At 66.3% G+C, this 41015-nt stretch carries 48 protein-coding genes and 2 other RNA genes; 22 read left to right on the top strand and 28 right to left on the bottom strand.

Annotated features, from left to right (window positions below):
• Window positions 1-134: 134 nt before the first annotated feature.
• Window positions 135-677 (top strand): pseudouridine synthase, encoded by a 543-nt coding sequence (locus ASE89_RS18230; RefSeq protein ID WP_056680475.1) that lies wholly within the window; start codon window positions 135-137, stop codon window positions 675-677.
• Window positions 678-1214: 537 nt separating this feature from the next.
• On the opposite strand, the gene rplS is transcribed toward ASE89_RS18230, so the two are convergent.
• Together rplS and trmD are read right to left on the bottom strand one after the other, a co-directional pair.
• Window positions 1215-1607, bottom strand: a complete 393-nt coding sequence (gene rplS / locus ASE89_RS18225; protein WP_031395442.1) for a 50S ribosomal protein L19 — start codon at window positions 1605-1607, stop codon at window positions 1215-1217.
• A gap of 2 nt (window positions 1608-1609) precedes the next feature.
• A complete protein-coding gene (gene trmD / locus ASE89_RS18220; protein WP_056680935.1) occupies window positions 1610-2335 on the bottom strand; it encodes a tRNA (guanosine(37)-N1)-methyltransferase TrmD in 726 nt (241 codons plus the stop codon).
• A 363-nt stretch (window positions 2336-2698) separates the two neighbouring features.
• Here trmD and ASE89_RS18215 point away from each other — a divergent pair, with 363 nt between their 5' ends.
• Window positions 2699-3604, top strand: a complete 906-nt coding sequence (locus tag ASE89_RS18215; RefSeq protein WP_056680470.1) for an NAD(P)/FAD-dependent oxidoreductase — start codon at window positions 2699-2701, stop codon at window positions 3602-3604.
• 63 nt (window positions 3605-3667) lie between these two features.
• Here the strand turns inward: ASE89_RS18215 and rimM are convergent, their stop codons facing one another.
• From rimM to ffh, 3 genes are all read right to left on the bottom strand, one after another.
• Window positions 3668-4210, bottom strand: a complete 543-nt coding sequence (gene rimM, locus ASE89_RS18210; protein WP_082451683.1) for a ribosome maturation factor RimM — start codon at window positions 4208-4210, stop codon at window positions 3668-3670.
• A 234-nt stretch (window positions 4211-4444) separates the two neighbouring features.
• Window positions 4445-4870 carry a 30S ribosomal protein S16 gene (gene rpsP, locus ASE89_RS18205; protein ID WP_056680468.1) on the bottom strand — a complete coding sequence of 142 codons (426 nt, stop codon included), beginning with the start codon at window positions 4868-4870 and terminating at the stop codon, window positions 4445-4447.
• A 66-nt stretch (window positions 4871-4936) separates the two neighbouring features.
• On the bottom strand, window positions 4937-6466 hold the full coding sequence (gene ffh / locus ASE89_RS18200) for a signal recognition particle protein (RefSeq protein ID WP_056680466.1): 1530 nt from the start codon (window positions 6464-6466) through the stop codon (window positions 4937-4939).
• Window positions 6467-6772: 306 nt separating this feature from the next.
• On the opposite strand from ffh, the gene ASE89_RS18195 reads away from it, so the two are divergent.
• The 4 genes from ASE89_RS18195 (at window position 6773) to ASE89_RS18180 (ending at window position 11352) form a co-directional block, all read left to right on the top strand.
• Window positions 6773-8398: a putative bifunctional diguanylate cyclase/phosphodiesterase gene (locus tag ASE89_RS18195; protein ID WP_056680458.1), complete on the top strand. Its 1626-nt coding sequence runs from the start codon at window positions 6773-6775 to the stop codon at window positions 8396-8398.
• 116 nt (window positions 8399-8514) lie between these two features.
• On the top strand, window positions 8515-9762 hold the full coding sequence (gene mtaB / locus ASE89_RS18190; RefSeq protein WP_056680456.1) for a tRNA (N(6)-L-threonylcarbamoyladenosine(37)-C(2))-methylthiotransferase MtaB: 1248 nt from the start codon (window positions 8515-8517) through the stop codon (window positions 9760-9762).
• The gene (gene ftsY / locus ASE89_RS18185) at window positions 9759-10694 is read left to right on the top strand and encodes a signal recognition particle-docking protein FtsY (RefSeq protein ID WP_031396330.1); all 936 of its coding nucleotides are present in this window, start codon (window positions 9759-9761) and stop codon (window positions 10692-10694) included. Before mtaB ends, ftsY begins: the two co-directional genes overlap by 4 nt.
• A gap of 46 nt (window positions 10695-10740) precedes the next feature.
• Window positions 10741-11352: a septation protein A gene (locus ASE89_RS18180; RefSeq protein WP_269082969.1), complete on the top strand. Its 612-nt coding sequence runs from the start codon at window positions 10741-10743 to the stop codon at window positions 11350-11352.
• A 49-nt stretch (window positions 11353-11401) separates the two neighbouring features.
• On the opposite strand, the gene ASE89_RS18175 is transcribed toward ASE89_RS18180, so the two are convergent.
• Window positions 11402-12016, bottom strand: a complete 615-nt coding sequence (locus tag ASE89_RS18175) for a superoxide dismutase (RefSeq protein ID WP_031396332.1) — start codon at window positions 12014-12016, stop codon at window positions 11402-11404.
• A 104-nt stretch (window positions 12017-12120) separates the two neighbouring features.
• Window positions 12121-13182: a phage shock protein operon transcriptional activator gene (pspF, locus tag ASE89_RS18170; protein WP_056680451.1), complete on the bottom strand. Its 1062-nt coding sequence runs from the start codon at window positions 13180-13182 to the stop codon at window positions 12121-12123.
• 174 nt (window positions 13183-13356) lie between these two features.
• Here pspF and ASE89_RS21480 point away from each other — a divergent pair, with 174 nt between their 5' ends.
• The 9 genes from ASE89_RS21480 (at window position 13357) to ASE89_RS18130 (ending at window position 16492) form a co-directional block, all read left to right on the top strand.
• Complete coding sequence (locus tag ASE89_RS21480; RefSeq protein WP_260171278.1) at window positions 13357-13491, top strand: hypothetical protein; 135 nt, start codon at window positions 13357-13359, stop codon at window positions 13489-13491.
• Window positions 13492-13531: 40 nt separating this feature from the next.
• Entirely contained in the window at window positions 13532-14197 is a 666-nt protein-coding gene (gene pspA, locus ASE89_RS18165; protein WP_031396334.1) for a phage shock protein PspA, read from the top strand.
• A 1-nt stretch (window position 14198) separates the two neighbouring features.
• Window positions 14199-14507, top strand: coding sequence for an envelope stress response membrane protein PspB (gene pspB / locus ASE89_RS18160; protein ID WP_037528521.1), 309 nt, complete (start codon window positions 14199-14201; stop codon window positions 14505-14507).
• Between the two features lies 1 nt (window position 14508).
• Window positions 14509-14892 (top strand): envelope stress response membrane protein PspC, encoded by a 384-nt coding sequence (pspC, locus tag ASE89_RS18155; protein WP_031396336.1) that lies wholly within the window; start codon window positions 14509-14511, stop codon window positions 14890-14892.
• Between the two features lie 27 nt (window positions 14893-14919).
• A complete protein-coding gene (locus ASE89_RS18150) occupies window positions 14920-15222 on the top strand; it encodes a hypothetical protein (RefSeq protein ID WP_056680443.1) in 303 nt (100 codons plus the stop codon).
• 11 nt (window positions 15223-15233) lie between these two features.
• On the top strand, window positions 15234-15503 hold the full coding sequence (locus ASE89_RS18145; protein ID WP_031396338.1) for a hypothetical protein: 270 nt from the start codon (window positions 15234-15236) through the stop codon (window positions 15501-15503).
• A gap of 21 nt (window positions 15504-15524) precedes the next feature.
• On the top strand, window positions 15525-15764 hold the full coding sequence (locus ASE89_RS18140) for a hypothetical protein (RefSeq protein WP_031439668.1): 240 nt from the start codon (window positions 15525-15527) through the stop codon (window positions 15762-15764).
• A gap of 12 nt (window positions 15765-15776) precedes the next feature.
• Window positions 15777-16016 carry a hypothetical protein gene (locus ASE89_RS18135; RefSeq protein ID WP_056680440.1) on the top strand — a complete coding sequence of 80 codons (240 nt, stop codon included), beginning with the start codon at window positions 15777-15779 and terminating at the stop codon, window positions 16014-16016.
• A 68-nt stretch (window positions 16017-16084) separates the two neighbouring features.
• Complete coding sequence (locus ASE89_RS18130) at window positions 16085-16492, top strand: SufE family protein (protein WP_082451735.1); 408 nt, start codon at window positions 16085-16087, stop codon at window positions 16490-16492.
• Here ASE89_RS18130 and ASE89_RS18125 read toward each other — a convergent pair.
• A complete protein-coding gene (locus ASE89_RS18125; RefSeq protein WP_330219068.1) occupies window positions 16489-16851 on the bottom strand; it encodes a (2Fe-2S) ferredoxin domain-containing protein in 363 nt (120 codons plus the stop codon). The two genes, ASE89_RS18130 and ASE89_RS18125, sit on opposite strands and share 4 nt — an antisense overlap.
• Entirely contained in the window at window positions 16836-17375 is a 540-nt protein-coding gene (locus tag ASE89_RS18120) for a J domain-containing protein (protein WP_031439670.1), read from the bottom strand. The genes ASE89_RS18125 and ASE89_RS18120 overlap by 16 nt, the downstream gene beginning before the upstream one ends.
• A gap of 214 nt (window positions 17376-17589) precedes the next feature.
• Here ASE89_RS18120 and ASE89_RS18115 point away from each other — a divergent pair, with 214 nt between their 5' ends.
• Both ASE89_RS18115 and ASE89_RS18110 read left to right on the top strand, forming a co-directional pair.
• Complete coding sequence (locus ASE89_RS18115; RefSeq protein ID WP_051916675.1) at window positions 17590-19170, top strand: SulP family inorganic anion transporter; 1581 nt, start codon at window positions 17590-17592, stop codon at window positions 19168-19170.
• Entirely contained in the window at window positions 19167-19805 is a 639-nt protein-coding gene (locus ASE89_RS18110) for a carbonic anhydrase (RefSeq protein ID WP_056680436.1), read from the top strand. The genes ASE89_RS18115 and ASE89_RS18110 overlap by 4 nt, the downstream gene beginning before the upstream one ends.
• Before the next feature lie 32 nt (window positions 19806-19837).
• Here ASE89_RS18110 and ASE89_RS18105 read toward each other — a convergent pair whose 3' ends face one another.
• The 11 genes from ASE89_RS18105 to ASE89_RS18060 all read right to left on the bottom strand — a co-directional run bounded on the left by ASE89_RS18105 (window position 19838) and on the right by ASE89_RS18060 (window position 30455).
• The gene (locus ASE89_RS18105) at window positions 19838-21805 is read right to left on the bottom strand and encodes a hypothetical protein (RefSeq protein WP_156363537.1); all 1968 of its coding nucleotides are present in this window, start codon (window positions 21803-21805) and stop codon (window positions 19838-19840) included.
• Window positions 21806-21850: 45 nt separating this feature from the next.
• Window positions 21851-22239: RNase P RNA component class A (gene rnpB, locus ASE89_RS18615), an RNA gene on the bottom strand.
• A gap of 11 nt (window positions 22240-22250) precedes the next feature.
• Window positions 22251-22883 (bottom strand): N-acetylmuramoyl-L-alanine amidase, encoded by a 633-nt coding sequence (locus ASE89_RS18100; protein ID WP_081874152.1) that lies wholly within the window; start codon window positions 22881-22883, stop codon window positions 22251-22253.
• Window positions 22884-22936: 53 nt separating this feature from the next.
• Window positions 22937-23851 (bottom strand): DMT family transporter, encoded by a 915-nt coding sequence (locus ASE89_RS18095; RefSeq protein WP_056680428.1) that lies wholly within the window; start codon window positions 23849-23851, stop codon window positions 22937-22939.
• Between the two features lie 60 nt (window positions 23852-23911).
• On the bottom strand, window positions 23912-24790 hold the full coding sequence (locus ASE89_RS18090) for a CheR family methyltransferase (RefSeq protein ID WP_236701857.1): 879 nt from the start codon (window positions 24788-24790) through the stop codon (window positions 23912-23914).
• 29 nt (window positions 24791-24819) lie between these two features.
• Window positions 24820-25917, bottom strand: a complete 1098-nt coding sequence (cheB, locus tag ASE89_RS18085) for a chemotaxis-specific protein-glutamate methyltransferase CheB (RefSeq protein WP_056680923.1) — start codon at window positions 25915-25917, stop codon at window positions 24820-24822.
• A 59-nt stretch (window positions 25918-25976) separates the two neighbouring features.
• Window positions 25977-26342, bottom strand: coding sequence for a response regulator (locus ASE89_RS18080; RefSeq protein WP_031396352.1), 366 nt, complete (start codon window positions 26340-26342; stop codon window positions 25977-25979).
• A gap of 85 nt (window positions 26343-26427) precedes the next feature.
• Window positions 26428-26859 (bottom strand): chemotaxis protein CheW, encoded by a 432-nt coding sequence (locus ASE89_RS18075; protein WP_056680424.1) that lies wholly within the window; start codon window positions 26857-26859, stop codon window positions 26428-26430.
• Window positions 26859-29213, bottom strand: a complete 2355-nt coding sequence (locus ASE89_RS18070) for a chemotaxis protein CheA (RefSeq protein ID WP_056680420.1) — start codon at window positions 29211-29213, stop codon at window positions 26859-26861. Before ASE89_RS18070 ends, ASE89_RS18075 begins: the two co-directional genes overlap by 1 nt.
• A 100-nt stretch (window positions 29214-29313) precedes the next feature.
• Window positions 29314-29958, bottom strand: a complete 645-nt coding sequence (locus ASE89_RS18065) for a histidine phosphotransferase family protein (protein WP_037528527.1) — start codon at window positions 29956-29958, stop codon at window positions 29314-29316.
• A gap of 104 nt (window positions 29959-30062) precedes the next feature.
• Entirely contained in the window at window positions 30063-30455 is a 393-nt protein-coding gene (locus tag ASE89_RS18060) for a Mov34/MPN/PAD-1 family protein (RefSeq protein WP_056680414.1), read from the bottom strand.
• A 17-nt stretch (window positions 30456-30472) separates the two neighbouring features.
• Here ASE89_RS18060 and ASE89_RS18055 point away from each other — a divergent pair, with 17 nt between their 5' ends.
• From ASE89_RS18055 to mtgA, 4 genes are read left to right on the top strand one after another with little or no spacing between them, the layout of a single operon-like run.
• Window positions 30473-31420, top strand: coding sequence for an RluA family pseudouridine synthase (locus ASE89_RS18055; protein ID WP_056680411.1), 948 nt, complete (start codon window positions 30473-30475; stop codon window positions 31418-31420).
• 52 nt (window positions 31421-31472) lie between these two features.
• Window positions 31473-32375 carry an RNA polymerase sigma factor RpoH gene (gene rpoH / locus ASE89_RS18050; RefSeq protein WP_031396358.1) on the top strand — a complete coding sequence of 301 codons (903 nt, stop codon included), beginning with the start codon at window positions 31473-31475 and terminating at the stop codon, window positions 32373-32375.
• Window positions 32376-32379: 4 nt separating this feature from the next.
• Window positions 32380-33648: a flavin monoamine oxidase family protein gene (locus tag ASE89_RS18045; RefSeq protein ID WP_056680407.1), complete on the top strand. Its 1269-nt coding sequence runs from the start codon at window positions 32380-32382 to the stop codon at window positions 33646-33648.
• A 9-nt stretch (window positions 33649-33657) separates the two neighbouring features.
• Complete coding sequence (gene mtgA, locus ASE89_RS18040; protein WP_056680404.1) at window positions 33658-34329, top strand: monofunctional biosynthetic peptidoglycan transglycosylase; 672 nt, start codon at window positions 33658-33660, stop codon at window positions 34327-34329.
• 27 nt (window positions 34330-34356) lie between these two features.
• On the opposite strand, the gene ASE89_RS18035 is transcribed toward mtgA, so the two are convergent.
• The 8 genes from ASE89_RS18035 to ASE89_RS18005 all read right to left on the bottom strand — a co-directional run bounded on the left by ASE89_RS18035 (window position 34357) and on the right by ASE89_RS18005 (window position 40272).
• A complete protein-coding gene (locus ASE89_RS18035) occupies window positions 34357-34680 on the bottom strand; it encodes a YbaB/EbfC family nucleoid-associated protein (protein WP_031395321.1) in 324 nt (107 codons plus the stop codon).
• Entirely contained in the window at window positions 34677-36380 is a 1704-nt protein-coding gene (locus ASE89_RS18030; RefSeq protein WP_056680920.1) for a DNA polymerase III subunit gamma/tau, read from the bottom strand. The genes ASE89_RS18035 and ASE89_RS18030 overlap by 4 nt, the downstream gene beginning before the upstream one ends.
• 380 nt (window positions 36381-36760) lie before the next feature.
• Window positions 36761-36854, bottom strand: an RNA gene (ffs, locus tag ASE89_RS20050) — signal recognition particle sRNA small type.
• Window positions 36855-36924: 70 nt separating this feature from the next.
• On the bottom strand, window positions 36925-37161 hold the full coding sequence (locus ASE89_RS18025; RefSeq protein ID WP_031441523.1) for a hypothetical protein: 237 nt from the start codon (window positions 37159-37161) through the stop codon (window positions 36925-36927).
• 83 nt (window positions 37162-37244) lie between these two features.
• Window positions 37245-37595, bottom strand: coding sequence for a hypothetical protein (locus tag ASE89_RS21005; protein ID WP_052380984.1), 351 nt, complete (start codon window positions 37593-37595; stop codon window positions 37245-37247).
• A 139-nt stretch (window positions 37596-37734) separates the two neighbouring features.
• Window positions 37735-38040 (bottom strand): 2Fe-2S iron-sulfur cluster-binding protein, encoded by a 306-nt coding sequence (locus tag ASE89_RS18015; protein ID WP_056680398.1) that lies wholly within the window; start codon window positions 38038-38040, stop codon window positions 37735-37737.
• A 13-nt stretch (window positions 38041-38053) separates the two neighbouring features.
• Complete coding sequence (locus tag ASE89_RS18010; protein WP_056680394.1) at window positions 38054-39124, bottom strand: cysteine desulfurase family protein; 1071 nt, start codon at window positions 39122-39124, stop codon at window positions 38054-38056.
• The gene (locus tag ASE89_RS18005) at window positions 39121-40272 is read right to left on the bottom strand and encodes a cysteine desulfurase family protein (RefSeq protein ID WP_056680392.1); all 1152 of its coding nucleotides are present in this window, start codon (window positions 40270-40272) and stop codon (window positions 39121-39123) included. Before ASE89_RS18005 ends, ASE89_RS18010 begins: the two co-directional genes overlap by 4 nt.
• A gap of 63 nt (window positions 40273-40335) precedes the next feature.
• On the opposite strand from ASE89_RS18005, the gene ASE89_RS18000 reads away from it, so the two are divergent.
• The gene (locus tag ASE89_RS18000; RefSeq protein WP_031395613.1) at window positions 40336-40992 is read left to right on the top strand and encodes an alpha/beta hydrolase; all 657 of its coding nucleotides are present in this window, start codon (window positions 40336-40338) and stop codon (window positions 40990-40992) included.
• Window positions 40993-41015: the final 23 nt, after the last annotated feature.

Below are 41015 nucleotides of genomic sequence, written 5' to 3'. Positions count from 1 at the left end.
GCGTCGGAGGGGGAGGATACGGAACAGAGGCCATCCCTTACCGCCCCCTCCGTCTGGCAAATGCCAGCCACCTCCCCCTTGCGGGGGAGGAATTACGGTCGAACCGCACCGGCAATCCCTCTAAAGCCGCCGCCATGCCCCGCCTGATCCTCTTCAACAAACCCTACGACGTCCTCAGCCAGTTCACCGACGAGAAGTCGCCGACGCCGCGCGCGACGCTGTCGCAGTTCGTCGAGGTGCCCGGCGTCTATCCGGCGGGGCGGCTGGATCGGGACAGCGAGGGGCTGTTGCTGCTGACCGACGACGGTCGCCTCCAGGCGCGGATCGCGGATCCGAAGTTCAAGCTGGCCAAGACCTATCTCGTGCAGGTCGAGGGCGAGGCGGGCGAGGCCGCGCTCGATGCCTTGCGCGACGGCGTCGTGCTGAAGGACGGCCCCACCCGCCCCGCCGAGGTCGAACGGATCGACGCACCCGACCTCTGGCCGCGCGTGCCGCCGATCCGCGTCCGCGCGAGCATCCCCGATTGCTGGCTGAGGATCACGATCCGCGAAGGCCGCAACCGCCAGGTCCGCCGGATGACCGCGGCGATCGGCCACCCGACGCTCCGCCTCGTCCGCTGGAGCATCGGCGACTGGACCCTGGCGGATCTCGCCCCCGGCCGCTGGCGCGACGCCTGACCCGGCCCTGCGCCGCCCGCCTCAACACCACGGCCCACGATCCACACGGGCCACCGCCCCACCCACACCGTCATCCTGACGAACATCAGGACCCAGGGCCACAAGCGCCGCCGCCCCTCCCACGCCGTCATCCTGACGAAAGTCAGGATCCAGGGCCAAAAGGGCCGCCGCCCCTCCCACGCCGTCATCCTGACGAAAGTCAGGATCCAGGGTCACGAGGACGGCCCTCCATGGCGCGCGTCATCGCCCCGCCCGCTGTAAGGAACGCTGCTGGCCAAAATGCCGCAAAAGGCGCAGCCTGCCCGCATGGCCTGGTCTGATCCAGCCTCGACTCGCGCCCCCGCCTCCGCGGCCGTCGGGTCATGCCCGACAGGGGGTCGTCACCCCCGCGCGAAAAAACGCGCTATCGTCTCAACATTCGCAACATTCGCGGTCCCCGCCCCCGCCCCTGCTCTCGCCAGACGCCGGACGCCGCGCACGAAAAAGGGCGCGGGGACCATCGCCCCCGCGCCCTCGATCGCGTCTCGCAGGAGCCGATTACTCGGCGGCTGCGGTGCCCTTGGCGGGGCGCATGTCGCGACGCTCGGCGATACGCGCTGCCTTGCCGGTACGGCCACGCAGGTAATACAGCTTGGCGCGACGCACGGCGCCCTTGCGGACGACTTCGATCGAATCGACGTTCGGCGAGTAGAGCGGGAAGACGCGCTCGACGCCCTCGCCGAAGCTCATCTTGCGCACGGTGAAGTTGCTGCCCATGCCCTTGTTCGAGCGCGCGATGCACACGCCCTCATAGTTCTGAATACGGGTGCGCTCGCCTTCGACGACCTTCACGCCGACCTTCAGCGTATCGCCGGGGCGGAAATCGGGGATGGTCTTGTTGGCCAGGAACTTCGCGATGTTCTCGGCTTCGATCGTCTGCAACAGGTTCATAGTCAGTCCTCGTGTCGCCGCGCGCCAGAGGGCGACTGGACCCGAGCGCCCTCATGGCGCTCCCAAAGGTCCGGTCGCCGTGACCGTGTATCGATCTCCGCGCGGCGTTTGCGCCATGCGTCGATCTTCGCATGATCCCCCGATCGCAGCACCTGCGGGATCGTGCGCCCTTCCCATATCTGAGGTCGGGTATAATGCGGATATTCGAGAAGCCCCGTTTCGAAGCTCTCGTCATCCCCACTAGAAGCCGCGCCCATTACGCCGGGCAGCAGCCGAATGCAAGCATCGAGCAGCACCAGCGCGCCCATCTCGCCGCCCGACAGGATATAGTCGCCGATCGACACCTCCTCGATGGCGCGCGCCTCGAACAGCCGCTCGTCGAACCCCTCGAACCGCCCGCACAGCACGGTGACGCCGGGGCCCCCTGCAAGCTCTCGAACGCGCTCCTGCGTCAGCGGCCTGCCGCGCGGCGTCATCGCCAGCACCGGCCGCCCGTCCGCGACGCTGTCGATCGCCGCGGCGACCACGTCCGCGCGCAGCACCATCCCCGCGCCGCCACCCGCCGGCGTGTCGTCGACCGAGCGATGCTTGTCGGTCGCGAAGTCGCGCAGCTGGACGGGCTCGCATGACCACCGCCCCTCCCCCAGCGCCCGTCCGGCCAGCGACGTGCCGAGCGGCCCGGGGAACATCTCGGGGTACAGCGTCACGATCGTCGCTGCCCAGGGCAGCTCGCCCGCCGCCAGCCGCGCCAGCCGCGCCTCCTCCTGCGCCGCGGCGAGGATTTGGGGCACGACGTCGGCGGGGAATTCGCACCCCCGCGTCTTCAGCCATTTCAGGCGTGCAAGGAACGCGTCGGCGCTGTCCTCGACATATTCCGCCTCCACCCCGCACCGTTCCATGGCAGGCTCGGCGACCTGCGCGACATACCGGCGCACCCCGTCCGCGGTGTGCGACGCATAGGCGTGGAGATCGCCTTCCGACCAACGACAATAGCTCATGCCGCACGCCGCTATCACTCCCGCGCCCGGCTTGCGATAGCGATCGAGCGTTTCGCCACCGGAACGGATTCGCCGCGCCGCGCTTATAGCGGGATGGACGATTGCATCATCATCGGCGCCGGCCCCGCAGGCCTTACCGCCGCGATCTATCTCGCGCGGTTCCACCTCTCGATCCGGCTGTTCGACTGCGGCAGCAGCCGCGCCGCGCTGATCCCCTGCACGCACAACCACGCCGGCTACCCCGAAGGCATCCGCGGCACCGACCTCCTCGCCCGGATGCTGACGCAGGCGGAGATCTATGGGGCGGTACGCGAGGCCGCGCGGGTCGATGCGATCGAGGTAGACGACGACGGCTTCACCGTCCGTTTGGGCGACCGCCGCGCCCGCGCGCGGAGCGTCCTGCTGGCAACAGGCGTCGTCAACAACCGCCCCGCCATGCCCGACGCGCTTCATGACGAGGCCCTGGAGGCCGGGCTTCTCCGCTATTGCCCGATCTGCGACGGCTATGAGGTTACCGACAAGCGCGTCGGCGTCATCGGCACCGGCGACCACGGCATGCGCGAAGCGCTGTTCCTGCGCGGCTACACCGCCGACGTGACGCTGATCGCCCCGGACGGCGGCCATGATCTCGATCCCGCCTGCGAGGCGGCCCTCGACGACGCCGGTATCGTCCGCGTCGGCGGCCCCTGCGGCAACTACGCGATCGAAGACAACCGGTTCGCGCTCGACACGGTCGACGGGCGTCTGTCGTTCGACAGCGTCTATCCGGCGTTAGGCTCGGTGATCCGGTCGGAACTCGCGGTCGCCGCCGGCGCACGTGCGACGGACGAAGGCTGCCTAGAGGTCGACGACCACCAGCGCACCTCGATCCCCGGGCTGTTCGCGGCGGGCGACGTGGTGAAGGGGCTCGACCAGATCAGCCACGCGATGGGCGAAGCCGGGGTGGCCGCCACGACCATCCGCAACATGCTGTCGGAGCAGCGCCCGATCCGGCGCTGACTTTGGATGCCTCACCGCGAAGGCGGGGCCCCCGCGTTCGTGAAAGAGCTAAGCTCGAAGGAACTATTCGGTAGCGAAAGACGCCTCGACTACGAGTCGTTCCGCATCCCACTCTGGAACCGCCTCGACGCGCATCGGCACCATGAACCGCTTACCAGTCGGCCGTCCGATCTCGATAACGTCGCCCGCACCGAAATTATCGATTGCGACAACGCGTCCGATCGCCTCACCATCGGTAGAGACGACGGGGAGCCCGATCAGGTCGGTGTGGTAATATTCGCCATCCTCGAGCGGCGGCAACGACGATCGCGGCACCGTCAATTCGGTCCCCCGCAACGCTTCTGCAGCGTTCCGATCGGCGACCTCGGCAAAGCGGGCGATCGTGCCGTTGTTGCCAGGGCGCGCCGACTTGAGCGTCAGCGTACCGTCGTTGAAACTCTTATAGCCCGACATGGTCTCGGCAAAGACCTTCAGCCGCACTTCGCCGCCGATACCGTGCGCGCCGATCACGACGGCGAGCGTGACGCTACCCTTGCGCGGAGCCGGTGTCGGGTCCGGGGCTATCGTCGGCGCCTTCTGCGGGGTCTTCGGCGGAGACGCCTTCATTGCTGGCATCTTCGATGTCCTCGGGTGCGGGGGCTGTTCTTGGATCTGGATCGGGGGTCATCATGCGCTCCGTGTGGGTGACAGACCGACAAAGAACGCATGAACCGCCATTCGGGTGCGAACATAGCCGCCCCCAAGCCGTCATCCTGAGCTAGACCCAGGATCGAGAGCCAAGGACGCTGCCGTCCCTGGCTCTGGATCCCAGCCTTCGCCGGGATGACGAGGAAGACGATCTTACGAAGCGGCTTCTTCGGTCTCAGCAGCAGGTGCCTCTGCTTCGGCAGCAGGTGCTGCCTTTGCAGCCGCTTCTGCCTCGGCAGCTTCGGCCGCCTTGGTCGCACGCTCTTCAGCGCGCTCGGTGGCCTTCTCGCCGGGCTTGCCCTTGTTCGGGTTGTTGCGGGCCGAACGCTCGAGAACGCCTGCTGCGTCGAGGAAGCGGGCGACGCGGTCGGTCGGCTGCGCGCCGACGCTCAGCCAATGCTTCGCGCGATCGGCGTCGAGCTGCACGCGCTGCTCGTTGTCCTTGGCGAGGAGCGGGTTGTAGTTGCCGATCTTCTCGATGAAGCGGCCATCACGCGGGCTGCGCGCATCGGCGACGACGATCTTGTAATAAGGACGCTTCTTGGAGCCGCCACGTGCGAGACGAATATTGGTTGCCATGATATTTTCCTTCGTTTTCTAAAATTTCGCCCGGCAAACGCCGGGGTAATGGGGTTGAGTAAGAGGTTATTTCTTCTTCAGAAAATCGTCGAAGCCCGTAGGCAGCTGCGGCATTTTCCCGCCCAGACCCGGTAGGCCGCCCCCGGAATTGCCCCCAGGCAGCCCACCTGCGCCGGCCTTGTTGAGCATATCGCCCATCTGCGGCCCGCCGATCGCGTTACCGATGCCGCCAAGACCGCCGCCCATGCCGCCCTTGCCGAGCATCGCCATCATGCCCTTCATGCCGCCCATCTTCTTGATCTTCTTCATGGCGGTCGACATTTCGAGGTGCATCTTGAGCAGCTTGTTGACCTCCTGCACCGTGGTGCCGGAGCCCTTGGCGATACGGATCTTGCGCTTGGCGTTGATCAGCTCGGGCTTGGCGCGCTCCTTGATCGTCATCGATCCGATCATCGCGTCCATATGGACGAGGACCTTCTCGCCGCCGACCGAAGCGACCGCGCCCTGCGCCTTCTTCATGCCGGGGATCATCCCCGCCAACGCGCCGAGCCCGCCCATCCGCTGCATCTGCGCCAGCTGAGCACGCAGGTCGTTCATGTCGAACTGCCCCTTGGCCATCTTGGCCGCCATCCGCTCGGCGTCTTCGGCCTGGATCGACTCCGCGGCGCGCTCGACGAGGCTGACGACGTCGCCCATGCCGAGGATCCGCCCGGCGACCCGCTCGGGATGGAACGCCTCGAGCGCATCGAGCTTCTCGCCGGTACCCGCAAACTTGATCGGCTTGCCGGTGACCGCACGCATCGACAGCGCAGCGCCGCCGCGCGCATCGCCGTCCATCCGGGTCAGCACGATACCCGTCAACGGCACCTGGTCGGAGAAGTTCTGCGCGACGTTGACCGCATCCTGGCCGGTCAGCGAATCGACGACGAGAAGGATCTCAGCCGGGTTCGCGACGTCGGCGACCGCCTTCATCTCGTCCATCAACGCCTGGTCGACATGGAGTCGACCCGCGGTGTCGAGCATCAGGACGTCGAAGCCCTGCAGCTTGGCCGCCTGCATCGCGCGCCGTGCGATATCGACCGGCTGCTGGCCGGTGACGATCGGCAAGGTCGCGACCGAAATCTGCGTGCCGAGCGTCGCGAGCTGTTCCTGCGCGTTCGGGCGATTGACGTCGAGCGACGCCATCAGCACCTTCTTGCGATCGCGCCCACCCGGCCCTGCCGACAGCCGCTTGGCGATCTTGGCGGTGGTGGTCGTCTTACCCGAGCCCTGAAGCCCAACCATCATGATGATCGCGGGCGGCGTGACGCCCAGATCGAGCTCGGACGCATCCGCGCCCAGCATCTCGACTAGCGCATCGCTGACGATCTTGACGACCTGCTGCCCCGGCGTGACCGAGCGCAGGACGTTCTGGCCGATCGCCTTCTCGGTCGCCTTCTCTACGAACTCGCGCGCGACGGGCAGCGCGACGTCGGCTTCGAGCAGCGCAACGCGAACCTCGCGCATTGCCGCGCGCACGTCCGCTTCGGTCAGCGCACCCCGGCCGCGCAGGCGGTCGAAGACGCCGCCAAGACGATCGCTCAGGCTTTCGAACATCGAGACACTCCCAATCACCATTACCGGACACATGACGACGCCCAACGCAAAAGCGCCGGCGGGCGAAACCTCGCCGGCCAGCGTGCATCCTTGGATGCTCGTCACATGTGCCCCGTAACGGAACGTGGCGTGCTGCTTACGCGACCCGGGCCGCCGACGCAAGCGACCCGTCCGTCGATGCGCTGCGACGGCGTCCAACGTCAAAGCCCCTCCCCGCCATATTGGACGGATCGACGCTCTTAACCGGTCCTACACTTATGCTATGTCATATGTGTGTCCGCCCCGACCTCACAGGCGATCCAGCCCATGACCGCACCGCCGGCGGCGACCCGTTCGCCCCGCACCATCAACCGGGAATTCGTCACCGGCGCCGTGACCGGGGCTGCAGCGTTGATGCTCGTCGGTACCGGCGGCGCCGTTCTGGTCGGCATATTTGCCCGTCTGATGGGACGCAGTTCCGGTATCGACCAAGGTCTGGTTGTCGCCGTGCTGCTCAACGTCGCGCTGTTGCTGTTTGGCTGCCTGCGCTATCGCGCGCTCACTGCCGAGCTTAACGAGGCGACCGATGCGGGTCATCGCGCCCGCGTTCTGGCACAGCGCGATTCGCTGACCGGATTCCTCAATCGCCGCAGTCTGTCCGAAGATGGCGCGACCCTGTTCGGCAGCGCGAGACGCCGGGGCAAGGTGGTGGCGATGCTCACGATCGACGTCGACTTCTTCAAGAGCGTCAACGACATGCACGGCTATGCCGTCGGCGACCAGGTGCTCGTTCATGTCGCGGAAACGATCGCGGCCATCGCCCCCACATCAAGCCTCCTGGCACGCCTGGGCGCGGACGAATTCGCCTGCGCCTTCGTCTTCGATCCGGCGCATCAAGGGGTGGCAGATCGGATCGCGGAGCGTCTCGTCACCGGCTTCGCGCGGCCCTTCCGTGCGAACGGCGTCGACATTCACGCCACCGTGTCGATCGGCGTCGCCCGCTCGGACGCGGACTGTGCCTCGATCGACGCGCTGTTGCGGAACGCGGACATCGCCCTCCACGCGGCCAAGACGGCGGGCCGCAATCGCCACGTCTGGTTCAACACCGCGATGGAGCAATCGCTGCAGGTGCGCGGTGAGCTCGAATCCGGGCTCCGCCTTGCGGTCGCCGCGCAGGACATCATCCCCTATTTCGAACAGCAGGTGGATCTCGCCACGGGGCTTACCACCGGGTTCGAGGTTCTGGCGCGCTGGGACCATCCAACGCGCGGGATGATCCCCCCGGACGTCTTCATCCCGATCGCCGAGGAGATCGGCGTCATTGGCGACCTGTCGCTGTCGCTCATGCGTCAGGCCTGCACTGCGGCACGCGACTGGGATTCGGCGCTGACGCTGTCGATCAACATTTCCCCGGTCCAGCTGCGCGATGCATGGCTGGCGCAAAAGATCATCAAGACGCTGGTCGAGACGGGCTTTCCCGCCAGCCGGCTCGAGATCGAGGTTACCGAAAGCGCGCTGTTCGACAATCTGGCGCTTGCCCAATCGATCGTGGGCAGCTTGAAGAATCAGGGCATCCGCCTGGCGCTCGACGATTTCGGCACCGGCTTTTCGAGCCTTGCGCATCTGCGCGCGCTCCCGTTCGACCGCATCAAGATCGATCACAGCTTCGTCGCGTCGATCCTCGACAATGCGGAGAGCATGGCGATCGTCAACACGATCGTCCGGCTTGGCGACAGCCTGAACCTGCCGGTCACCGCCGAGGGCATCGAGGACGCCGCGGTCGAGGAGCGGCTGCGCGCGCTCGGCTGCGCCAAGGGACAGGGCTATCTCTACGGTCGCCCCATGAACGCTGCGCAGTTGCGCCGGCTGCTCGCCGAACAGCGCCTGCTCGCACACCAGCCCGATGGCGACTTCCCGCCGGTCCGCGGCATAGCGCCACGACTCGCAGGCTGACCGCGGCCCCGCCGCAGCCTGACCACGGACGTGCCGACTGCCGAGCCTCCATCCTTACTCCAGCCCGGCGCTGCAAGCCGTGGACTTTGCCCCCCGCCCCTCCTAGATCGCGCATCATGCCATCTGCCCCGCTGCCAGAGGTCGTCAGCCTCGGCTGCCGTCTCAACATCGCCGAGAGCGAGACCATCCGCGCGCTCGTCGCCGGGCGGGACATGGTCGTGGTCAACAGCTGCGCCGTCACCAATGCGGCAGTGAAGGCGACGCGGGTTGCGATCCGCCGGGCCCGGCGCGATCGCCCGGATGCGCAGATCGTCGTCACCGGATGCGCAGCGCAGATCGACCCGGGTGCCTTCGCGGCGATGCCCGAGGTCGATCGCGTGATCGGCAATGCCGACAAGCTCTCCCCAGCCGCATGGGCCACGCTCGCACCGGTGGTCGTCAGCGACATCATGCAGGTTCGCGAAACCGCGCCGCATCTGGTTGCTAGCTTTTCGTCGCATGCCCGCGCCTTTGTCGAGGTCCAGAACGGCTGCGATCATCGCTGCACCTTCTGCGCGATCCCGTTCGGACGGGGGCCAAGCCGCTCGGTCCCCGCAGGCGCAGTTGTCGACCGGATTGCCGGGCTGGTCGATGCAGGACACCGCGAGATCGTTCTGACCGGCGTCGACCTGACCAGCTATGGCCCCGATCTTCCCGGCGCCCCCACGCTCGGCCAGCTTGTCGAGCGCATTCTGCACGCGGTGCCGCGGCTCGAGCGGCTCCGTCTGTCGTCGCTCGACGGCATCGAGATCGACGACAGGCTCTTCGCGCTGCTCACGACCGAGCCCCGGATCATGCCGCATGTCCACCTCTCGCTCCAGGCGGGCGACGACATGGTGTTGAAGCGGATGAAGCGACGTCATTCGCGCGCCCAGAGCGTGGCGCTCGTCCAGCGGCTCAAGACCGCCCGTCCCGACATCGCGATCGGCGCGGACCTGATCGCCGGGTTTCCGACCGAGGACGAGGCGATGTTCCAGAACACGCATGCGCTGATCGCTGACTGCGACATCGTTCATTCGCACATCTTCCCCTATTCACCGCGGGCCGGCACCCCCGCCGCCCGGATGCCGCAGGTCGAGCCCGAGATCCGCCGCCGACGCGCTGCGATCCTCCGCGAGACGGGCCAGGCCGTTCACGCGACATGGTTGCAGACGCTGGTCGGGACGACGCAGCACCTGCTGATCGAACGTCCGGGCGACCGCGGCCATGTCGGAAATTTCGCGGAAGTCCTGCTGGACGCGCCTGCGGCACCCGGCGACATCCTCCGAATCACGATCACCGGCGTTCTGGGCGAGCGCCTGAGCGCAACACGGGAATCCCTATGAGCACCACCCCAAGCTGGCACGACAAACTCATCGGCGGCTTTAAGCGTACCTCTGACCGGCTCGTCGGCAATCTCGCGGGCCTCAGCGGCGCGCGGCTCGACGATGCGACGCTCGACGAGATCGAGGAGGCGCTGATCGCATCGGACCTCGGTCCCGAAACCGCCGGCCGCATCCGCCATCGTCTCGCCGAGGGCAGTTTCGAGCGCAACATGGAAGAGCTCGGCATCCGCGTCATCGTCGCGGAAGAGGTCGAAAAGGTCCTCGCCAAGGTCGCCAAGCCGCTCGAGATCGACGCCTTCCCACGCCCGCAGGTTATCCTGGTGATTGGCGTCAACGGGTCGGGCAAGACCACCACCATCGCCAAGCTCGCGCATCTGCTGATGGAACAGGATTACGGCGTCATGCTGGCGGCGGGCGACACGTTCCGCGCCGCTGCGATCGGCCAGTTGCGCACCTGGGCCGAGCGCGTCGGCGTGCCGATCGTCACCGGACCGGAGGGCGGCGACGCAGCGGGCGTCGTCTGGGATGCGGTGAAGAAGGCGACTGAGACGGGGATCGACGTGCTGATCGTCGACACCGCGGGCCGTCTGCAGAACAAGCGCGAACTGATGGACGAGCTCGCCAAGATCCGTCGCGTGCTCGGCCGTATCAATCCCGAGAGCCCGCACGACATCGTCCTCGTCCTTGATGCGACGACGGGGCAGAACGCGCTCCAGCAGATCGAGGTCTTCAAGGAGGTGGCGGGCGTGACCGGCGTCGTGATGACCAAGCTTGACGGCACCGCGCGCGGCGGCGTGCTGGTCGCAGCGGCGGAGAAATACGGCCTGCCGATCCACGCGATCGGTATCGGCGAAGGCATGACGGACCTGCGCCCGTTCGACGCAAACGAGGTCAGCCGGATCATCGCGGGCGTCGAAAGCGTCCGAAAATAACACGCCGCCCCGCTCTCCGGTCTTACCGCAATTCCTGGATACAATAGTGACCAAGCCCCCCCTGTCCCCCGGCCTGCGCATGGCGATCGATTATGGTCCGCTCGCGATCTTTTTCGCGGTGAACTTCCTCACCCCCGGCGCACCGATCGCGCGCGTGGTCACCGCGACGACCGCGTTCATCGTCGCGACGATCGTTGCGATGATCGTCTCGAAGGTAAAGGCGGGACATATCTCGCCGATGCTGTGGATGTCGGGTGCCCTGATCGTCGTATTCGGTGGCCTGACGATCTATTTCCATGACCAGCGCTTTATCCAGATGAAGCCCACAATCATCTACGCGATGTTCGCCGCCATCCTGACCTTCGGGCTGGTGACCGGGCGCCCGCTGCTTCAGTCGCTGCTGGGCACCGCCTATCCAGGACTGACGGCCGAGGGCTGGCGCAAACTCACGCGCAACTGGATGGTGTTCTTCGTGTTCATGGCGGTGTTGAACGAAGTCGTCTGGCGGAACACCACGTGGGATTTCTGGGTCGGCTTCAAGCTCTGGGGCGCGATCCCGATGACGTTGATCTTCGCCTTTGCCAACATTCCGATGCTGCTCAAGCATGGATTGCAAACGGGCGACAAGGCCGTCACCGACCTGCCGCCCGAAGGGTAATTATAAACCGTCATCCCGGTAAAGCCGGGATGACGGTAACGGGATCGGCTCAGCCAGCGACCTTCGCGTAGCGCTCGCCGACGACATCCCAGTTCACGATATCCCACCACGCCTTCAGATAGCCCGGACGATCATTCTTGTACGTCAGGTAATAGGCGTGCTCCCAGACGTCGTTGCCGAGCAGCGGCGTACCGGGCTCCTTAGCATCGTCCATCAGCGGGTTGTCCTGATTCGGCGTGCTCGTGACCTTCAGCTTGCCGCTGTCATCGGCGATCAGCCACGCCCAGCCCGACCCGAACTGCCCTGCACCCTTGGTGTTGAACTCGTCCTTGAGCTTGTCGAGGCTACCGAAATCGCGATCGATCGCCTCGGCGAGCTTGCCCGACGGCGCCTGCCCCGTCTTGGCTGCCATCGTCTTCCAGAAGAAGTCGTGGTTCCAGAAACCGCCGCCATTGTTGCGCACCAGCGGCGGCTGCGACGAGATCATGCCGAGGATATCCTCGATCGACTTGCCCGCGAGCGCGGAGTCCTTCTCGACGCCCTCGTTCAGCTTGGCCGTGTACGCCGCGTGATGCTTGTCGTGATGAAACTTCATCGTTTCCTGATCGATCACGGGCTCGAGCGCGTCATAGGCGTAAGGCAGCGGGGGAAGTTCGAAAGCCATCAGAAGTCTCCTCAAAGACAATAGGTGAATGGGGTCGGACGTCAAACGCCCGCGGCCCCCAAATGGTCCCCGGACGGTCGTTACACAAGCGGACCGGACGTCGATCAGCCGCCGGCGTGCAACAGTTCGTGCCGCTTGAGGGCATGCCGCAGCTGATCATAGCTGAGGCCGAGCGCCTCGGCGGTGGCGCGCTGGTTGAAGCGATGCTCGGCCAGCGCGCGCGACAACAGGTCGCGCTCGAACCGGGACACGCGCGACTTGAAATCCGACGGCCCGTCCTCGCATGCGACAACCGGATCGTCGGCGTCATCGTCTGCCGCGTTACCAGTCCCGCCGGCAGACGGCGCCATCGCGGCCGGCGTCTGGACCAGCTTGCGGTCCGCGGCGCCCGGCCTGTGCGGCGACTGGAATGGATCGATCTCGATCGCATCGATCGGCCCCTCATGCTCCCAGCGATAGACCGCGCGTTCGACGACGTTGCGCAGCTCACGGACATTGCCCGGCCAGTCATAGTCCGCCAGCGCGGCGCGTGCCGAGGGTCCGAACCCCTCCCACCGCTCGCGCCCGAGCTCGGACGCCATCCGTCGACCGAAATGGTCCGCCAGCACCATCACGTCACCGGCGCGCGCACGCAGCGGCGGCAGCGTGACGACCTCGAATGACAACCGATCGAGCAGGTCGGCGCGAAATTCATGCCGCATCACCTTGTCGGGGAGATGCTCGTTCGTCGCAGCCACGATCCGGACGTCGACGCGCAGCGGCCGCGATGAGCCGATCCGGGTGATCTCGCCATATTCGACGGCGCGCAGCAATCGGTCCTGCGCCGCCATCGACAGCGTGCCCAGCTCGTCAAGGAACAGGGTGCCGCCATGTGCCTCCTCGAACCGCCCGACCCGGGCCTTGGTCGCGCCGGTGAACGCGCCGGCCTCATGTCCGAACAATTCGGCCTCGATCAGCGTCTCGGGCAGCGCAGCGCAGTTCATGATCACGAGTGGCTGGTCCCAACGCGGGCTCAACCGGTGGAGTCGCTCGGCGACCAGTTCCTTGCCCGTGCCGCGTTCCCCGATCACGAGCACCGGTCGGTCGAGCGCCGCCGCGCGCGACGCACGTTCGAGCGCTCCCATGAACGCGCCGGACTGGCCGATGACCTGCGTTGTTCTCTCCATTGCCAAAGTGTGGCGGAAATTCCCAACGCATAGCAAGGAACAATCTGCCCGCTCGACGCTCTGCCGGCACAACCGCATGATTTCCGGGCTTTTCTAAAACTGGCACGACTGATGCAATGCTTTGAACAACCCGCCCAAAGGCGGAACTTACCATCGCCTCAAAGGGGACACATCATGATCAAGACCGACATCGTCCGCACCGTCGCCACGCTCGCCTGCACCTTCGTCGTCAGCGCCACCTTCATTCTCGCGGCGGTGGCGCCCGCGCATCAGGCGCCCGCTACGCGACACACCGCAATCGTGGCATAAGGTTCGTCCGCCGCACGAAGACCCCTGGAGTAGAATTTACATGGGCATTTTTTCCCGCACCCGCGACATCGTCGCCGCCAACTTCGCCGACCTCATCGAGAAGGCGGAGGATCCGGCCAAGATGATCCGGATGATCATCCTGGAGATGGAGGAAACGCTGGTCGAGGTTCGTGCCTCCGCCGCGCGTACCATCGCGGACCAGAAGGAGATGCGCCGCCATATCGCCAAGCTAGAACAGCTCCAGGAAAACTGGACCGAGAAGGCCGAGCTCGCGCTGAGCAAGGACCGCGAAGATCTTGCCAAGGCAGCCTTGGTCGAGCGCCAGAAGGCATCCGACATGGCCGAGCAGCTCAAGGCGGAAGTCGGCGTCCTCGACGACGCGCTCAGCGCCTCCGAGGCGGACATCGCCAAGCTGCAGACCAAGCTGCGCGAGGCGCGGACCAAGCAGAATGCGGTGCAGACGCGGCTGGAAAGCGCGAACAACCGCACCCGGCTTCGCGAGATGTATAACGGCCCCAAGACGCACGAGGCTTTCAGCCGCTTCGACATTCTCGACCGCCGCGTCGACGAAGCCGAGGGTCGCGCCGACGCGATGGGGCTCGGTGTCGTCAAGACGCTAGAGGAGGAGATTGCCGAATTGCGCAGCAACGACAAGGTCGATGCCCAGCTCGCCGCGCTGAAGGCCCGCCTGAAGAAGGACGACTGAAATGGATTTCGAAGGACTCGTCGCCATTCTCGGCGCGCTCGTCGGGCTGCCCTGGTTGATCCTGCATTATGTCACCAAGTGGAAGACCGCACCCAAGATCACCGATGAGGACGAACGACTGCTCGACGAGATGCAGCTCCTCGCCCGCCGGCTCGAGGACCGGGTGCTGACAGTCGAGCGGATCATCGCCGCCGATAATCCCGACTGGAAGCCGGGGCTCGGCACCAGCCAGTCGTCCTACCTGTCCGATCGCCAGGCTGACCGCCCGATCGACACCCGCTTTGAACGCAACATGGATCGGAGGAACTGAAATGTCCGCCAGCCGCACTCAATTCTACCTCGACAAGCAGAATGCCAAATGGAAGGGCGTCTGCGCGGGGATCGCCGACTATACCGGGATCGATGTACTCATCGTCCGCGTCTCGGTCGTCCTGCTGACGCTGGCCGGGGGCTTTCCCTGGACGCTGATCGCCTATTGGCTGGTCGCGTGGATGGGACAGCCAAAGCCGTTCGGTCTGTACGAAACACCCGACGACGCGAAGTTCTGGCAGGGCGTCCGCTCGAACCCGAAGCGTTCGACCGCAGAGGTCCGCAGCAAGTTCCGCGATATCGACCGTCGTCTCGCCGACATCGAGACGCATTATACCAGCCGGAGCAGCAGCAGCCTCGCGGCAGAGATCGACAGCCTGCGCTGAGACGCGGCGTAGACGGGGAGAATGACGATGAATTGGGGTGGACCGGGTTTCGTCGTCGCGATCATCGCGATCACGACGATGGGATGGGTGATCAACAACTGGATCCGCGCAAAGCACGGCTATGCGCTGGAGGATGAGTGGAGCGGAAAGACGCACCGGGTCGACCCGAACGACGCCCGCAAGTTGGAACTGCTTTCCGGCGAAAACGAGCGCCTGACTGGCCAGGTCTCCCGTCTCGAAGAGCGAATCGCCGTTCTTGAGCGCATTGCCACCGATCCCGCGGAGCGTACCGCCCGCGAGATCGAGGCTCTCCGCCTCCAGCCAAGATAGAGGACGCCGCCATGATCAGCCCCCTGCTCATCCCCATTCTCGGCATATCCTGCGGCCTGCTCGCGATCTTCGGTGGCGTCTTCGTGAAGCCCTGGTTCGCCTATCGGCAGCGCCGGATGGAAATCGATGCCCAACTCGTCGCCGAAAAGTCCGCACAATATGCGGCACAGAATGAACGTCTCGAACAGCGTGTGAGGGTACTGGAACGGATCGTCACCGACCGCGGGATCGGCCTGGCGGACGAGATCGACCTGCTCCGGGACGAGCGCCCCCTAAACTAATCCGTATTCAGGAGCTGACCGATGAATCCCTTCACGATGGTCGTCTGTATCGTTTTGATCGTGGCGGTCTCCCGCGTGCTCCGGGCGCGGTACCAAGCCCAAGGATCGCTTTCCGCCCCGGCCGACACCGCCGACACGCTGCGTCTGCGCGACGAGGTGCGCCAGATGAAGGAGCGCATCCAGGTGCTCGAACGCGTCATCACCGACAACCACAAGAGCGTCGATCTCGACCGAGAGATCGAGCGGCTCCGCGACCGCTAGGAGGAGGCGGACATGACCGAACCGAACGTCTATATCACGCTCGCGCTGACCGGCCTGGTGGCGCTCGCCATGATCGTCACCGCTGGACTCGCCGGCTGGCGCGGCTGGCTGTCGCTCAGGCGCCTGGAGCTCGACCAGGCGCACGACACGGGCCTGCCCGTTGCGGTGTCGACCGGTGCGCGCATCGAGATCGCCGACCTGAAGGAACGCATCAAGAAGCTGGAGGCGATCGCCGCCGGGGTCGACCTGTAGCGCGGCAATCGTGTCCTGCCGCACGCGCAGCGGTTGCGGGCGAGATGACGCGGGAGTACCGCGACGCCATGCCCAAGCTAGCCGATATCCATGAGGAATATGACTTCCTCGAACCCGACGACCGCTACCGCCTTCTGATCGACCTCGGACGCGATCTCGAACCCATGCCCGATGCGCTGAAGACCGATGCAACGCTGGTTCGCGGCTGCTCGGCATCGGTGTGGGTCTATCCGATGAAGACCGACGACGGCCGACTCCATTTCCTTGCGGATTCGAACGCTGCGATCACCAAGGGGATCATCGCGCTCGTCCTTCAAGCGGTGCAGGACCAGCCGCCGGCGGCGATCGTCGCGACCGACATCGGTGCGGAACTGGCGCCGTTCGATCTCGGCAATCAACTCAGTTCGAACCGGACGCAGGGAATCCCGAACATGATCGCGTTGATCCGCGAGACCGCCGAACGCTACGCCAGCTAGGCGGCCTTGAGGCCGTCTTCCACCCGGGGAGGGGACGGCGGAGAGGCATCACCCCCGCGCAGCGTCGTTACGATCTCGCCAACATCGGCGCCGGCGGGGACCAGCATCCATCGGTCGGGCTGGGCCGCATCGATCATCACGACCGCGTTCTTCGGGCAGACCCCGAGACATTTGACCTCGACCACGCCGCGGTCGGCCTTGCGCCCCTTCTTCAGCCCAAGGGCGGCGCGCAACAGCTTGGCGAGCGGCGTGCGGCGCTTGTCGCCGAACCCGCCCGCGAGCTTTTTCGAACATTTGCCGCAGACCAGCACGCTGCCCTGCCAGCGGCTTGCCAGCACGCGGATCACGCCGGCTTCCACGTCCGTGCATCCTCTGCGGCGCGCAAGACCTCGTAAGCGGCCTGGACACCCTGGAACCGCGTTGCTGCATCCTTGTCGCCCGGACGCACATCGGGGTGATTGGCCTTGGCCATTCGCCGCCACGCGGCACGGACATCCTCGAACGTCGCATCAGGTTCGAGTTGCAGCACTTCAAGCGCACGCATCTCGTCGCGCGACCGACTGCCGTCGCCCGATCCCGCCCAGGCATAATGCTTCGGATCCGCATAGCCATCCGCAGTGCGCGTCTCCGCCGCCTCGCGCTCGGCGGCTTCCTCGGCGCTTAGACCTTCGAAGTAATTCCAGCCGCGATTATACTCGCCCGCATGCGTCATGCAGAAATACCAGCGGTCCGGGCTGTTGGGCGATTTCGGCGCCGGGCAATTGCCGGGTTCGTTGCAGCCGTGCCGGTCGCACAATCGAACCGTCACCGCCTCGCTGCTAGAGCCATAGCCGCGCCACCGCGGAAATCCCCAATCGGGTGTTCGTGTCGTGCTTCGCGCCATAGCCGTTCGAGATAGGCGTCCCCACCGACAACGCAACCGCGTACCGTCCCGCCGAACGATCATGCCATGCGTTCACCTGCGGCAGGGACCGACATTGCGCCTTGAGTCAGGAGGCGTTCATCGCCTAATGAACATGAATAAATTGTCATCTGGCATAGGGTAAAGCGTCTGCTCCGGGCGCATCCCGGCCGACGTCGCGGCGACAGGAGCCCTGGTGCAAACTCTCATTCCGAAGCTAAGCACGTGGCGGGCCGATCTTCCCGCGTCGATCGTAGTCGCCCTTGTCGCCCTGCCCCTGTGCCTGGGCGTTGCGCTAGCGTCAGGTGCGCCACTGTTCGCGGGTGTCATCGCCGGGATCGTCGGCGGCATCGCCGTCGGGCTCTTCTCAAAATCTCCCTTGTCGGTCAGCGGACCGGCTGCAGGCTTGACCGTGATCGTCCTCGCGGCGATCGAAAGCATGCCGAGCTACCAGATGTTCCTGATGGCCGTCGTGCTGGCGGGCGTGCTTCAAATCGGCTTTTCGCTGACGCGCGCGGGTATCCTCAGCGAATTCGTGCCCTCCTCGGTGATCACCGGGATGCTGGCCGCGATCGGCCTGATCCTTATCCTCAAGCAGATTCCGCACGCGGTCGGCTTCGACCGCGAGGCCGAGGGGATCTTCGAATTCTCCACCGCCAACGGCGTCAACACCTTCTCGCGAATCATCGACAGCCTGAGCGCGAGCGTGACCCCCGGTGCGATCCTGATTGCCGGGATCAGCCTGGCGTTCCTGTTCTGGTGGGACGGCGCGAAACCGAAAAACGGCCCGCTCCGGTTCGTCCCCGGCCCGCTCGTCGTCGTCCTGATCGGCGTGCTCGGCAACGCGCTGCTGGGCGCGGTCAAGCCTGATTGGCAGCTCCAGGCGACACATCTCGTCCAGGTACCCGTCACGCAGAAGCTTTCCGAATTTCCCACGCTGTTCACGCTACCGGACTTTTCCGGCATCAGCATGGGCATCGTCTGGACAACTGCGGTCACGCTCGCAATCGTCGCGAGCTTGGAGTCGCTGCTCAGCGTGAAAGCGGTCGACGAGATCGATCCGCGCCGTCGCTCCACCGACAAGAACTGGGAGTTGCTCGCGCAGGGCGGGGGTAACATCCTGTCGGGCATGATCGGCGGGCTTCCCGTCACGTCGGTGATCGTCCGATCGTCGGCCAATGTCGACGCCAAGGCGGAGAGTAAGCTTTCGACCATGCTCCACGGCTTCTGGCTGCTGATCAGCGTTGCACTGATCCCGTCGCTGCTTAACCTGATCCCGCTCTCCGCGCTTGCCGCGGTGCTGATCGCGACCGGTTACAAGCTGACCAAGCCGAAGCTGTTTCTGGAACGCTACAAGCAGGGCTGGACGCAGTTCATCCCCTTCGTCGTCACAGTCGGCGCGATCCTGTTTACCGATTTGCTCGAGGGCATCGTGATTGGCATCGTTGTCGGCTTCGTATTCGTCATTGCACGCAACTTCCGTACCGCGATCACCTTTGCCTGCGATGGCGACGACTGCCTCGTCCGTGCGCGCCGCAACCTGTATTTCATCCACAAATATGAATTGCAGAAGTCGCTGAACCGCGTGCCCGACAATACCCAGGTGCTGATCGACCTGTCGTCGACCAGTTATGTCGACCTCGACAATATCGACATCATCAACGCGTTCATCAAAGGCGCGGAATATCGCGGCATCACCGTCAGCCTGCGCGGCGATATCGCCGGCAAGCGTGCCGCGTTGATCAACGCGCCATCGAGCGAGGTTCTGTACACATGAGACGCTACAAACAGCTGCTGCTCGCCAACAAGGCCTGGGTCGCAGAGCATACCGACGAGAATCCCGATTTCTTCAGCCGCCAGACGGTCGGCCAGAAGCCGGAATTCTTGTGGATCGGCTGCTCGGACAGTCGCGTCAGTCCCGAACAGATGACGATGACTCAGCCGGGTGGGATGTTCATCCACCGCAACATCGCCAACCTCGTCAACGATCACGACCTGAACCTCATGTCGGTGCTGCAATATGCGGTCGACGTACTGAAGGTGAAGCATGTCATCGTCTGCGGCCATCACGGTTGCGGCGGCATCATGGGTACGCTGCAAGGTGGCCTGGACGGTCCCGTCGACGAGTGGCTCGACACTGCGCGCGAAGTGCTGCGCGATCACCGCGACGAGATCGATGCGCAGCCTACCGAAGAGGCCAAGGTCAATCGCTTCGTCGAGGTCAACGTCCGCGACCAGCTCGTTCGCCTCGCGCGCACCAAGACGGTGCAGGATGCATTCGTCAAGGGCCAGGAACTGGCGCTCCACGGCTGGGTGTACGACATGCGCGACGGCCACATTAAACCGCTGATGGAGATCGCCGCCGGCACGGTTCTCGACGAGATTGGCAGGCCTGACAAGGTGCTGGTCTGACGTCAGTCCCTCCTCCGACGGGGAGGGCAGGATCATCCCGGCATCTTGAACCGGACATTCTGGGAAAGCCCGCCGCAGCCGACACCGCCATCGGGGCGAAACGTCTTCGTATATCGGGCGCCCGCGACGGTCTGTGTGCCGGCCTTGGTGAAAACGAACGGCGGATAGCTGAGCACCGCGCGCTCGTTAAACACCTTGCCGTCCGGCCCCACATCGAACTGCGTCCGGGTCCAGCCTTCGAATCCCCAAATGCGGGCTTCATCCGGAAACGTGCCGCCGGCCGAAAGGAATCGGGGCGGGGCATCAAGGATCGCGCACTGGCTGGCCGCCAGCCCCGACCGGTTGAACGTGGCACGTGCCGCCACCGGATCCCCCGCCTGCTGCTGCAGCGACGCCAGCCGGATCAGCGCACCGACACGCATCGGGTCGTTCGCTGCCAAACCCTTGTCGTCCGCGACCGCCTGTAACGGCGCCACACGCCGGCTTCGGCTCTTGGTCGAATCCGCTATGAGCAGTTGCAGCGCCGATCGCGCTTGCGGATCCTGCGCATAACCGGGCTTCGACAGCAGCGGCGTGATAGCGCGGGCATAGGCACCCTGCTTCCAGCTATCGGCACTTTCGGTCTCACGCACACGGATGTCGAGCGGGAGCAGCGCGATCGGCGGGGCGCCGTTTGCCTGAGCAATAGCGAACGCCCGCTGCGCCAGCTCATGCGCCTCCTCACGACCCACGACCGCATTGCCAACGAGCTGGTACAAGGGTGGCAGCGTGGCGAGCGATGTCGGCCCCGACTTGCCCTCCGCCGCCGCGAGTGCGGCACGTTGCCCGACGATGGCGGCGGCATCCGCGCCACGTTCGCTTACCGGTAGCGAAAGCCCCTTGGACTCGAGCCAGGCGGCCATGTCCGCGTCGAGAAACTTGGTGATCGACGGTCGCTCGAACGCGGTCGAGCAGCGCATCTCGACGCGGATATTGTAGCGGAAGAACGCGGGAAAGGATTTGGTCTGCTCGGGCGTCCATGACCAGTCGCGGACGGCACGCGCAAATTCGAGCGCCACCGCGCCACCGCCTGCGGCATAGATGGGCGAGACGCCGCGCACCACGCCGTCATCGTCGATCGTGAATTCGACCACCGCCATGTCCGCGGGCCTCAGATCGGCCTCGCCACCGCAGGCGGGTACCTCCATCTGTACCGCCGGATCAAACTCCCCCTTGCTCAACCGGCCCGCGCCGGTCATCGCCATGTAACGGCGGGCCTCTTCGCTCTTGCCTGCCAACAGTGACGCGATCGCCGCATCTGACCGCGCGGAAACGTCGCGCGAATCAGTCTGCGACGTCATCCCGCCATAAAATTTGACCGCCTCAACCGCTTGCGTCCGCGCCTGTTCATACTGCCCCCGGTTCAGCGCCAGGATAGCGCGCCGCCGCGCGATCAGAGCCTTTACATCCGCATCGGCAGGCGCCGTCCGGACGAGCGCATCGACCTTCGCAAGGGCTGCATCGGCGGCGGCGGGATCAGTAAACGTCGTCGTGTCAGCTAGGGACAACAGCGCCGCGACCTTCAGCGACGCTCCGTCCGCCGCAGCGGCGGCGCTAGCAAACGAAACGCTCGCCCCCGCATAATCAAGCGCATTCTGCGCAATGAGGCCCAGATCAAAATAGGCCCGCCACCGATCCTCGGCGAGCGTCGCGTCGCTTGCAGGCAACAGGGCGAGGCCGTCGCGTGCCGCGGTCACCGCATCGTCCGACCGGTCGAGCTTGAACAGCGCCGCACTCTTGCGGATCAGCGCAATGCCCCGGCTCCGCGATCCCGGCTTGGTTCGCGCCTCAAGCGTCGTCCAAGCCGCAAGCGCAGCGGGCCTGTCGCCCTTCGCATCCAACGCCGCAGCCGCTTCGAAATCCTGCTGCACCGTGGTTACGAGCCCCTGTGCCGTGACCTGCGCGGCGACCGCCGCCATCAAAACGCCTGCACCCGCTAGTCCTGCCCGGTCGATACGCATCACATCCCCCACGTCTTTCGGGCAGTCTGCATGCGATCGGGAAAGGATGCCAGAGGGTCTGTAAGCCGGGTTCTGTCCATTTCCGACCCTTCGGTCGAAAGTTTGGCGACCATTCCTCTAGGACGACGGTTGCCCGCCGCCTCAAGCAATCAACCCGGGTGACGAGCCGGAACGAAGCCCATGTGCCACCCCTATTCGATCTTGCTCCCGGTGGGGTTTGCCATGCCGCCCCTGTTACCAGGCGCGCGGTGCGCTCTTACCGCACCCTTTCACTCTGACCGCCCCGGCTTGCGCCGAGGGTTGGCCGTCTGCTCTCTGTGGCACTGTCCCTGGGGTCACCCCCGCCGGGCGTTACCCGGCACCGTCGTTCCGCGGAGCCCGGACTTTCCTCGCGGATGCCATTACAACACCCCCGCGGTCGCCCGACCCTCTGGCGCGCCGATCCCTAGTCGTCACCCATCGGTTTGGGAAGCAGCAAAGCGAGCAGGATGCACCGGCATTCCGCATCGATCTCGCCGTCCACCAGCTCGGGGCGGAACCGGCGCTGGAACGCCATGATCGCCGCCATCCGGTTCTCCACGTCGTAGCCGAACCGTTCGAGCGCAAGGCAGAACCCGCCCTCCGTCCAGCCGGGATCCATCAGATTCTTGGTCGGCCGCGGCAGCGCAAGCCGGCGTCGCGCCAGTTCGTGCCACGGGAACAACTCGCCGGGATCGCGCTTGCGCGTCGGCGCGATGTCGGAATGACCGACGATGTTACCCCGCGTGATCTCGTGGCGGTCCTTGATCTGCGCCACCAACGGCAGCAGCGCGGCGATCTGTTCGGGCGGGAACGGGCGATAGCCGAACTCATGCCCAGGATTGACGATCTCGATGCCGATGCTTGCCGAATTGACGTCCTCGATCCCGCGCCAGTGTGACCGTCCCGCGTGCCAGGCCCGCTTATCCTCGGCGACCATCCGCAGGACGGTCCCGTCCTCCTCGATCAGATAATGTGCCGACACCTTCGCGTCCGGATCGCGCAGGCGGGCGATCGCGGACGGGCCATCCTGCATGCCGGTATAGTGCAATACGATCATGCTGATAGGCAGCGTTCGGTCGTCGAAATTCGGTGACGGCGTCTCGATGATCGTCAAGCCAGCTTCCCCTCCAGCCGGTCCGCGCGTGCGGTCCGGATCGTGACGATCGCGACGCCGAGCATCGCAACGCCTCCGCCTGCAAGCATCAATAGCGTCAACGGGTTGCCGAAGTAATAGGCCGCGGCGAACACAGAGATAATTGGTGCGGCGAGCGTCATCGGCGTGACAACGCTAACCGAATGGCGCTGCAACAGCCACGACATCGAGCCCTGGCCGACTACCGTCGATCCGATCGCGGAAAACGCCACCCAGCCGACCGTGCGAAGCGGCAGGTCGGGGATCGCGCGCATCGCCGCAGGCTCGGTGATCATCGCCACGACCGCCATCACCAGGCTGCCCATCAGCCCAACCCAGGCATAGATCGTCAGGACCGGCACCCCGACGAGCCGCCGCTGGATCAGCGAGGTGATCGCCCAGATCAGGCTTGCCAGCGCGGTCAACGCCAGACCCGCGCCCTCGCGCGCCGCCGACGGATCGAAGACCAGCAGTACCACTCCCAGGATCGACAGGCCGATCCCCAGCATCCGGGGCCAGTGGATCCGTTCGCGAAAGACGACGATCGCAAGCAGCAGCGCGAACGGGACGCCAAGCTGGCCGGCGATCGCCAAAGCGCCGATATTCGTCGCGACCGACAGCGACAGATTGATCACGAGATAGAAGATGCCGCCCGACAACAGTCCGAGCAGCGCCAGCGTCGCGGTCCGTCCCGGCACCAGCCGGAACCAGCTTGCGCAGACCGCAAACACGATGACCTGGCGCAGGAACCCGGCCGTCATCGGCGCGATTTCCGTCACCGCCATCTTCACGGCGATGATGTTGAGCCCCCACAGCACGTTCATCACGACGACGATCGCAAAGTCACGCAGGCCGAACCGATGCGTCGCTGGAGGTGCGGCTTGGATCGTCATCCCCCAACGCTTGCCGGGATCGTGCTGCGATGTAAACTGCCGCAGCACTCTATCGCGGGATCAGGACCCGGGCGCGCGAAGCCGCGGATCGCCAGTGCTTGACGACGGCGTTTCGTAGAAGCCGCGATAGCGCTGGCTGGGCTCGAACAACGGGGTCTGCCCGCTCACCGTCTCCCCCGCGCCCATCACGAACAGGCCGCCGGGCCGCAGCGTCCGTGCGATCGTCGAGAACACCCGCAATTTCGTCTCCGCCGTCAGGTACAACAGGACATTGCGGCACAGGACCAGGTCGAAACGTCCTGCGGGCGCCGCATCGGACACCAGATTTACCCGCCGAAACGTGACCAGCTTCACCAGCTCGGGCTTGGCGACCCAGTCTGTGCCGACACCGTCGAACCACCGCATCATCCTACGGATCGGCAACCCGCGCTGAATCTCGAACTGCGTGAAACGGCCCGACCGTGCGCGGGCGATTGCGGCGCCCGAAACGTCGGTCGCGACGATGTCCGGAACCGGCGCACCCGTCGTCTCGTGCCGCTCGGCGAACAGCATCGCCAGTGACAGCGGCTCCTGCCCGGTCGAACATCCCGCGCACCAGATCCGGATGCGATGACCGGCGGTCTCGGCATCCGCGATCGCCGCGACAAGGTGCTCGAAGACCTGCGCGTCCCGGTAGAACGACGTTTCCTGGTTCAGTAGCGCATCGACGATCTGCTCGCCGATCTCCCGATCCTTTCCGGCCAGCAACTGCGCAACCAGCTCATCAAGGCTGCCGAGCTGGCGTTCACGCAACAGCGGCTTGAGCGCTGTATCGAGGCGCCAGGAGCGATAGGCCGCGATCTGCTGTCCCGTCCGCGCTTCCAGCAGCGCGGTCAGCACGGCGATCGTCGCCTGGGAGGCCGCCGGGGCCGGTGAGGATGACGGGGCCGTGGTCGGCATGCTCCGCCCGCGTAACGCTGACGCGCCCATCATGGACGGCGCTGCGATGCGATGAGCCGCCCGATCGCCTCGGGGGGCAGTATCGCCGCAGCGACACCCGACGACACGACTGCGCCCGGCATGCCCCAGACGACCGACGTCGTCTGATCCTGAGCGACCACGCTGCCGCCGGCGTCGTGGACCTGTCGGGCCCCCTCCGCACCGTCGCGGCCCATGCCGCTCAGCATGATAGCCAGCGCGCGCGCGCCAAAGACTTGGGCGACCGATCCCAGCATCGGATCGACCGAGGGCAGGCAACCGCTGCCGACGACGCCCTGCCTGAGGCGGATCGCGGCACCGCCATCGCTCAGCCGCACGCAGGTCATGTGGGCGTCGCCGGGGGCGATGAACAGGCGGCCGGGGCGGATCCGCAGGCGGTCGGTCGCGACGTCGCACGGCCGGCCGGACAGGACCGTGAGTTGTGCCGCGAAATACGGCATGAACGACGCGGGCAAATGTTGCGTGATCAGGATCGGCAGCTGGAACGTGGCGGGCAACTCACGCAGCAACTGGCTCAGCGCGTGGATCCCGCCGGTCGATGCACCGATCGCGACGATGTCATAGGCGTCGCCGGCCGCGACGGAACGGCCCTGATCCGCAGCACCCCGGCCGCACAGCGGCTCAAGCGCGGCCGTGACGTTGCGCGCGCTTCTCAGTCCCGACGCGCGGGTAGGCACAATCGCGGTCGGGGCTTCGCACAGGCGTTCGAGCTTTTCGACCAGTGCGGTTGCAAAGCGGCCAGACATGCCGCTGGCGCCCGGCTTCACCAACGTTTCCGCCGCCCCGAGCGCGAGCGCCTGGACCGCGGCCGCACCGCCCTCATCGGCTGAGGAGGAGACGATCAGGATCTTGGCACCCTGTCCCGCGGCAATCAGGTCCGGCAGCGCGGTCAGCCCATCGACCCCCGGCATTTCGATATCGAGCAGGATGAAATCGACCTCGGCAGAGCGCAGGAACTCGAGTGCGGCTCCCGCATTGGCGACCGCACCGACGACGGTAAACTGCGCGCTCGCGTCGATCAGCCGCGCCATCACCGCGCGGGCGACCACCGAATCATCGACGATCAGGACACGCGCGACGGCGGACAATGGCGACCGCGGCAGCGGTGGAAGGGGCAGCGAGGCGGCCACGGCGTCGTAAGACCCGCTCAGGCCATGCCGACGATTTGCAATTTCGATGCGAGGGTTTCGCGGTCGAACGGCTTCATGACATATTCGTCGGCGCCCGCCTCGATCGCCGCGCGGATATAGGCCATCCCGTTCTCGGTCGTGCAGAAGACGACCTTGGGACGCTGCGTGATATCGCTGTCGCGCAGCGCTCGCAGGAAATCCATGCCGCTCATGACGGGCATGTTCCAGTCGAGCAGGATGACGTCCGGAACCGACTCCAGACAGCACTGGAGCGCCTCCTGGCCGTCACATGCCTCGCGAACGGTAAAATCAAGCGTTTCGAGGATGTGACGCGCGACCTTGCGGATCACCTTCGAATCATCAACGACAAGACAGGTCTTCATGGAAAGCCTTCCGGGGTGATCATGGCGCCCGCCTTAGCCGGCAAAGCGTAAGCACCGGGTTAAGTGCGCGCGAGTTGGCCGCTGTTCAGGCGACGAGCGCGGGCAAGGACGACGGCACGACTGCGGTCAGGTCTAGCACCAGCATCGGCTCGCCATCGCGATCGACCAGCCCCGACGCCGCCGCCGCCCAGCCGTGGTTGAGCGCCAGTCCCGACGACAGCGGCAGCCGCTCGAACGGCGCGACATCCTCAAGCGAGTCGACCAGGATCGCATAGTCATGCCCGTCGACCTGCGTGATGACTGCCCGCCTGGCAGTTTCGGGCGTCGGCGCGAGCCCCAGCGCGGTGCCGGTGTCGATCACCGTCACGACCCGGCTGCGAAGCGCGGTCAGCCCACGGATCGCCGCCTCCGCCTGCGGCACCGCGACGACATCACCGATATCGACGACCGAGCCGACCTGCTCTGCCGGAATCGCGACGCCGCGCCCGGCGATATGCGCGATCAGAAACAATTCCATCAGCGCGCTCCCCCACTCGTCACGGCGCGAATATACGGTGCTGAATCCTCTTGTTGCGCGCCGGCCTGCGCCGCGACCCGCCGCGCGAGTTCCTCGATCAGCGCCGGACGGTCATAGCGATAGATGCTGTGGTCCTGCGCACCTGTACCCTCCCGATTACGGCGCAGCGTGACGATCGGAGCGGCGACCGCCTCGACCGGTCCATCCTCCATCGCTAGCGCGACCGCAGGTGTCTCGCCCGCGGCAAGGCGTGTCACACACCGATAGCCCGACGCCTCGAGCGCGGGTTTGAGGAACGTCTCCATCCACCCGCTGCTGTCGCTCTGCAACAGGCAGACCGGGCGCGAGGCGCGCCGGACCGGCTCGCCCGCGAACAGCGCGTGCGGATCGATCAGTTCGACCTGCTCACCGCCGATGATCACGACCCCCGCGATCGGCCCGCCGCCATTAGCCGGCGCCATTTCGGGCGGCAATTCGACGATCTCGATCGCCTCCGCGATCGCATAGGCCATCTCGCTGTCGCCATCGGTCAGACGGAGTACCGCGACTTCTTCGCGATCGCCAATCGTGCCGACCGAATGCAACGGCACGATCGCCCCGCCGATCGCAAGACGCAGCGCGCCCGCCGTAAAGCTGATTGCCGACGTCGCCACCGGTTCGACCCGGTCGATCACCGCCAGCGCGATCACGCGGCGCTTGCCGTCCAGATCGTCGAACAGCAGTGCCTGTACGCCGGCAACGCTGTCCGCCGCCGCCTCGTCGTGCGCGACCGCCAGAGCGGAAAACCGCAGCCCCGCGACATGCGCGATCCCCGCTCCGTCGAGCAGCAGCATCGGCAGGCCACTGTCGGGCAGCGTCTGGCCGGCATAGACGCCGGTCGCCATCACGTGCGGCGAGGCCGGTTTGACGACCAGTTCCTCCGCGTCGAGCACATCGTCGACGCCGAGCGCATAGTCGCCTTCGCGGGTCGACACGATCACGAGCGTGCCCGGGTCATGGTCGCCCAGCCCGAACAGCGCGGCCAACGAGACCAGCGGCATCCGCCGTCCCCTGACCGCGACGGCAGATGCATCTCCGATCGTGTCGATCCGCACCTGCGTTCCACGGACCCTGACGATCTCCTCGATCGACTGCCGCGCCAGCGCGAAACGCTGCGTCCCCACGCTGACGATGATCGTCGACAGGATCGACAGCGTCAGCGGCACGTGAATGACGATCCGAAGCCCGCGGCCGGGCATGTTGCACAGCGCGATGCGCCCGCCGATATGCTCGATATTGGCGCGCACGACATCCATACCGACGCCGCGTCCAGAGACTGTCGTGACCGTGTCGCGGCTCGACAGTCCCGCTTCGAACACGAGATCGAGTTTTGCGTCCTCATCCATCGCGCCGATCTGCGCTTCGGTACGCAGGGCCTGGTCCTTGGCCTTGCTGACGATCCGCGCAACGTCGATGCCACGTCCGTCGTCGCTGATCTCGATGAGGATCTGGTTGCCCGACTGGCGTGCGGACACGACGAGTCGCCCCGTCGCGGGCTTGCCCGCGGCCAGACGGTCGGCCGGCGACTCGATCCCGTGATCGACGGCGTTGCGGATGATATGTGCCAGCGGATCGCGAATCAGCTCGATCAGCTCGCGGTCGAGCTCGACGTCAGAGCCCTCGATCACCAGGTTGACCGCCTTGCCCAGTTCCGCGCTGGTATCGCGGACCATGCGCGGCAGCGCCGAGAACAGCGCATCGATCTTCTGCATCCGGGTCCGCGTCACCGTGTCTCGCATGTCGGCGACGGTCAGCGAGAGCCGTTCGAGCGCAGCATCAACATGCGGATCGCTGACGTTATCTCGCAATCGCCGCGCCAGTTCGTTGCGCGCGAGCACCATGTCGGACATGCCGCTCATCATCCGGTCGAGCAGATCGACGTTCAGACGGACACTGCGGCTGCTGGCCCGCACGGTTGCGACATGCACGGGCACGGCCGCCGGCGTGGCGTCCTCCGCCAGCGCCGTGATCAGCAGTTCCTCGCTTGCATCATCCAGCGCCGCGCCGGCATCGATCGCCTCGACGATCTCGCCGATCCGGTCGACGATCGCGAGCACGGCATTCACCAGCGCGGTGTCGGGCACGCGCTTGTTGTCCCGAACCGCCGCAAGCACGTCTTCAGCGGCATGGCTCAGCCGGGCCAGCCGGGGGATGTCGAGAAACCCGCAGCTGCCCTTCACCGTGTGAACGAAGCGGAAGATTGCGTCGAGCCGCGCGCGATCCGTCGGCGCCGCCTCCCAGGCGACAATCTCGCCCGACAGCGCCTCCAGCGTCTCGCGCGTCTCGGCTATAAATTCCTGTAGAAGATCGTCCATGCGGGCCCCGGAACGCGTGCGTCGGGCCCGTCATGACGAACAGGGGTTAAGGCCGCGTTAGGATCGCTCCTCCCCCACCGCACCACCGTATCCAGCCAAGTTATCGCGCGTTGAACACCGCACCGAAGATCATGACGCCGTCGGACGGTTCAAAGATCTGCATGCTGCCCCCGCTCTCGGCGACGAGCGTGTGCACCATATAAGCGGCGGCCGCGCGCGGCGTTACCGCAGTATCGCCAGGACCGTCGACCAGCGTTCGACGAATTTCGGGGTCCAGGACGAGCCGCGGCCCCTCGACCTTCACGACCACCTCGAGATGGCCGGCATTGTCCTCGCCGCCTATCTCCATCCGGCCGCCGCGCACCAGCGATTCGCTGCCGATCAGCACCAGGTTGAGCAGGACCTTGATCGCCGCCTTGGGCATCGTTTCCTCGTCCACGAGCCAGGCGAGCTCGATCCGCTTGTTCTCGGCGATCAGCCCTTCGATCGCGGACTTGGCCTCGCGGGTTGCGACCTCCTCGCCGAAGCCCCCCGCAGCACCGAAGGCCAGACGAAAGAATTTCAGCTTGCTCGCCGATGCGCGTGCGCTGTCCGCCAGCAGCTCCATGCACCGCGCACGCATTGCCGGATCGGTTTCGTCTGCCAGCAGTTCAAGCCCGTTGTTGAGCGCGCCGACCGGCGACAGCAGGTCGTGACACAGACGCGAACACAACAGGCTGGCAAAATCGACCGGGCTGACAGTCATGAATATCCTCTCGAAAACATGTGCCGTTCTGACCTCGCCACGATTGGCTGGCAAGCGGCAAGGCGCATCGTTGGCGCTTCGCGCTCTATGCTCGGCGGATCACGTCAAATCAGCACAATGGCAACCTCGGCAAATGCACCGGGGGCGTGAGACCGCCAAGCGCGGGCTTGGCCGCCGCCGATGATCAGCCAGATCGCTCCGTCGCCCATCGTCTGCGCGGCGTCGCGCGGCGACGGCACGGGGTTGCCCGTGGGATGCGAGTGATAATGGCCGATGACCGCTGGGCCGCCGTGGCGCGCGCGACGATGCGCGGCCAGCAGCGCTGCAGGATCGATTTCGAAGCTGTGGGCGGGATGGTCCGCGACATTTTCGCAAGGCTCTGCCATCGCGATGGCATCCGGCGTACCGAACAGCAGTCCGCAAACCTCCTTCGCCGGCGATGCCGCCGCCCGTGCAAGGATCCGATCGAGGACGCCGCTTGAAATCGTAACGCTCATCGCCACATCGCTATCGCATGGACCGGGGGGTTGCCACGATTGAAGCGAGAATCGCCGCGGCGGCCGATGGATGGCGTCTGGACCGCGCGCTCGCGGATGCCGTCCCGACGATGTCGCGCGAACGTCTGAAGACGTTGATCGCCGCTGGCGCGGTATCGCAGGCAGGCCAGCCCTGGCGTGATTCGTCGAAAAAGGCGTCTGCCGGTCAGACCTTCGCGATCGCCGTGCCGCCACCGACGCCGCTGCATAACGAGGCGCAGGACATCCCGCTCGTCATCGCCTATGAAGACGAGCATCTGATCGTCGTCGACAAGCAGGCGGGTCTGGTCGTGCATCCTGCAGCAGGTAATTTCGACGGCACGCTCGTCAACGCGCTGCTTCACCATTGCGCGGGCAATCTGTCGGGGATCGGTGGGGTCGCGCGTCCGGGCATCGTCCACCGGATCGACAAGGATACCTCCGGGTTGATGATCGCCGCGAAGAGCGACCGCGCGCACGAGGGACTGGCCAAGCAGTTCCACGATCACAGCATCGACCGTCGTTACCGCGCGATCGTCGGCGGGATCCCGCGCCCTTCCTCAGGGACCGTCGATGCCCCGCTGGCGCGCAGTCCGCAAAACCGGAAGAAGATCGCCATCGTCCAGGGCGGCAAACGCGCCGTCACGCATTTCACGACGCTGCAGCCGCTTCGCGATGCCGCGCTGGTCGAGTGCCGGCTCGAAACGGGTCGCACGCATCAGGTGCGCGTCCACATGGCCTCGATCGGGCACGCCTTGCTCGGCGACCCGGTCTACGGTAGAAACCGGCCCGGTCAGAAGACGCTGCTCGAAACGCTTGGTTTCCGCCGTCAGGCCTTGCACGCCGCGTATCTCGGGTTCATCCATCCTATAAATAGTAACGCTTTGGCGTTCGAAAGCAGGATGCCTACGGACATGCAGGAACTGTTCAGCGAGCTTCACGTATAGATATCGGACCCTGCCGCAGTGCGGTATGGTTTCGTAGAAAGGGAAGACTACCATGGCAGCCCGCTCCAACGTTCCAGCGACGATACCTGCGCTCGGCAGCGAGGCGGGTCTCAATCGCTATCTCGCCGAGATCAAGAAATTTCCCATCCTGCAACCCGAGCAGGAATATATGCTCGCCAAGCGGTTCCAGGAGCATGGCGACACCGATGCTGCGGCGCAGCTGGTGACGTCGCATCTCCGTCTCGTGGCGAAGATCGCCATGGGCTATCGTGGTTACGGCCTGCCCACGTCCGAGTTGATCTCGGAGGGCAATATCGGCCTGATGCAGGGCGTGAAAAAATTCGAGCCGGAGCGCGGCTTCCGCCTCGCGACCTATGCGATGTGGTGGATCCGCGCGTCGATCCAGGAATATATCCTGCGCAGCTGGTCGCTTGTGAAGATGGGCACCACCGCAGCGCAGAAAAAGCTGTTCTTTAATCTGCGCCGGATGAAGAGCCGCCTCGATGCATTCGAGGACGGTGATCTGCGCCCTGAGCACGTGACGAAGATCGCGACCGATCTCGGTGTCGCCGAGACTGACGTCGTCAGCATGAACCGCCGCATGGCGATGGGTGGTGACACCTCGCTCAACGTGCCGATGCGCGAGGACGGCGAAGGCCAGTGGCAGGATTGGCTGCAGGACGACGCACCGCTCCAGGACAAGATCGTCGCCGACGCACAGGAGGCCGATGTCCGTCATTCGATGCTGGTCTCCGCGATGGACGACCTGAACGATCGCGAGCAGCATATCCTCACCGAACGCCGCCTGACCGACGATCCCAAGACGCTCGAAGAATTGTCGCAGGTCTATGGCGTATCGCGCGAACGCGTCCGTCAGATCGAGGTACGCGCGTTCGAGAAGCTGCAAAAGGCGATGATGCGCATTGCCGGCGAAAAGCGTCTGCTCGCCGCTTGACGTTATGCGCACCGTCGTCATTGGCGGCGGTGCGGCAGGTATCGCGGCGGCGCGAACGCTGCACGACGCCGCACAAGACGTTTTAATGGTCGAGGCGAACGATCGCCTTGGTGGTCGCGCACATAGTCTTTCGGTAGACGACTTATTAAGCAGCGAACGCGATAAACTAGACGCGAATGTCGCCCTTGCGGGGTCTCGCTTAGATGCGGGCTGTGGATGGCTCCACTCCGCGCGGCGCAATCCGTGGACTGGCATTGCGGAAGCTTCGGGTTTTCTCGTCGACCGGTCGGACGCGAACTGGCGCACTCAATGGCGGGACCTGGGTTTTTCGCCCGCAGATCAGGCGTCTTCGTCCATCGCCTATCAGGACTGGAACGCCCGCGCACTGGCGGCGCTCGACGGTCCCGACTGCCCGCTGTCCGACTTTGTCGACGCTCACGATCCCTGGCGGCCGACGATCGACGCGATCTCCGGCTATGCCAATGGCGCCAACCTGTCGCAGGTTTCGCTCCATGACTGGGCGGCGTATGAAAATGCTGCATCGGACGATAATTGGACCGTGAAGCAAGGCTATGGCACGCTGGTCACCAGCCACGCCGCCGGTCTTCCGATCCGCCTCTCCACGCCGGTCACCCGTATCGACCATGGCGGTCGGCGGATCAGGCTGGACACGCCGTCCGGGATGATCGACGCGGATCATGTCATCGTCTGCGTGCCTACCACCGTGCTTGCCCGATCGCAGATCAGGTTCGACCCGCCCTTGCCTGACAAGCATGCCGCCGCCGCAGACCTCCCACTCGGTCTGGCGGACAAGGTGTTCCTGCATGTCGATCGCCCGGAATGGCCGGCGAATGCGCATCTCGTCGGCAACCCCTATGCTGCGTGCACCGCCAGCCACCGCCTGTCGCCGTTCGGCTGGCCGATCGTCGAAAGCTTCTTCGGCGGCGACTGCGCGGAGATGCTGGAGGATGGCGACGCCGCGGCGTTCGCGATCGATGAGCTGGTCGCCCTGCTCGGCAGCGACTGGCGCCGCCGCTTCACGCCGCTTGTCGCAACCCGCTGGCGCCAAGAACCTTGGATCGGTGGCAGCTATAGCCATGCGCGGATCGGGTGCGCGGGCCAGCGCGCGATACTCGCCGCGCCGGTCGACGGCCGGATCTTCTTCGCCGGCGAGGCCTGTCACCGTGAGGATTTCTCTACGGCGCACGGCGCATATGAAACCGGCGTCGCGGCGGCGCGGGCGATCATTGGCGGGGGCGCGGCGATCGCATAAGGAGCGGCGATGGGCCTTATCCGCATCCTCGTCAAATTCGCGTTCGTCTTCGTCGTCGTGACGGTCGCCTGGGTCGGCCTGTACCGGTTCGTCCCGCCGCCCTTCACCTTCACGATGATGGGCGACCTGCTGTCCGGGCATACGGTGACGAAGGACTGGATGCCGTTGTCGGAGATGGATCCCGACATGGCGCGCGCCGCGATTGCGGGCGAGGATTCGGGGTTCTGTTCGCACAGCGGCTTCGACTTCAAGGCGATCGCCGGGGCTGCGGCGCGCAATGCGCAGGGCGGGCGGATCCGTGGTGGATCGACGATCAGCCAGCAGACCGCGAAGAACGCGTTCCTGTTCCAGGGCGGCGGCTATGTCCGCAAGGCGTTCGAGGCGTATTTCACCGTCCTGATCGAGACGCTGTGGCCGAAGCGGCGGATCATGGAGGTGTATCTCAACATCGCCGAGACCGGGATCGGCACCTATGGCGCCAATGCCGGGGCGATCCGGTATTTCAACCATGATGCGTCGCGGCTGTCGGCGACCGAGGCGGGACGGATCGCCGCGGTGTTGCCGCTGCCGAAGAAGCGGGCGGCGATCGCGCCGCGCGGTTTCGTCCGCCGCCACGGCAACACGCTGTCGCGCCGCGTCTCGACGGTCCGCACCCAGGGGCTCGACGGCTGCCTCCGCTAGGGGCCGGCAGCCGCCGCACCCGGCAGATCAGAACGGCAGCTTGAAGCCCGGCGGGAGCTGCAGGCCGCTGGTCATCTTGGACATTTCGGTACCCGAGACCGCATCGGCCTTGGCGCGGGCATCGTTGAAGGCGGCGGTCAGCAGATCCTCGAGCATCTGCTTCTCGCCGACCTGCATCAGCGAATCGTCGATCGCGATGCCGATGATCCGGCCCTTGGCGGACGCCTTGACCTTGACCAGCCCGCCGCCCGACGCGCCCTCGACCTCGATCGTGTCGAGATTGGCCTGCGCCTTTTCGAGCTCGGTCTGGACGTTCTGCGCCATGGCGAGGATTTCGTCGATATTCTTCATGCGTTGCTCCTTTGACCCGGCCACGATTCAAGCTTGGCGTCGGGAAACGCTGCCACCGCGGCCTTCATGATGGGGGATTCGAGAATGGCCTGCTTGACCGCCTCGTCGGCGGCGTCCTGCGCCTCGCGCAGCGTCGGTTCGCCCGGCGCGTCGACGATCGACACCTTCCAGGCAGTCCGCGTGACCGACTTCAGCAGCGTGCCCAGTTCGGCCAGCGTGTCGGCCGAGACCGGCCGGCTGCCGCTGAGCGCGAATTCGGGCGGCGCATAGGAGACGATCCGCGCGCCGTGGCGCAGTCGCGCGGCGATCGCCAGCCCGCCCGAGTCGTCGAGCAGATCGACCAGAGCCGCGAAGGTGGGCGGCAGGATCGGTCCGGTGTCGACGGGTGCCGGTGCAGCGGACGCGCCCGCCCCGGCCCAGGGCGGGGCCTCGCCGGAGGATGCGGGAGCGGGCGCCGGCGCCTGTGTCGATGCAGCGGCCGCGGTTGCGGGTGGCGGAGCGCCGGCGAGCTGCCGCGCGAGTTCACCGGGATCGGGCAGCGTCGATGCGTAGATCGTCCGCAGCAGCGCCATTTCCGCCGCCTCGATCGGCAGGACTGCCTTGGCGACCTCGTCATGGCCCTTGAGGAACAGCTGCCAGAGGCGGTGCAGCGCGGGGTAGGACAGGTTGGCCGCCCAGTCCTCGCGCGCGGCGCGCTCCTCCGCCGGCTGCGCGGCGTCGGCCGGCGTCCCGACCTTGGTCAGCGTGATGCCGTGGACCGTTTCGAGCAGCGACCGCAGCACCGACAGCGGATCGACGCCATAATCATATTGCCGCCGCAGCGAGGCGAGCGCCCCCGCCCCGTCACCCGCCAGGATCAGGGCGAGCAGGTCGCGCACCGCGCCGCGATCGGACAGGCCGAGCATCTGCCGCACCGCGTCCGCGGTGACGCCGCCACCTTCGAGCCCGGCATGCGCGATCGCCTGGTCGAGGATCGACAGGCCGTCGCGTGCCGAGCCTTCGGCGGCGCGTGCGATCAGCATCAGCGCCTCGGGCTCGGCGACGACGCCCTCCTGCTCCGACACCCAGGCGAAATGCCCGGCGAGCTGTTCCGCCGAGATGCGGCGCAGGTCAAAACGCTGGCAGCGCGACAGGACCGTCACCGGCACCTTGTTCACTTCGGTCGTCGCGAACAGGAACTTCACATGCGCGGGCGGTTCCTCCAGCGTCTTCAGAAGCGCGTTGAACGCGTTCTTCGACAGCATGTGGACTTCGTCGATGATGTAGATCTTGAAGCGCGCGGTGACCGCCGAATAGCGCGACGCGTCGATGATCTCGCGGACGTCGTCGACGCCGGTATGGCTCGCGGCGTCCATCTCGATCACGTCGATATGGCGGCCCTCGGCGATCGCGCGGCAGGGTTCGCAGACGCCGCACGGGTCGATCGTCGGACCGCCCTGCCCGTCCGGACCGATGCAGTTGAGTGCCTTGGCAATCAGGCGCGCGGTCGACGTCTTGCCGACCCCGCGAACCCCGGTCATCAGGAACGCATGCGCCAGCCGGTCGCGCTTGATCGCGTTGCCGAGCGTCTGGACCATCGCGTCCTGCCCGATGAGCTCGGAAAAGGTCTGCGGGCGGTATTTGCGCGCGAGCACGCGGTACGCGACATCCGCCTTAGCAGCCGGCTGCGGCGGTTCGCCCAGGTCGAAGGAATCTGACATTGCGGTCGTCATAGCGGCTGTCGGGTCCGGTGTCGAAGGGCATGGCCGGGACCGCGAATGTTGCGAATGTTGAGACGATAGCGCGATTCAACATTGGGCGTCGGGTCGACATCGGGCGTCGCCGCGGTACAGCGCGAGATTGGGGAGCGACCGTTCGGGATGGCGCGTCGGGGTCCGGAACTGGGAGCGGTCTGGGCCATTGCTTGGCCTACCACAATCGCGGACGATTTTACAGCGAAATGGAACGTTTCGGGAACGCTTTTGCGAAAGCTGTTTGGGATCAGGGGCTTGGTCGGAATGTAGGGGCGCCACGGCGACGCCGTGTCGTCAGTCGGCGCTGTGCGCCGCCGGCCGCGCTCACATTTGCTTGCAAATGTTCGCGGTGGGAGCCGGGACGACCCGGGGCGAAATCGTTGTGGCTGCTTCCTTCCGGATCTGACCAAGTTGGCGACGACCCCGTCCGCCCGACTCCCGCTGCGCATATGGCGGGGTCGGACGGGATGATCAAGCCGCTTTACAGCCTGACCCGGGGGAAGGCCCGTTCTTAGCGGTTGACGCGGACCGTGCGGCAGACGCGCTGGCGATGATGGTTGCGGACCACGTTGCGGCAGACCTGACGCGTGCGCGTACGATGACGGACGCCGGGGCGGTTGTCGTTGTGACGGACGACGGTCCGCTCATGGACGACGGTGCGCTGTGCGGATGCCTCGGCGGCGAAGCCGACGGGCGCGAGGCCGGTGAGCGCAACGAGACCGGCGGCGGCGAGGGTAAACAACTTCATGGAAAGTCTCCTGAGCGGTCTGGATTCGCGTGAATCCCATAACCTATGTTAGCAAACTCGCCCCGCCTCATTACGGTTCCGTATCAACGACGGAAACAGCGGCGAACCGGGCCGTAATAGCCGCGCTGGATCCGGCACACGACGCGTGACCGGCCATAGCCACGCGGCCCGCCATAGCCGTAATGCGCGCGATAGCCGCCGTGGTGCCCGCGATAGCCGCCGCGATATCCATCCCGGTAGCCGCCCCGGTAGCCACCCCGGTAACCGCCATCCCGATAGCCGTCATAGCGGTGGCGCGGGCCATGCCAGCCGCGGTCATGATGCCCGCCACCGCGCGGCCCGTCCCAGCCGTAACGCTGTGCGTCCGCGGGGGCCGCGGCAACCAGGGTACCGGCGGCCAGGGCGCCAGCGGCGAAGAAAGCGATGATCCTCATGAGAGCTACTCCACTCGAGCCCCGGGCAGCGGGGCTGTATCAATGCCCCGTATACTGGGGCGGTGGAGGCTTGATCGCCGAACCGCCGTGGCTCGACGCTGAACCGGCCGTTGTCATTCTGTAAGGTTCGCCCGGTCGGTCAGCCGGGGATGCGCACCGTCAGTCCGTCGAGCGCCTCGGTCAGGCGGATCTGGCAGGCGAGACGGCTGGTCCGGGTCGCGCCGGGGGCGAGATCGAGCATGTCCTCCTCGTCCGCGCTCGCCGGCGTCAACCGGGCGACATCGGCGGCGTCGACGATGACATGGCAGGTCGCGCAGGCAAGCTGGCCCTCGCACGTGCCCTCGAGCGGCTGGCCGTCCGCCTGGGCGGCGTCGAGCAAGCGGTCGCCGGGGGTGGCGGCGACGCTGCGGATGCTGCCGTCGCGGGCGATGAAGTGGACGATCATGGGAAGCGGACGATCATGGCCATTGCCCTTCCGCGGCGGCCGCGATCGCGTCGATCGCGGCGGCGAGGTCTGTTTCGGTGGTGTAGCGGCCGAAGCCGAGGCGGATGCTCGACCGCGCCTGGGTCTCGCTCAGGCCGATCGCGCGGAGCACATGGCTCGACCGCCCCGACCCGCTCGCACAGGCGGAGCCCGCGGAAAAGGCGATGTCGCGCAGGTCGGACATCAGCCGGTTCACGTCGAGCCCCTCGCGCCGCACGTTGAGATTGCCGTGATAGCGCGGGTCGGTGGCGCCGTTGATCGTCCAGCCGGGGCCGAGCCGATCGCGGGCGAGCCCCCAGAGGCGCTCGACATGCGCGGCGTCCTGATCCTTGCGGTCAGCCATCAGCTGCGCGGCGACGCCGAAGCCGGCGCACAGGGCGGGCGACAGCGTGCCCGAACGGCCGGGCGCCTCCTGCCCGCCGCCGTGCATGAGCGGGGCGAGCGTGACGCCGTCGCGGATCCACAGCGCGCCGATGCCCTTGGGGCCGTGGATCTTGTGCGCGGAGATCGCGATCAGGTCGACGGTGTCGGGAATCGCGACGCGGCCATAGCCTTGCACCGCGTCGCAGAGCAGCAGCGCGCCGGCGGCGTGCGCGGCATCGGCGAGCGCGGCGATCGGCTGGATCACGCCGATCTCGTTGTTGACGAGCATCGCGGCGACCAGACCCGTGCGGGCGACGGCATCGGGATCGACGATGCCGTCTGCGCCGACCGGCAGGATCGTCACGTCGCGCCCCTGCGCCGCTTCCGCCGCCGCGGTGTCGAGCACGGCGGCGTGTTCGGTGGCGAGCGTCGTGATCGGCCCGATGGTGCCCTTGATCGCCCAGTTGAGCGCCTCGGTCGCGCCGCTGGTGAAGGCGACGCGGCCGCCGGGGGGGAGCAGCGCCGCGACCTGATCGCGCGCGAACTCGACGGCGGCCTTCGCGCGGCGGCCTTCGCGGTGGGGGGAATGCGGGTTGGCGTGCTGCGATTCGAGCCAGGGGAGCATCGCGGCGAGCGCCTCGGGCGCGAGCGGGGTGGTCGCCTGGTAGTCGAGATAGCTCATGCGGCCGCCCTGATGTCGCGGGCGATGCGCGTCCAGGCCTCGGCGAAGCGCGCGACGTCGTCGGCGGTGGTGGTCCAGCCGAAGCTGACGCGGACGACCTGCGCGGCGGCGTCGGCGGGATAGCCCATCGCGGCGAGGACATGGCTCGGCCGCATGCTGCCCGACGAACAGGCGCTGCCCGCCGAGACCGCGAACCCGGCCATGTCGAGGCGGATCAGCTGCGCCGCCGCGCCGACGCCGGGCATCCGGTAGGAGGCGATGGTCGGGATGCGGGGGCTGGCCTGCGCGACGATCTCGCCCCCATGTGCGAGGATCGCGGTGTCGAGTTCGGCGCGCAGCCCGGCAAGAGGCGCGAACCAGTCGCGCGGGGCTTCGAGTGCGGCGGCGAATCCGAGCGCGCCGGGGAGATTCTCGGTGCCCCCGCGATAGCCGCGCTCCTGCCCGCCGGTCGGATCGAGCAGGCCGAGGTCGCGGACGAGCAGCGCGCCGATCCCGGGCGGGCCGCCGAGCTTGTGCGCGGAGACGATGATCATGTCGGCGTCGGGGAGCGGGAGCTTGCCGGCGGTCTGCGCGCAGTCGGCGATGCGGGGGGTGGCGGCCGCGGGCTGGAGAACGCCGGTTTCGCTGTTGGCGGACTGGAGCGTGATCATGGGCGCGCGCTCCCCGTTCGTCTCGAGCGAAGTCGAGAGACCTGCGCCTAGGAGGTGTTTCTCGACTTCGCTCGAAACGAACGGGAGGGGGGAGGATGCGAGAGCGGGAGTCCTTAGCGGCGAGACGATGCCGCCCGCATCGACATCCAGCATGACCGGGCGGTCCGCCGCGCGCAGGACCGCGTCATGCTCGACCGCCGCGACGCCGATGCCCGGCCGGCCGCGCAGCGCGAGGCTTGCGGATTCGCTCGCGCCGCTGGTCAGGATCACGTGGTGCGGCCAGCCGAGCGCCTGCGCGATCCGGCGCCGCGCATCCTCCAGCGCCGCGCGTGCCGCGCGCCCCTCGGCGTGCGGCGAGGACGGGTTCGCCCAGCGCGCCATGCCCTCCATCACCGCCGCGACGGCCTCCGGACGCATCGGCGTGGTGGCGGCGTGATCGAGGTAGATGCGGGGTTCGTTACGGGACAGGGTCGGTTCCAATTGCGAAAAGGGGTGCATTACCTATATAGCGCGCATCGTCCGGCACTCCACCCGAGTGCGTATCCCAGCTCGCGAGTGCCCATGCCAGAAGTCATTTTTCCCGGTCCCGAAGGCCGTCTCGAAGGTCGTTTTGCGCCGGGTCCGCGCCCGCGCGCGCCCGTTGCGATGATCCTCCACCCGCACCCGTCTGCGGGCGGCACGATGAACAACGCGATCGTGCAGCAGCTCTACAAGACCTTCCAGCGGCGCGGCTTTGCGACGCTCCGCTTCAACTTCCGCGGGGTCGGCAAGAGCCAGGGCGTGTTCGACAACGGCGTCGGCGAGCTCTCCGATGCGGCGAGCGCGCTCGACTGGGTGCAGAGCTTCCATCCCGAGGCGCAGACGACGTGGATCGCAGGCGTCAGCTTCGGCGCGTGGATCGGCATGCAGCTGCTGATGCGCCGGCCCGAGATCCGCGGGTTCATTTCGATCGCGCCGCCGGCGAACCTGTACGACTTCACCTTCCTCGCCCCCTGCCCGTCGAGCGGGATCATCATCCAGGGCGAGGGCGACGAGGTCGCGACGCCGGGTGCGACGCAGAAGCTGGTCGACAAGCTGCGCACGCAGAAGCACATCACCATCCATCACGACACGATCCCGAAGGCGAACCACTTCTTCGAGCACGAGATGCCCGAGCTGATGGGGTCGGTGGACAAGTATCTCGACATGCGGCTGGATCCTAACAGCCCCATTCGGTGATCCTCTGCCCTTCTCCCCTCGGG

This window comes from Sphingomonas sp. Leaf30, assembly GCF_001422525.1.
GTDB lineage: Bacteria > Pseudomonadota > Alphaproteobacteria > Sphingomonadales > Sphingomonadaceae > Sphingomonas > Sphingomonas aerolata.
Note: the sequence above shows the minus strand (reverse complement) of the source record. Positions and strands in the feature narration are given on the sequence as shown.

Excerpts from the sequence above, each read along its gene's own strand:
- ASE89_RS18230 (WP_056680475.1), top strand. The coding sequence starts at position 135 with ATGCCCCGCCTGATCCTCTTCAACAAACCCTACGACGTCCTCAGCCAG.
- rplS (WP_031395442.1), bottom strand. The coding sequence starts at position 1,607 with ATGAACCTGTTGCAGACGATCGAAGCCGAGAACATCGCGAAGTTCCTG.
- ASE89_RS18215 (WP_056680470.1), top strand. The coding sequence starts at position 2,699 with ATGGACGATTGCATCATCATCGGCGCCGGCCCCGCAGGCCTTACCGCC.
- rimM (WP_082451683.1), bottom strand. The coding sequence starts at position 4,210 with ATGAAGGCGTCTCCGCCGAAGACCCCGCAGAAGGCGCCGACGATAGCC.
- rpsP (WP_056680468.1), bottom strand. The coding sequence starts at position 4,870 with ATGGCAACCAATATTCGTCTCGCACGTGGCGGCTCCAAGAAGCGTCCT.
- ffh (WP_056680466.1), bottom strand. The coding sequence starts at position 6,466 with ATGTTCGAAAGCCTGAGCGATCGTCTTGGCGGCGTCTTCGACCGCCTG.
- ASE89_RS18195 (WP_056680458.1), top strand. The coding sequence starts at position 6,773 with ATGACCGCACCGCCGGCGGCGACCCGTTCGCCCCGCACCATCAACCGG.
- mtaB (WP_056680456.1), top strand. The coding sequence starts at position 8,515 with ATGCCATCTGCCCCGCTGCCAGAGGTCGTCAGCCTCGGCTGCCGTCTC.
- ftsY (WP_031396330.1), top strand. The coding sequence starts at position 9,759 with ATGAGCACCACCCCAAGCTGGCACGACAAACTCATCGGCGGCTTTAAG.
- ASE89_RS18175 (WP_031396332.1), bottom strand. The coding sequence starts at position 12,016 with ATGGCTTTCGAACTTCCCCCGCTGCCTTACGCCTATGACGCGCTCGAG.
- pspF (WP_056680451.1), bottom strand. The coding sequence starts at position 13,182 with ATGGAGAGAACAACGCAGGTCATCGGCCAGTCCGGCGCGTTCATGGGA.
- ASE89_RS21480 (WP_260171278.1), top strand. The coding sequence starts at position 13,357 with ATGATCAAGACCGACATCGTCCGCACCGTCGCCACGCTCGCCTGCACC.
- pspA (WP_031396334.1), top strand. The coding sequence starts at position 13,532 with ATGGGCATTTTTTCCCGCACCCGCGACATCGTCGCCGCCAACTTCGCC.
- pspB (WP_037528521.1), top strand. The coding sequence starts at position 14,199 with ATGGATTTCGAAGGACTCGTCGCCATTCTCGGCGCGCTCGTCGGGCTG.
- pspC (WP_031396336.1), top strand. The coding sequence starts at position 14,509 with ATGTCCGCCAGCCGCACTCAATTCTACCTCGACAAGCAGAATGCCAAA.
- ASE89_RS18150 (WP_056680443.1), top strand. The coding sequence starts at position 14,920 with ATGAATTGGGGTGGACCGGGTTTCGTCGTCGCGATCATCGCGATCACG.
- ASE89_RS18145 (WP_031396338.1), top strand. The coding sequence starts at position 15,234 with ATGATCAGCCCCCTGCTCATCCCCATTCTCGGCATATCCTGCGGCCTG.
- ASE89_RS18140 (WP_031439668.1), top strand. The coding sequence starts at position 15,525 with ATGAATCCCTTCACGATGGTCGTCTGTATCGTTTTGATCGTGGCGGTC.
- ASE89_RS18135 (WP_056680440.1), top strand. The coding sequence starts at position 15,777 with ATGACCGAACCGAACGTCTATATCACGCTCGCGCTGACCGGCCTGGTG.
- ASE89_RS18130 (WP_082451735.1), top strand. The coding sequence starts at position 16,085 with ATGCCCAAGCTAGCCGATATCCATGAGGAATATGACTTCCTCGAACCC.
- ASE89_RS18120 (WP_031439670.1), bottom strand. The coding sequence starts at position 17,375 with ATGGCGCGAAGCACGACACGAACACCCGATTGGGGATTTCCGCGGTGG.
- ASE89_RS18110 (WP_056680436.1), top strand. The coding sequence starts at position 19,167 with ATGAGACGCTACAAACAGCTGCTGCTCGCCAACAAGGCCTGGGTCGCA.
- ASE89_RS18105 (WP_156363537.1), bottom strand. The coding sequence starts at position 21,805 with ATGCGTATCGACCGGGCAGGACTAGCGGGTGCAGGCGTTTTGATGGCG.
- ASE89_RS18100 (WP_081874152.1), bottom strand. The coding sequence starts at position 22,883 with ATGATCGTATTGCACTATACCGGCATGCAGGATGGCCCGTCCGCGATC.
- ASE89_RS18095 (WP_056680428.1), bottom strand. The coding sequence starts at position 23,851 with ATGACGATCCAAGCCGCACCTCCAGCGACGCATCGGTTCGGCCTGCGT.
- ASE89_RS18090 (WP_236701857.1), bottom strand. The coding sequence starts at position 24,790 with ATGCCGACCACGGCCCCGTCATCCTCACCGGCCCCGGCGGCCTCCCAG.
- ASE89_RS18080 (WP_031396352.1), bottom strand. The coding sequence starts at position 26,342 with ATGAAGACCTGTCTTGTCGTTGATGATTCGAAGGTGATCCGCAAGGTC.
- ASE89_RS18075 (WP_056680424.1), bottom strand. The coding sequence starts at position 26,859 with ATGGAATTGTTTCTGATCGCGCATATCGCCGGGCGCGGCGTCGCGATT.
- ASE89_RS18070 (WP_056680420.1), bottom strand. The coding sequence starts at position 29,213 with ATGGACGATCTTCTACAGGAATTTATAGCCGAGACGCGCGAGACGCTG.
- ASE89_RS18065 (WP_037528527.1), bottom strand. The coding sequence starts at position 29,958 with ATGACTGTCAGCCCGGTCGATTTTGCCAGCCTGTTGTGTTCGCGTCTG.
- ASE89_RS18060 (WP_056680414.1), bottom strand. The coding sequence starts at position 30,455 with ATGAGCGTTACGATTTCAAGCGGCGTCCTCGATCGGATCCTTGCACGG.
- ASE89_RS18055 (WP_056680411.1), top strand. The coding sequence starts at position 30,473 with ATGGACCGGGGGGTTGCCACGATTGAAGCGAGAATCGCCGCGGCGGCC.
- rpoH (WP_031396358.1), top strand. The coding sequence starts at position 31,473 with ATGGCAGCCCGCTCCAACGTTCCAGCGACGATACCTGCGCTCGGCAGC.
- ASE89_RS18045 (WP_056680407.1), top strand. The coding sequence starts at position 32,380 with ATGCGCACCGTCGTCATTGGCGGCGGTGCGGCAGGTATCGCGGCGGCG.
- mtgA (WP_056680404.1), top strand. The coding sequence starts at position 33,658 with ATGGGCCTTATCCGCATCCTCGTCAAATTCGCGTTCGTCTTCGTCGTC.
- ASE89_RS18035 (WP_031395321.1), bottom strand. The coding sequence starts at position 34,680 with ATGAAGAATATCGACGAAATCCTCGCCATGGCGCAGAACGTCCAGACC.
- ASE89_RS18030 (WP_056680920.1), bottom strand. The coding sequence starts at position 36,380 with ATGTCAGATTCCTTCGACCTGGGCGAACCGCCGCAGCCGGCTGCTAAG.
- ASE89_RS18025 (WP_031441523.1), bottom strand. The coding sequence starts at position 37,161 with ATGAAGTTGTTTACCCTCGCCGCCGCCGGTCTCGTTGCGCTCACCGGC.
- ASE89_RS21005 (WP_052380984.1), bottom strand. The coding sequence starts at position 37,595 with ATGAGGATCATCGCTTTCTTCGCCGCTGGCGCCCTGGCCGCCGGTACC.
- ASE89_RS18015 (WP_056680398.1), bottom strand. The coding sequence starts at position 38,040 with ATGATCGTCCACTTCATCGCCCGCGACGGCAGCATCCGCAGCGTCGCC.
- ASE89_RS18010 (WP_056680394.1), bottom strand. The coding sequence starts at position 39,124 with ATGAGCTATCTCGACTACCAGGCGACCACCCCGCTCGCGCCCGAGGCG.
- ASE89_RS18005 (WP_056680392.1), bottom strand. The coding sequence starts at position 40,272 with ATGCACCCCTTTTCGCAATTGGAACCGACCCTGTCCCGTAACGAACCC.
- ASE89_RS18000 (WP_031395613.1), top strand. The coding sequence starts at position 40,336 with ATGCCAGAAGTCATTTTTCCCGGTCCCGAAGGCCGTCTCGAAGGTCGT.